At 55.7% G+C, this 51935-nt stretch carries 37 protein-coding genes and 3 tRNA genes; 22 read left to right on the top strand and 18 right to left on the bottom strand.

What is annotated here, in order from left to right:
• Positions 1–175: 175 nt before the first annotated feature.
• The gene (locus M7Q83_RS10365) at positions 176–382 is read right to left on the bottom strand and encodes a hypothetical protein (RefSeq protein WP_298338263.1); all 207 of its coding nucleotides are present in this window, start codon (positions 380–382) and stop codon (positions 176–178) included.
• A 500-nt stretch (positions 383–882) separates the two neighbouring features.
• Here M7Q83_RS10365 and M7Q83_RS10360 point away from each other — a divergent pair, with 500 nt between their 5' ends.
• The 6 genes from M7Q83_RS10360 to M7Q83_RS10340 all read left to right on the top strand — a co-directional run bounded on the left by M7Q83_RS10360 (position 883) and on the right by M7Q83_RS10340 (position 6109).
• On the top strand, positions 883–1860 hold the full coding sequence (locus tag M7Q83_RS10360; RefSeq protein WP_298338261.1) for a DUF1837 domain-containing protein: 978 nt from the start codon (positions 883–885) through the stop codon (positions 1858–1860).
• On the top strand, positions 1857–4412 hold the full coding sequence (locus M7Q83_RS10355) for a DEAD/DEAH box helicase (protein WP_298338259.1): 2556 nt from the start codon (positions 1857–1859) through the stop codon (positions 4410–4412). Before M7Q83_RS10360 ends, M7Q83_RS10355 begins: the two co-directional genes overlap by 4 nt.
• Before the next feature lie 455 nt (positions 4413–4867).
• The gene (locus M7Q83_RS10350) at positions 4868–5128 is read left to right on the top strand and encodes a transposase (RefSeq protein WP_298338257.1); all 261 of its coding nucleotides are present in this window, start codon (positions 4868–4870) and stop codon (positions 5126–5128) included.
• Complete coding sequence (locus tag M7Q83_RS14300; protein ID WP_366526400.1) at positions 5064–5402, top strand: transposase; 339 nt, start codon at positions 5064–5066, stop codon at positions 5400–5402. Before M7Q83_RS10350 ends, M7Q83_RS14300 begins: the two co-directional genes overlap by 65 nt.
• Entirely contained in the window at positions 5371–5619 is a 249-nt protein-coding gene (locus M7Q83_RS10345) for a hypothetical protein (RefSeq protein ID WP_298338255.1), read from the top strand. The genes M7Q83_RS14300 and M7Q83_RS10345 overlap by 32 nt, the downstream gene beginning before the upstream one ends.
• Positions 5597–6109, top strand: a complete 513-nt coding sequence (locus tag M7Q83_RS10340; protein ID WP_298338253.1) for a transposase — start codon at positions 5597–5599, stop codon at positions 6107–6109. The genes M7Q83_RS10345 and M7Q83_RS10340 overlap by 23 nt, the downstream gene beginning before the upstream one ends.
• Positions 6110–6344: 235 nt before the next feature.
• On the opposite strand, the gene M7Q83_RS10335 is transcribed toward M7Q83_RS10340, so the two are convergent.
• The 5 genes from M7Q83_RS10335 to M7Q83_RS10315 form a co-directional block, all read right to left on the bottom strand.
• Positions 6345–9410: a DEAD/DEAH box helicase family protein gene (locus M7Q83_RS10335; RefSeq protein WP_298338252.1), complete on the bottom strand. Its 3066-nt coding sequence runs from the start codon at positions 9408–9410 to the stop codon at positions 6345–6347.
• Positions 9411–9414: 4 nt separating this feature from the next.
• A complete protein-coding gene (locus tag M7Q83_RS10330) occupies positions 9415–11268 on the bottom strand; it encodes a site-specific DNA-methyltransferase (protein ID WP_298338250.1) in 1854 nt (617 codons plus the stop codon).
• 17 nt (positions 11269–11285) lie between these two features.
• Positions 11286–11987 carry a DUF4391 domain-containing protein gene (locus M7Q83_RS10325; RefSeq protein WP_298338248.1) on the bottom strand — a complete coding sequence of 234 codons (702 nt, stop codon included), beginning with the start codon at positions 11985–11987 and terminating at the stop codon, positions 11286–11288.
• On the bottom strand, positions 11980–15240 hold the full coding sequence (locus M7Q83_RS10320) for a helicase-related protein (protein ID WP_298338246.1): 3261 nt from the start codon (positions 15238–15240) through the stop codon (positions 11980–11982). Before M7Q83_RS10320 ends, M7Q83_RS10325 begins: the two co-directional genes overlap by 8 nt.
• Positions 15241–15878: 638 nt before the next feature.
• On the bottom strand, positions 15879–16439 hold the full coding sequence (locus M7Q83_RS10315) for a DEAD/DEAH box helicase family protein (protein WP_298338244.1): 561 nt from the start codon (positions 16437–16439) through the stop codon (positions 15879–15881).
• A gap of 272 nt (positions 16440–16711) precedes the next feature.
• On the opposite strand from M7Q83_RS10315, the gene M7Q83_RS10310 reads away from it, so the two are divergent.
• The 3 genes from M7Q83_RS10310 to M7Q83_RS10300 all read left to right on the top strand — a co-directional run bounded on the left by M7Q83_RS10310 (position 16712) and on the right by M7Q83_RS10300 (position 21850).
• The gene (locus M7Q83_RS10310) at positions 16712–20635 is read left to right on the top strand and encodes an AAA family ATPase (protein ID WP_298338242.1); all 3924 of its coding nucleotides are present in this window, start codon (positions 16712–16714) and stop codon (positions 20633–20635) included.
• 1 nt (position 20636) lies between these two features.
• Positions 20637–21068, top strand: coding sequence for a hypothetical protein (locus M7Q83_RS10305; RefSeq protein ID WP_298338240.1), 432 nt, complete (start codon positions 20637–20639; stop codon positions 21066–21068).
• A gap of 146 nt (positions 21069–21214) precedes the next feature.
• Positions 21215–21850, top strand: a complete 636-nt coding sequence (locus M7Q83_RS10300; RefSeq protein WP_298338238.1) for a hypothetical protein — start codon at positions 21215–21217, stop codon at positions 21848–21850.
• 332 nt (positions 21851–22182) lie between these two features.
• Here the strand turns inward: M7Q83_RS10300 and M7Q83_RS10295 are convergent, their stop codons facing one another.
• From M7Q83_RS10295 to M7Q83_RS10285, 3 genes are all read right to left on the bottom strand, one after another.
• A complete protein-coding gene (locus M7Q83_RS10295; protein WP_298338236.1) occupies positions 22183–22395 on the bottom strand; it encodes a helix-turn-helix domain-containing protein in 213 nt (70 codons plus the stop codon).
• 477 nt (positions 22396–22872) lie between these two features.
• Positions 22873–24030 (bottom strand): tyrosine-type recombinase/integrase, encoded by a 1158-nt coding sequence (locus M7Q83_RS10290; protein WP_298338234.1) that lies wholly within the window; start codon positions 24028–24030, stop codon positions 22873–22875.
• 83 nt (positions 24031–24113) lie between these two features.
• Positions 24114–24189 (bottom strand) — tRNA-Arg (locus M7Q83_RS10285).
• A 130-nt stretch (positions 24190–24319) separates the two neighbouring features.
• Here M7Q83_RS10285 and cutA point away from each other — a divergent pair.
• From cutA to M7Q83_RS10270, 3 genes are all read left to right on the top strand, one after another.
• On the top strand, positions 24320–24739 hold the full coding sequence (gene cutA, locus M7Q83_RS10280; RefSeq protein WP_298338232.1) for a divalent cation tolerance protein CutA: 420 nt from the start codon (positions 24320–24322) through the stop codon (positions 24737–24739).
• Positions 24736–25191, top strand: coding sequence for a tRNA adenosine(34) deaminase TadA (gene tadA, locus M7Q83_RS10275; protein WP_298338230.1), 456 nt, complete (start codon positions 24736–24738; stop codon positions 25189–25191). Before cutA ends, tadA begins: the two co-directional genes overlap by 4 nt.
• A gap of 24 nt (positions 25192–25215) precedes the next feature.
• Positions 25216–25305, top strand: a tRNA-Ser gene (locus M7Q83_RS10270).
• Here the strand turns inward: M7Q83_RS10270 and M7Q83_RS10265 are convergent.
• Positions 25284–26252, bottom strand: a complete 969-nt coding sequence (locus M7Q83_RS10265; protein ID WP_298338228.1) for an MBL fold metallo-hydrolase — start codon at positions 26250–26252, stop codon at positions 25284–25286. The genes M7Q83_RS10270 and M7Q83_RS10265 overlap by 22 nt on opposite strands.
• A gap of 35 nt (positions 26253–26287) precedes the next feature.
• A complete protein-coding gene (locus M7Q83_RS10260) occupies positions 26288–27493 on the bottom strand; it encodes a MarP family serine protease (protein ID WP_298338226.1) in 1206 nt (401 codons plus the stop codon).
• 295 nt (positions 27494–27788) lie between these two features.
• On the opposite strand from M7Q83_RS10260, the gene gltB reads away from it, so the two are divergent.
• The 5 genes from gltB to M7Q83_RS10235 all read left to right on the top strand — a co-directional run bounded on the left by gltB (position 27789) and on the right by M7Q83_RS10235 (position 38850).
• On the top strand, positions 27789–32273 hold the full coding sequence (gltB, locus tag M7Q83_RS10255) for a glutamate synthase large subunit (protein ID WP_366526401.1): 4485 nt from the start codon (positions 27789–27791) through the stop codon (positions 32271–32273).
• Entirely contained in the window at positions 32273–33736 is a 1464-nt protein-coding gene (locus M7Q83_RS10250; RefSeq protein WP_298338222.1) for a glutamate synthase subunit beta, read from the top strand. The genes gltB and M7Q83_RS10250 overlap by 1 nt, the downstream gene beginning before the upstream one ends.
• Before the next feature lie 5 nt (positions 33737–33741).
• Positions 33742–33814 (top strand) — tRNA-Arg (locus tag M7Q83_RS10245).
• 116 nt (positions 33815–33930) lie between these two features.
• Positions 33931–35073, top strand: a complete 1143-nt coding sequence (locus M7Q83_RS10240) for a site-specific integrase (protein ID WP_298338220.1) — start codon at positions 33931–33933, stop codon at positions 35071–35073.
• A 1476-nt stretch (positions 35074–36549) separates the two neighbouring features.
• Positions 36550–38850, top strand: a complete 2301-nt coding sequence (locus M7Q83_RS10235) for a hypothetical protein (protein WP_298338218.1) — start codon at positions 36550–36552, stop codon at positions 38848–38850.
• Between the two features lie 853 nt (positions 38851–39703).
• Here the strand turns inward: M7Q83_RS10235 and M7Q83_RS10230 are convergent.
• Positions 39704–40168 (bottom strand): GNAT family N-acetyltransferase, encoded by a 465-nt coding sequence (locus tag M7Q83_RS10230; protein WP_298338216.1) that lies wholly within the window; start codon positions 40166–40168, stop codon positions 39704–39706.
• Between the two features lie 32 nt (positions 40169–40200).
• Complete coding sequence (locus M7Q83_RS10225) at positions 40201–40485, bottom strand: DUF1778 domain-containing protein (RefSeq protein WP_298338214.1); 285 nt, start codon at positions 40483–40485, stop codon at positions 40201–40203.
• A 703-nt stretch (positions 40486–41188) separates the two neighbouring features.
• On the opposite strand from M7Q83_RS10225, the gene M7Q83_RS10220 reads away from it, so the two are divergent.
• Together M7Q83_RS10220 and M7Q83_RS10215 are read left to right on the top strand one after the other, a co-directional pair.
• Positions 41189–41446 (top strand): type II toxin-antitoxin system prevent-host-death family antitoxin, encoded by a 258-nt coding sequence (locus M7Q83_RS10220; RefSeq protein ID WP_298338213.1) that lies wholly within the window; start codon positions 41189–41191, stop codon positions 41444–41446.
• Complete coding sequence (locus M7Q83_RS10215; RefSeq protein ID WP_298338211.1) at positions 41443–41862, top strand: type II toxin-antitoxin system VapC family toxin; 420 nt, start codon at positions 41443–41445, stop codon at positions 41860–41862. Before M7Q83_RS10220 ends, M7Q83_RS10215 begins: the two co-directional genes overlap by 4 nt.
• A 50-nt stretch (positions 41863–41912) precedes the next feature.
• Here M7Q83_RS10215 and M7Q83_RS10210 read toward each other — a convergent pair whose 3' ends face one another.
• Entirely contained in the window at positions 41913–42227 is a 315-nt protein-coding gene (locus M7Q83_RS10210; RefSeq protein ID WP_298338210.1) for a hypothetical protein, read from the bottom strand.
• Between M7Q83_RS10210 and M7Q83_RS10205 the strand changes: the two genes are divergently transcribed.
• From M7Q83_RS10205 to M7Q83_RS10195, 3 genes are read left to right on the top strand one after another with little or no spacing between them, the layout of a single operon-like run.
• Positions 42226–42471, top strand: a complete 246-nt coding sequence (locus tag M7Q83_RS10205; protein ID WP_298338208.1) for a hypothetical protein — start codon at positions 42226–42228, stop codon at positions 42469–42471. The two genes, M7Q83_RS10210 and M7Q83_RS10205, sit on opposite strands and share 2 nt — an antisense overlap.
• Entirely contained in the window at positions 42468–42869 is a 402-nt protein-coding gene (locus M7Q83_RS10200) for a type II toxin-antitoxin system VapC family toxin (protein ID WP_298338206.1), read from the top strand. Before M7Q83_RS10205 ends, M7Q83_RS10200 begins: the two co-directional genes overlap by 4 nt.
• A gap of 55 nt (positions 42870–42924) precedes the next feature.
• The gene (locus tag M7Q83_RS10195) at positions 42925–43431 is read left to right on the top strand and encodes an AMP-binding protein (protein WP_298338204.1); all 507 of its coding nucleotides are present in this window, start codon (positions 42925–42927) and stop codon (positions 43429–43431) included.
• Positions 43432–43628: 197 nt separating this feature from the next.
• On the opposite strand, the gene M7Q83_RS10190 is transcribed toward M7Q83_RS10195, so the two are convergent.
• From M7Q83_RS10190 to M7Q83_RS10175, 4 genes are all read right to left on the bottom strand, one after another.
• Complete coding sequence (locus tag M7Q83_RS10190) at positions 43629–45293, bottom strand: right-handed parallel beta-helix repeat-containing protein (protein WP_298338202.1); 1665 nt, start codon at positions 45291–45293, stop codon at positions 43629–43631.
• 1546 nt (positions 45294–46839) lie between these two features.
• Positions 46840–47880 (bottom strand): kelch repeat-containing protein, encoded by a 1041-nt coding sequence (locus tag M7Q83_RS10185; protein ID WP_298338200.1) that lies wholly within the window; start codon positions 47878–47880, stop codon positions 46840–46842.
• A 273-nt stretch (positions 47881–48153) separates the two neighbouring features.
• On the bottom strand, positions 48154–49221 hold the full coding sequence (locus tag M7Q83_RS10180; protein ID WP_298338198.1) for a lysylphosphatidylglycerol synthase transmembrane domain-containing protein: 1068 nt from the start codon (positions 49219–49221) through the stop codon (positions 48154–48156).
• Positions 49222–50461: 1240 nt separating this feature from the next.
• The gene (locus tag M7Q83_RS10175; protein ID WP_298338196.1) at positions 50462–51259 is read right to left on the bottom strand and encodes an SDR family NAD(P)-dependent oxidoreductase; all 798 of its coding nucleotides are present in this window, start codon (positions 51257–51259) and stop codon (positions 50462–50464) included.
• Between the last annotated feature and the right edge of the window lie 676 nt (positions 51260–51935).

Below are 51935 nucleotides of genomic sequence, written 5' to 3'. Positions count from 1 at the left end.
TCACCTTCTCCTCAACCGCTCCTACCAATGCCCAAGTGGGACAGACCTACACCCCAGCTGCAAAGAGTAGCTCGGGACTAGGGGTGAGCTTTGGCGTCTCTCCTGGAAATGTCTGTAGTATCTCGAGCGGAGTAGTCTCCTTCACGGGGACTGGTACCTGTAGCGTAACCGCTAGTCAGGGAGGCAATAGCGAGTACTCTCCTGCGAGCACAACCCAGAGCGTAAATGTGGTCGCGGTTTCGGTTACGTCAACCTCCTCAACTACACCAACTTCAACCACACCATCGACCCCAGCTCCAAAGACCTCGTCATCGACAACTAGTACTCCAATCACCAAGCCCCAGTCGGTCACCATCAAGACCGGACCTCCTTCTGTACCCAATACCACGACACCTTTGGTCCCTATTGGTCTCGGCCTCGGTAGCAGTGGAGTCCTAGGCCTCTTTGGTCTCAACCGAAAGAGGAGACGAGCGAGTTAGGGGCTACGAGAGGTAGCTTGGTAACTAATTCGAAGTTCGAATCTTAACCACTCATATGTAGTCATAGATTAGCATCAGTGCAGCTCAGAACGGGTGTGTTCATCATACGTCCCTAGGTCGCATAACTGTGGAAGTCCATTTTTCCATACCAACGACTGAACAGATGCCACGAAATGAAGTAGCATAACAAGCGAGTGTTCTTCCATATCAACATAATCGTGTCTGCACCAAGGCGTCGATCAGCGCTATCATCAGCCGATCTCGTTGGGCATCAAAATACGATACCGCACCAGTCCAACCTGAATACCTGGACTATCAACGGGGCAGGAAGTTGCTCTTGCACGGTCGTTTTTCCAGGCACTGGATCCTCTGATGACTTCCCTAATGCCAGTGGGCTATACAAATGAGCACTGCAAACGTTGTCCAAGACCTTCGCGATGATGGAGCTGAACCTTGGTTTGTAAGTGCCCTTGAGCGATTGCCGCGGGGAGATGAGCAATCTCTTGAACCCTACCTGACCTTGGTGGGTGAAGCGACCGCGCTGCCAAATACCTTGGCGACATGCCGATTCCACTATGTAAGAGTTGACCCCCAAGGTAACCCAAGGGTACAAGCACTGGTCAATATGCTAACCGATAGGATTGTCGACTATTGTGTGCCCCGGAGCCGCATCAACGAGGCCTTTAGACTCGCAGAAATCACTAAGTCGACTGATAGTTTCCTCAAGTTGCAGCGAGAAGCCAAAGAATTGTTCGCGAACGTAAGTACCACAGGAGAAGGTGGAGAGCTGTTGCTTTATGCGCTGCTCGAGATGTCCCTTGGGCTGCCACAGATCTTATGCAAGATGCCATTAAAGACGAATTCGCAGATGCACTCCCATGGCGTGGATGGGGTGCACGCCCGAGCCCTCCCAGATGGCAAGTTGGCCGTATATTATGGCGAAGCGAAGATGCATAGGACTGTCACTACCGCAATCGACGCAGTACTCGAGAGCCTCGCTCCGTATCTCTTGGATGTTGGTAACGGGATGGCTCAGCGGGATATCCTTCTATTGCGTGATAATCTCGATGCAGGTGATGCAGAGCTTACTGCCGCCTTGGCTCGCTATTTCACCGAGGGTGCTATGGAGGCATCGCAGCTTGTGGTACGTGGGGCCTGTCTTGTGGGATTCTCATTGGGCGACTACTCCTCTCCACAAAATGCAGATGCCTCGATTCGAGGCGAAGTTGCTGAAGCGATGAACGGGTGGCGTGCCAGACTTGTAACGGCGATTACAAACAAGAGGCTTACTAGGTTTGAGCTTGAGATATTTCTCGTTCCTCTTCCGTCAGTCCAGGACTTTCGTGATGAGTTTCTACGAAGTCTTGGTCTTGCTAAATGACGGTATCCCCAATCGCTGCAGCTATCCTTAGCAACGAGAGCACCGCGACAATACGCATGGAGATAGCACGACACGGTGTTCTACACGATTTTGGCGTTGTGCGTTCTACCGGCGAGCAGTTCCCAATTGATTGGCCGCGAGCGCTGTCGCTCGCGAGTGCGTTAACAGCCGAGGACGACGAAGCTGCTCAGGATCTCGCCTTGCGAATAGCGCAAGGCTGTTTGCTCGCCGATGACACACTGAGTCACCATCGGAATGCAGCGGTGATTCTGCTTGAACGGATGGGAAATCTGCCGTCGCTCAGTCTCGCCGTCGATCGCGGAATAATTCCATCGGATTCCTGGACACGGGCACCTACCACGTTGCAGCTAGACGTGGTACGTCGACGCCTAGAGCTGACAATCCCTGTCACCGGTAGCGGCGTGGTGAAGGCCAACCCGTTTCAGCGACGATTCTGGGATGCCGCACAGGAGGCTCGTTGGGTTAGTGTCTCTGCACCGACGTCAGCCGGCAAATCGTATATTGTGCGTCGATGGTTCGAGGAATGCATGGCCGATCGGGAGCGGTTTACGGGGATCTATGTTGTACCAACTCGTGCGCTTATAGAAGAAGTGAGCGGTGATCTTAGCGAGCAGTTTGTGGCAATGGATGTGGGGATCTACTCAGTCCCATGGGATGCTGAAATTGAAGCGCGAAGACGTAAGATCCTCGTGCTCACTCAGGAGCGGCTCCATCTACTGCAACAGAGATTGCCCGCAGAAGGTGCCGACCTGCTATTCGTGGATGAAGCGCAGAAGTTTGGTGATGGAGCACGGGGTGTCTTGCTCCAACAAACCATTGAGGAAGGTGTCCGTCGGAACCCTGCAAGCCAGGTCATTTTTGCGAGCCCGCTGTCTTCCAATCCAGAGCTGCTATTGGAGGGTGCCGGATACAATGCGAATATCGCTACGGTAAGTAGTGACTGGATTACTGTTAATCAGAATTTGATCTGGGTCGATCAGGTTCCGCGTCGTCCGACGCTCTGGAAGCTTCAGCTAGTGCTCGATAGCCAGCCAAGCGACATCGGCGAGTTCGACCTTCCTGCTCGCCCTCAGCCAGATAGCAAACGATTACCACTCGTAGCCGTAGCCCTGGGCAAATCTGGAGGGGGGAATGTAGTTTACGTCAATGGAGCCGCCGATGCCGAGAGGACGGCCCTGCAGATCTATGAGGCGTTGGGATCGGACGCAGACATTTCCTATGAACAAGGTATTGTCGACCTCCGAGAACTCATTCAGAAGACTATCCACCCGCAGTATGCGTTGGCAACTGTAGTGCTGCGTGGCGTCGCATTTCACTATGGCAACATGCCGTTGCCTGTCCGAACCGAGATTGAGCGTCTGTTCCGCAGCGGTACGCTTAACTACTTGGTGTGCACGTCAACTCTACTTGAGGGCGTTAATCTGCCATGCCGTAACCTGTTCGCACGTAACCCTAAGAAAGGCAACGGCACTCCAATGAGTGCGGCGGACTTCTGGAACCTAGCCGGCCGTGCAGGGCGTTGGGGTCAAGAGTTCCAGGGTAACATCGTTTGCGTAGACGCTAACCGCCCTAGGTGCTGGACTGAGCTCCCTACCAGCCGCAAGCGACAACCAATGACACGTGCGACTCAAGAGGCGTTAGCTGACGTCGGGGCCGTGGTCGCTTATATTGATGGTGGGGCGCCGCTCGATGTGGCTAGGGCTAACCCTATGCTGGAAGCTCTCTACAGCTACCTCGCTGCGCGAGTTATATCTGGTGCTGGTCTGTCGAATCTCCCTAAGCTTACTGACGCAGACGCTCAGCGACTCGAATTGGCGATCCGCACCGCGGTGGAGCCGACTGACATTGACGTCGTACTATTGGAACGACACTCGGGAATCAGCCCCGCTGCAATGCAACGGCTCTTAGAGCGGTTCCGAACTTATGACAACCCCGATGATCTTGTTCTTGCGCCACCTGAGAGTAGTGACGCTGTCGATAACTATCAGCTGGCTCTTAATCTTGCGAATCAGGAACTCGGAGCGGCTTTCGGAGAGCATTCACGCCAGATAGCGCTTGCTATATTGATCACCAACTGGATGCGCGGAACATCGCTTGCGAAATTGATCGATGGTCGCATTGGCTACCTTCAGCGCAATAATCGCCCTTACAAGCTGCCAAAAGAGATTCGTGATGTGATGCACGACGTTGAACAGGTTGCCCGATTCCAAGGACCGAAGTATCTCGCCTGCTACACTGACGTGCTTTTCCTACATCTTCGACAACAAGGTCGCGAAGTGACTTCGGATCTTCCTGACATTAGCATGATGCTGGAATTGGGTGTCTCGCGGGTGACGGAAGTATCACTCATGGTGCTCGGGCTTTCACGAACCAGCGCAGTTGCACTGTCCGAATTCATTGTTCCCGACAGTCTCAGCCGAGAAGAAGTTACATCATGGGTGAACGAACATCGCGATGTGCTCAACGAACTGCCAGCGCTGGTTCGGCGCGAGATAGAGATGGTCTTTGATCGGTATTCCTCGTCTTCATAGAACGAGATATAGAAGCCCATAGCCCCTGGCAAGGGGAGAGGACGCCGGCTCACTCCGTCACCAACGATCAACGCGGGTCCCCTCGTCTCTGGTTCGATATAGGCATTATTCCGAGGTGATGACTGTCGCCCATTCTTGCCAACTATGCGGTCCTCATGTAATTCGTTTATGAAGACAACGCGCAGCACATCATCGAATCAGAAAGGGCGCTTCCACTGTCTTCCGTTAAACTCTTAGTCCTGATGAACGAGCGCACACCACAAATGTATGTAATGCTTGCGGTGGGCCGTCTCGTGAGTCATCGAATATTTCTTGCAGCCTTGGTTGCGCGCGGTTAGTCTGATGCGGGGAATCAGGAGGACTAATTATTGTCGCTTCGAGCACGAACTTTAGATTTCGCTTTATCGTAGTCCCCCTGACGAGACGGCTCCCTGAAACACCAGGGAGGTGGTGAGATGAAGGAGATAGCAGAGAAGGTAGGTGGTCTTGACGTGCACCGTGACACCGTCGTCGCATGCACGCGAGTTCGAGAACCAGATGGCATGGTCACCCTTTCCAAGGAGACCTTTGCCACCACACGTAAAGGACTAGGTGACTTAGCCCAGTTCCTCATTGCTGCCGGAGCGTCAACCGTGGTGATGGAGGCAACAGGTGTGTACTGGAAGCCGGTGTACTACGCACTGGAGGGACTCTTTGACAAGCTCTGGCTCTCATAACGCACAGCACGTTAAGAATGTACCTGGCAGAAAGACGGACCTCGCAGATGCCGAATGGCTCGCAGACGTTGCCGCCCATGGCATGGTACGGCCAAGCTTTGTACCTCCACCTGAGATTCGTGAACTTCGTGAGTTGACCCGATATCGCAAGACCCAAGTGGACGCTAGGGCAAGAGAGATCCAACGCCTAGAGAAGGTTCTGGAAAGACGCTGGCATCAAGCTCACCTCGGTAGCCTCTGGGGTGTGGAGTGCCTCATCGAGACAGATTATTGAGGCACTCATCGCGGGTGAAAGGGATCCCATAGTCTTGGCCCAGATGGCCAAGTCCAGGATGCGAGCCAAGATCCCTCAACTCGAGGAGGCACTCTATGGACACTTCGGAGCCCACCATGCCTTCGTCGCCAGACAGATCATTGACCACATCGATTATCTGGATGCTGCGATCGGGGCACTCACCGAGGAGATCTGTGAGCGTCTCGCACCCTTTTGAGTCCGCCGTCGCTCTGGTATCATCCATTCCGGGTATCTCTACCATCACAGCTCAGGTGATCATCGCTGAGACCGGGGGTGACATGTCGAGGTTTCCAACCGCCCAACATCTGTGTGCGTGGGCTGGACTAGCCCCTGCTAGTTATGAGTCAGCTGGTAAGCGAAAGCCAGCAGGTACCAGACATGGATCTACGTCGTTAAAGCGTGCGATGATAGAGGCTGCTCGGGCGGCGGCTCGTACAAAAGGAACCTACTCATCTGCCCAGTATGCGCGAATCGCCAGACGGCGAGGGCCCAACAAGGCAGCCGTTGCGGTAGCCAACTCCATGTTAAACGTCGTCTGGCATCTCCTTACCAATGGAGAACTCTACCAAGATCTAGGGGCTGATTACTTTGAGACCCACAATGATCCCGAAGCTCAGGTAAAGCGACTTAGCAAACGGATCGAAGCTCTCGGGTTCGAGGTCACCATAACCGGGAGGGTCGCCTAGACCGAACGATTCACAAGACCTATACCACTCTCGCATCGTGGGATGCTTAGGTCTTGTCGTCCCTGTTTCTCCTGGTAGGAGGCATTACACTTTAGAGCCTGGCCCTAACCATCTGAGTCCTTGAAGGGAGATCCACTCCAGTCAACTACCCTCGGAACGATCAACGACCCACCGATTCCTAGTGAACCCTGATTCCAGATTACCACATTATTTTCGAAGATCCGTATAAGCCTCCTCAGGCCATCACGAGGCTGAGCAGCGAATCGTAGCTGTCGACGACATCATACTTCACGCCGGCGCGTTCGGCTCGTTCGCTGAGCGAGGCGAAGAACTTGCGGGCGCACTCGATCTTGGCTTTCTCGATGCCCTTGAGCTGAAGCGTGGACATCGAGCCCTTGGTCTCAGCGACAAAGTAGACGTGTTTAACCTTTCCCTCCACGAAGGCGATAGCCCAGTCCGGATGGTAGTCGCCGACCGGAGTGGGGATGAAGAACCCTCGTGGCAGCCTGGAATACACGACTACCTCGTCGCTGACGTCAAGCATCTCGACGAAGGATCGTTCGATATTCGAGTCCGTGACGACGTACTCGTATACACTCTTCTTGAGCTTGCCGCCGGCTTTTGTCAGATCCTGAGCGGTTTGGTTCTCCGTAAAGATTGAGGCGTCGTAGCGATCGTCGAGTGGATCATACGCCAGGTGTTCGACGATGACAGTGGCCTTCTGCTCATTGACTAGGCGGGAGGTCTCGGTGATGAACTGCTCGGGGTTCCGCTTAAACTTGGCGAATGTGTCCGGGTTGATGCCAGTCAGGATCGCGGCGCAGGTTCGACGGGTGAGCTGTGTCTTCTCGGCAATCTCGCCGAGAAGGTCGTACTCGACCGTTGACCCTGCGCTGAGTGACGACTCCTCGATCTTGGTCGTGGTGACCTCGAAGGCTTCACCGGCTTCAAGGTCTTTGACCTCAATAGCAGTGAGCTGGACTCCCTTCTGGACGACATACTGCATGACAGCGACGTTTAGTGATTCGTCGAGCGTGTCGATGCACTTCGCGATTAGTTCCGCAGAGTCGAACTCAACTTGGTAGACCGTGCGGTGGTTGATTCGCTCCCACAGCTCCTGGAATTCTTTCTTGGCGAAGTTCGTCTCGTTGAGCGGAATGCGTTTGGGCTTGCGGCCGTCAGTGACTGACGGAAGCGCGACGTTCAGTGAGTCGACAAGGTCTACCACTTGATAGAAGAATGGCTGCAATTCCGGTAGCATCTCCGGGATTTCGGATAGGGCTCCGCGATTAATCCATGTATCGGTGAGATGGTCGTCGTAATCGGTGAAGTCATTTTTCATGAGCCAGAACTTGAGCTTCTTAGCGTCATCGAGCGTGATGGTGTGTGGTGTACCAGACTGGTCGTAGACGACTTTTCCGACGAAGAACTCGGTCGTTGCCTTACGCGGGCTGGCGCTCAGAGACTCCACGATCTCTTTCTGCAACGCTGTTACAAAGGAGGTGTAGGACTCGTCGGTCACCACGGTCAGTTCGTTGATGTCATGAACCGTCACCGGGTTGTCCATCCGTTCGCCGTGCTGGTCGACAGACAGTCTCAGACCGCGGCCGATCTCTTGTCGTCGAGTGGTCGTGTTGTCGCTCTTCTTGAGCATCCCCATCACAAAGACGTTAGGATTATCCCAGCCCTCGCGAAGGGCGGAGTGCGACCAGATGAAACGCACTGGCTCTTCGAACGAGAGCAGCCTCTCTTTGTCTTTCAGGATTAGGTCGTAGGCATCCACGTCATCGGACTGGCCTGCGGTCTCCCCGGTCTTCTTGATAGCGCCATCGATGCTGCGGCCAGTCTTCTTGTCGATGGAGAAGTATCCCTGATGAGTCTTGGTTACAGGGATCGACTCCAAGTACTCCCGGTAGCGCCTCGAGTCGTCTAGGTTAAGATGATAGAGGAAGTCAGTGAGGAGCGATTCGTACTCCTCCTCGAAGACACGAGCGTACTCACCGAGGGTGTCCTCTCGGCTGTAGTCGCGGTACTTTGCGACCTCGTCTATGAAGAACAAAGAGAGCACCTTGATGCCCTGGGCGTACAGTTCGCGTTCCTTTTCGAGGTGAGCTCGGATCACCTCTCGAATCTGGATGCGACGCTTCACGTCGTCAGTGACGTCCTGTGTCACCTGACCTGCGGTGATGATATCTCCATTGCTGAGTTCAATGATGTCCCGATTAGCGTCGACGTCCACCACGACGAGGTTCTTGTATGCCTCGATCTCGCCGGACAGGTCGTGCAGTCGGGAGCCCTTCTTGACTCGAATCGTCTTGCGCGTAATAGGCCCGCCCCTAGTCTGAAACTCCAGCTCGATCCGCGCCTTCGGGAACTCGGTGCCTTTGCCGACTTCGAGCCCGTCGACATATAGATAGGCGCTGCTGCCGGAGAGCCCCTTAACGGTGATACCGCGCACGGCGATTTTTTTTACAAGCTTCTGATTGTAGGCGTCGAGCGCGTCGAGTCGATACACCTTCGTACGCTCGATCTTGTGGGTAGCCGAATAGCGAAGTGCGAACAGTGCGTTGAACTGGCTCAGCGCTTGGAGCGACTTCGACGGCCTTTTGTCATCGCCCTCGATCTTTTGTGGCTCATCGATTATTAGGATGGGGTGGTTTGCCGCGATGACGTCGATGGGTCTGCGCGACTGGAAGTCATCGAGCACCTCGTAGATTCTGCGGGCATCCTTCCCGGTGGCGTTAAAGGCTTGAATGTTGATGATCATCACCTGCACAAGGGAGCCGGATGAGAACCGTTCCACTTCGGGCAGGCTCGAGGAGTTGTAGACGAATGTGCGGGGCTTAGTTCCGTAGAGTTGCTGGAAGTGGTCTGCGGTGATGTCGAAGGACTTCTTCACGCCCTCGCGGATCGCGATGCTCGGCACGACCACGATGTATTTTGACCAGCCGTACCGCTTGTGCAGCTCCATGATCGTCTTCGTGTATACGTAGGTCTTCCCTGTGCCGGTTTCCATTTCGATGTCAAGGTTGAGCGGAGCGGCCGGCGAACTGTCGAGACCCCGCGATAACGGCAAGCCGCGCCTACGTTGGACCTCCTGCACATTCTCTAGAAGTGACGTCGGCGTCAATGCAATTTCACTGTTGCGAAGGCCGGCGTCCTCTGGCAGGGTTGATGCAGCAACCCGACCTCGGTCGATGCGGTATCTGACCCCGTCTGCGAATGGCTGACCAGCGAACACATCGACCACCGCATCGACGGCTTCCGTCTGGTACTGTTGAACCTTGAACTGGAGCTTCATCGACTCAGATCACCCTTACTTCCGTCTCAGGAGACAATTCCCGTAAGATCTGCTCCGTGTTGATGCGGGCCGCATCGTTGGCGAAGCCGGAGTCCCTAAATACAACGCGCAGCGGATTACGCTTGGCGATCGCTCGTACGATGTCATCGGACACTTCGTCCACGAAGCATGCGATCAACGCATATTCACCGACCGTCAGCAGCTCGTGACTAGCGACTCTCTCATGCTCAATTGGCAGCGACAACTCAAGCCCCCAGTCAAGCATCACCTGGAATACAAGGTCGTCAGCACTACGGCCAGGCTTGATGCTGTCGACATGATAAGGTAGTTCGGACTGGGCGGTCAAATCCGGTGATGTATGCACTTCAGCCATGTTCGTCATGTCAACGCGAAACGACCGGAAACCGGTATCGAGAAGATCGCCGAGCCGTCGTCCCGAGTCGGCTCGAATCTGAGCGCCAGCGCGCCTTATACGCTCTCTGGATAGCTCTGCGATCGTTTCGAATCCGGCGCGACGAGCCTCGGAACTGGGTGGTGTGACTTCGGGAGCTTGGACTGCGATGAACTGTCGTTGACCGCCGTCCTCGGCATTGAGTTGCATGATAGCGTGCGCTGCCGATCCTGATCCGGCAAAGAAATCCAGAGTAATGAAGCCTTGTTCCGTGTCGCCATTCACGACGAACGACGCGAAGTACTTGATGAGAGCGACGGGCTTTGGGAAATCAAATACCTTCGTGTCAAACAGTGTCTCCAGGTCTCGCGTCCCGGCCTGATTGTAGGGGCCAATCAGCACTGATACGGGCTTGCCGAGACGCTCGACACCCGACTCGTCGCGAAGATACTGCTTTACACGAACACTTGTCTTGCCATTCGCCTCCGAGAACACGATCTCGTTATTCTCGCGCGCCTGTTCGACCCGCTCCCTAGACCAAACCCACTGTTTGTCTGGCCAGACCTCACGCTTTTCCCACTCAATCGGATATACGAGATTCGGCCGGGGATCTTTGCTGCGTGTTGCCAGTGGCTGTGTGATGAATCCTCCGCGCCGGGCGAACTTCTCATCTTGTAGCTTGTAGCTGGCACGCTGATCTTCATCGAGAGGCGCTGCGAGGCTCTCGATGGGAGTTCGTGAATACACAAGCACATACTCGTGAACGTTAGCAATGCCGCGCGAGAGCGCACCTCCACCATACTTGTTCTTCCATGCGAACTGTTCAACGAAGTTGTCGTGGCCGAATATCTCGTCGCACATGAGCTTGAGGGCTGAAGCTTCACCTTCGTCTATCGAGATGAAGATTAAGCCACCGGGCGTTAGTAGATTGCGCGCTAACTTCAGCCGCGGGTGCATCATCGACAGCCAGTCGGAGTGGAACCTCCCACTGGTCCCTGTGTTTGCAACTAGGCGCTCACCAGCGTCAGATTTTTGACCCGAGCGCTTTAAATACTCTTCGTTCGACTCCGAGAAGTCATCACGGTAGATGAAGTCGTTGCCCGTGTTGTAGGGCGGGTCGATGTAAATAAGCTTGATCTTGCCGAGATACGACTCCTGAAGTAGCTTGAGTGCATCAAGGTTGTCGCCCTCTATGAAGATATTCTTCGTCGTGTCGAAGTCGACCGATTCCTCGCGTACCGGTCGCAGTGTCTTGGCGATGGGTGCGTTGGCAGCGAAAGCAGAAGTGCGCTTGCCGGGCCAGTCGAGCTGGTAACGCTCGTGTGGTCCTTCGACGATGTGGTCCGAGAGTTCCTGGCGGAGCAGGTCGAAGTCGACGGCACGCCTGAGGTTGCCTTCCGAGTCGAGGGTTTCGGTGATGACCTGAGGGAATAGCTCGGCAATCTGGTCGATGTTGCGCTTGGTCAAGTCAGGGGAGTGCATCTTTAGCTTCTCCACGCGGCGTCCTCTGTCATGCCGTCCTCGTTTCTAGTTAGGCCAGCCAACGCGGCCTGCTTGATCCGCAGTTGGATGCGCAATTCCACCTTGTAGTTGAACTGTGCCTCAGCCCGCACACGCTTCTCAAGCATCGGGATCTCGCGTGCGAGTCTGCGGATGCGGCCCACCCTGTTGATGGTATCCCACAGTTCTTCTCCAGTCCACATCTGATAGGGTAGTAGACGGCCTAGGATTTGGCTGTACAGGCTATCCAAGTCCAATGTGACCGGCAGCGGTGCCCGTGGTTGTTCTGACCCGATCCATGCGGTGCGGAAGTAGTCGCTGCCCTTGGTTTTGACACCGCTGTGTTTGTAGGCCGCAGTCATCGCCTGCTCAGTCGCGGGGCCGTTATTGCGCCGCAGCTCGAAGATGACCTGGCTCGGGATTGCCCTGTCGATGGAGGCCAGAATGGAGTTGTCCAGATCGGGGCCCTTCAGGTCGATAAGAAATACCTGAATCTCTGTGACGGTCTGGCCGGGTGCAAAGTGCAGCGAATCCTCGCTGAGATTGTACGCCCAACGAACTCGTTGGACCTCGTCGACGAACCGTTGCTTGAGGGCGAGACTGGCACTCGTCTCGGCATACAGTCGCTCCTTCGGGATCAGACGGTCGACCTTCGCCACCTCTGGCCACTGGATCAGCTCAGCCATCGATTGCCTTTGGCTCAACGATGGCGAGGAAGGCAATCAACTCGAAGTCGTCGAGCCCCTGGAAGCCCTGCTGCAACGCTGTTGTCCTTGTTCCAGAAAATAGGCTGTCGATGTCGCGCTGCTCAGTGACATCGATCACTGAACGGATGGCCTCGTTGAGCAAGCGAGAGTATGTACTCATATCTGCGCCGTCGCTCGTGAGATCGTTGAAGACCTGGAAAGCGGCGTGAACTGGCTCGTCTGCTCCCTGGCAGCTCGCCCGGATTAGGTCCAGGAGCTGCTTTACTTCGGTGTGAGCTGTGATAACGTTACCGTCATCATCGAGGTAGATCAGGTAATTTGGGTGCAACCGGTTGTGGCGGTTAATCGTCGTACGCTTCTCTAGGCTGCGCAACGCGAAGATGACGCCTGGTCGAAGGCCCCGTGCGGGGTTCGCAGGAACCACCGCGTGGAGCCCTCTTGGGGCCGAGGTGAGGTCGCCGTAGTCTTGCATGTACTTGAGCAGGTCCATACGAAAGTCATTGAGTCCTAGGTCGGTAATGGAGACACCAGCGCGGACGTCCTCAAGATCTATGACTTCATCTTGGAGGCGGCGGAGCTGCTCCTTACGGAACTTGGTGTCGTTGCTCTCTTGGGTAAGCGGGTTGTCGTCGGCGGTGGCGGCTAGGTCAGCGATGACCATACGGTTTTCGACACGCTCTTTGAGGTTGATATACTCGTCGAGGCTAATATCGGGCCAGAAGTTGACCATCTGGATCACAGAGTTCTTCGAGCCGATGCGGTCAACGCGTCCGAAGCGCTGGATGATCCGCACCGGGTTCCAGTGAATGTCGTAGTTGATGACGTAGTCACAGTCCTGAAGGTTTTGCCCTTCGGAGATGCAGTCTGTGCCAATCAAGATGTCGATCTCACCCGACTCTTCTGGGAAGACAACTGCCTTGTTCTTCGACCCAGGGGAGAAGAACGTCAGAAGCTTCTGGAAGTTAAAACCATCCCCGAGAGTTGTCTTCGGGTGGGTAGAGCCCGTAACTAGGCCTATTTCTAGCAAGTTATTGGCGCAGACGGTCTGTTCCAAGTTCGAGTAAAGGTAGCGAGCGGTGTCGGCGAACGCCGAGAACAGCAGTACTTTCTTGTTCCCGGCGTTGAGCGGGTTCTCGGTCTTGTAGACGACGACCTTCTTGAGCCGCTGTAGCTTCAGGTCGTGCTCCGGCGTGATGAGGTCCATCTTCTCCATGAGCTCACCGATAATCTCGTGGTCGTGAAACAGGTGGTTACGCCACGATGTTGTGTCCATATCGTCGAGGTCGATCTGGTATTTCTTGCCGACCGACGGCGCTACGGGGACATCGAAGTCATCGTCATCGGCCTCGATGTCGCCGAAGACCGCCCCGATATCTGCGGTCCTAAGGTTCTGTTGATCAAGAGCCCCCAAGGCGAGGTTGATCGCGGCATCGACCTTGCGCAACGTCATCCGGAAGGCTTCGACGGAGCTCTCAAGGCGTTTGAGCAAATTTATGGTCATGATTGTCTTGAGGCCCTGCTCGCGGCCGGACATTCCAAGGTTACCACGTGCCGTACCAGCTTGGATGGCGTACATGTCTACGTACTTCTGCATCTTGCTGGGGAAGACGTAGGACAGCGGTGTGTAGACGGCGAGGGTGAGCTCCTGGAGCTGATCGAAGATCTCATTGAACTTCGGAACCTGCGGAAGATCGGTGAGCGGTTCACGGATCGATTCGGGCGGGAGCCGGCTCGGGAATGCCCCAATGTCGGTAGTGTCATAGAACGATTGAATGTGCTTGCGGGAACGGGCGATAGTGACCGCGTCAAGCAGCTCGAAGAAATCGAAATCGAGAGTCCGCAAGATCGCGTCAGTGGTGCGCTCCTCGATAGGCAGCTCGGACCATTTCCTAAAGGCGACCTGCGCCTCACGGAAGACCTGTTCTACCGACTTTTGGATGTCGAGCTTGGCCGATAGGTTCGTTGAGTCGCCCTCGTAGGCGAGCGCGAGCTGGTTCTTCAGGTCGAGGAACCTGTTATTGACAGGCGTAGCTGACAGCATGAGGACTTTGGTCCTCACGCCGCTCTGGATAACCTTACGCATGAGCCGCTGGTATCGGCTCTCCTTCTCTTCGGCGTAGTCGGCGTTGCGGAAGTTGTGAGACTCGTCAATGACCACCAAGTTGAAATTGCCCCAGCTCACCTTGCTGAGGTCGAGCTGACCGGAATATCCACGGTCACGGGATAGGTCCGTGTGGGCGAGGACGTGGTAGCTGAAACGGTCGGCCGAGAACGGGTTAGTGACGTACGGGCTGTTGTAAGTTGTCCAGTTCTCCTCGAGCTTTTTCGGGGTAAGCACCAGAACCGACTTGTTGCGGCTCTCGTAGTACTTGATGACCGCTAACGCGGTGAACGTCTTTCCAAGGCCAACACTGTCGGCTAGGATACAGCCGTTGTAGGTTTCCAGTTTGTTGATGATTCCCACTGCGGCGTCGCGCTGGAAGTTGTAGAGGTTCTTCCAAATCTCCGAGTCGCGCCATCCCGTGAGGTCGTCGGGGAGCACATCATCGCTGACATCTTCGAGGAACTCCGAGAACAGGCTGTACAGGATCAGAAAGTAGATCCATTCAGGGCTGTTTTCGGCGTAAACGCTCGCGATGTGCTCGTAGACGGTCCGTGTGACGTCCTCGATCTGCTGGGAGCTAGACCAGATCTTGTCGAACATCTGGAGGTAGGCTGACACCTGTGGAACCTCATCGATCTTCTGCACAAAGTTGGAGAGGGCATCACCTCTCTGGTAACCAAGGTCGGCTGATGTGAAGCCTGCGAGGGGTGCGTACGCCACACTACCATCAACGATGGCAAACTGTTGCATCGGTGCACCAGTGCTATTGGACTTAAATGTAACCTTTCGTTTGATCCAGTCAGCGCATTCCCTGGCAATTGCGCGCTGGGTTAACCTATTGCGGAGCCGGATTTCGAACTCCGAACCGTAAAGGCTGGACTCCCGCTTTGTCTGAGGAATGTAGAACTCTCGTCGCTCCTTCTTGCCCCGATCAGTCGCCTGACCGGCAACGAACGTTGGTGCGGTGAAGATGAACTCTAGCTCCTTGATGTCCTCGAGTTCCTTGCGGAGCGCCTCGAAAGCAAAGATGGAAAAGGTCGATGCGGCAATACGGAGCTTGGAACCGCGAGTTAGTGTAACCTTGAGGTCGTCTCCCAGCCGCTTGTTGAGGTTGTCGATAAGTTCCATTACTGGCTCAGCTTTACGCGGATGAAGGACTTTTCGGTTTGAAAGGCGTTCGTTGTGATCACCACTGGCCGACTTGAGTAGCCATGAACCCCCCAGATTCTGTCAAAACCACGTACAGTGCGTCGTGTCGCGCGACCCAGGTAGGGACCCTTCCCACATAGATCGAGTTCATGCGCGACTGCGTCAGCAGAGGTATACCGCTCATTCACACTCCCTACAATAGCTCCGTACGAGGTCATCCTTTGCCTGCCGTTCCGATCTCGTCCTGCCGCTCGCTATTGCAACTCGACCTTCAGCCTGTGGTAACCCTCCCATTGATTCAATGATTTCACCAACTCGCACTAGTGGTCTTGGTGAGTTGATCGCGGCTGCTCCTGACCATATACCCTTGCAGGGTTTAGGTATATGAAACCCTTTGAGTGCAATTCAGAGCTCCCCCTAGTCTGCGCCGACCCTGGCCTTGTCTGGCTTCACCGTCTAATGTCATTGTGTCGGAGCACGAGTTGGTGGAGCTGAAGCCACCCAGATGAAGTTAAGACTGCGAACCTCTACTTCAACTTGCCAAACGAGGTCGTGGCCGGTGCAATATTATTGAGCTGCGTGAACCGGAACCCAGCCCGTAAGCGATGTAGCTTTGGTCATCCCGTGCAGTCACCAGAGCTGTCAACATGGTATGAATCCTTGCTATCAAGTCGCTGCGACCGCAGAGCGAGTGATCCCGGAGCGACAACAAGACAGCGTTCGACCTCGCCTCTGGCCATCAACTCCTTGATGAGCAGACCCGACATAATGGTCTTGCCAGCCCCTGGATCATCGGCCAAGAGAAAGCGCAACGGTTGGCGCGGAATCATCTCCTCATAGACGGCGGTGATCTGGTGGGGCAAGGGCTCGATAATGGAGGCATGGACCGCGAGAAACGGATCAAAGAGATGGGCGAGATGAATGCGTTGAGCTTCAGCAACCAACCGATACCGAGCTCCATCACCGCTGAACTCAAAGGCTCGACCGCCAGAAACAATGACGAGTGCTCCTTCGTCGCTCCGATATAGCAACCGATTCTCAACCGATCCTTCGCTGCGCTTATAGACCAACTCGACACAGTCACTCCCGTGCCAGGTGGCATCGACCACCGTTGCGATCTGCTGACGGATGACTCCCTCAACTTGGGCACCGGGTTTGAGATCTTCGAGACGAGCCATTGGGTGAGAGCTTAACAGAGGTGAGGGGAGGGAGGAGAAACCTGGAGATGGCGTTGTTGTCTCCCTGATGTTCCTTGTCCTTTGTTCCTTTCTTTTCTCCTTGTCTCCCTTTGTCCCTTTCCTTGTCCTTTGTTTCCCCTTTCCTCTGTTGGTTCTCTCTGTCTTTGTGCGGTTGTCTGTCTGTGTGGTGGTTTTCGTCTGCTATTGTGGTGAATGGACATATGCACCCCATGGGTGCGGAAAGGACCCCGATGGCCGGAAGAGGAGCAGCGATGAGTCGAAGCCAGGCTCGTGCGGTCCTTGACTGGATCTCTCGGGTCGATGCGGTTGAGGCGAACGAGCTCGCCTTGGCTGGCGGAGTTGCGCTCGGCATGGGCCTTGATCGAGCCTCGATTCCTGGGACCTGGTTAGGTGCCGGTGCCACCAGGATGGGACTGAGCGCCGAGTGTAACTTGATCGACGCGCGTCGTCTTTTCATCCACGGCGTTGGACCGGAGAACCAACCTGTGCTTTCACCCAGCGTTGACAAGTCGTTCTACTCGATGGTCTTTGATGTCGATAAGACCGTTTCGATGTTGCTCGCTCATCCCGACGAACGCGTGCGTCAGGCATTGACTGAGTCGATGGATCTTGCGATCGCCAAGGCCTTCACGCTTCTTGAGGAGCAGGCTCGCATTCGGCGAGGCAAAGGTGGGGTTCGCTCCGAGCGTCCCATGGGGCTCACGGGCTTGCGCTTCCTTCATCAGGCTTCTTCGGCAGGGGACCCCCATGCTCACCTCCATCTCATGATGCTGGCCACCGCCCAAGGAGCCGATGGCAAATGGATAACCCTCGATGGTCGTCAGCTCTTTGCCCAAGGGATTCGAATGGCGACCCAGGAGTTCCAGAATCAACTCCGGATCGAGCTCGCGCGGAGGCTTGACTTTGACGCGCTTGAGCCAGCCTTCACCAAGGTCGGCTCTACCTATATGTTGAGCTTTCGAGCCCTCGCCCCGGCGTCTAGTGCGTTGAGTTCAGCCTCACGATCCATGGTCCAGGCCTGGAAGGAGATCAGCGGGCGCGGTGTCATCCAGGGACTCTCCTCACGCCAACATCAGATCGCCTGGGCCAGACATCGTAAAGGGAAGAAGGAACTCGCCGAACGCCTTGAACATGAACTCGATGAGGCGCTCGCAGAGGGGGGAGAGCGAGCTAACAAACTGCGGGCACTCTGGCGTACAAAGATGGGGAGTGAGGCCGATGTCCTTCGAAGGCTTCGCGTTCGAGATACGTTACTTGCGCCGAGCGAAGCGACTCTGAAAGTTTCTAGTGCGGTCCTCCAGCGTGAGCTCGCTCGATGGTACACCTTCAACTTGGCCGACCTCGCCAACCAGCTTCGACTTGGGGACCCAACGATGAGTGGAGAGGAAGGTTTGCGGGCGGCTGCAAGGAAGGTCCTTGATGACCCGTACCTGGTGGCCTCAGAGGATCTCAAGGAGGTCTATCGATCTTGGCTCTCGATGAGTGAACGCGACGAGCCCGTCGATACCGCCACCCTTATTCGCATCTATGGGATTGCAAAGCACGATCGCATCACCACAACCGATGCCATCGCACGGGAGAACGCGATGAGAAACCGTGCCACTGAGGCGACCAAGATCCAGCGTGTCGCGCTAAAGCCAGCGCTCCCCCAAACTGAGACCTTCGAGCAAGCCAAGGTGATCGGGATGATGGCTAAAGGTTGTGCCCTGAGTGTCATCAGTGGGGTCGCGGGCTCGGGCAAGACCTTTGTCCTACGGCCAGTAACGGAGGCCGCCAAGCGAGCCAACCTCAACGTGACGGTTGTGGCTCGTAATGCAAACTTGGCCAGAGACTTAGGCGATGAACTCGGAGCTCACCAGTATTCGCTTGCTGGACTAAAGCGAGCACTCGAGAACCAGCGCTTTGATCTTGACACCCCTCAGATAATCATCGTTGATGAGGCTGGACTCATCGATCATAGGGATTGGAAGATGCTCCTCACGCTTGCCCGCGATTACCCGGTCCAGATCGTTGCCGTCGGTGACCGTCGTCAGGCCCAGCCAATCGACCAACGGGCTACCTTTGCGGTTATTACGAGCGCACTTGAAGCGATGGGTGCCGTTGGCAAACTTGAAACTACGTTTCGCAACAAAGCCTGGGTGGCGGAGGCGACGGCACTGCGAAAAGGCGACCGAGAAGGAGTCATGGAAAAGGCGAAGGTCGAGGGCCGAATCATTGGCGCTGCGAGCGAAGAGATTCTTCAATGGGGTGCCAAGATCTACCAAGAGCACCGGGCACAAGGTGAGGATCTCGTCGTGCTCGCACGTGACAATGAAACCGCTGCCGATCTCGCGAGCGCGATTCAAGAGTCACTCGGCATTGAGGGGACCCACGAGATTTCCAAAGAACAACGCTGTGGTATCGGCGATCAAGTCCGCACCAGGTTAAATGTTCGAGCGTTAGGAATCACCAACGGGGATAGGTTTAGGGTTGCTGGCTTCACCCGAGAGGGCATCAGGCTCGAACGTCACCCGGGAGATGTCCCCATCGTGGTGTCCTATGACTATGCCCGTGACTGGGTCGAACTTGCCTATGCGTCAACGATTGATTCCGTGCAGGGCCAGACTCGCGATCGTGTCGTGGTACTCGTTGACGAAGGACTTGGCAACACCCAACTCTACTCTGGGGCTACGAGAGGCAAGCAGGCACCGATCTATCTCGTCAAGACTGAGGGCACTGATCCCGAGGAGGTGCTAGCCCAAGCGCTCACCCATGACGATCTTGTCCCTACGTTGCAAGAGATGTTGGCACCAAGGGACTTGGTACAAGATCGGCAAGCTGCCCCACGCGACATCCGGCCCGAGCCACCGGCAATGAACCCCCAGGTGCTGCGACGAGATCAGCAACAAGACCGCTCCACGGCCCAGAGCAAGCCTCAGCCTGATAGGCCCCGGCCCAGCGTCGAGCAACACCAACCAACTTTTGCACGGGCTCAAGCGTCTGGACCGACATTGCCGCCAAAACCTGAAAGAAGCGCTATCGCGCCCTCAGGAGGCGTACCCGGGCCCAACCCGTCCCCAGCGAACCCAGAGCCACCCAGAGGACCTTCGGAGCCGACACCGGCTACAACTGCTGTACAAGGAGAAGGCAACGATCGGCCGCCGATCCATCTAAAGATCCCTGAGTCACCTGCTCGCGTCTTGGAAGGTCGCGTCCCTGTCCCAGACACAGACGCCCAGTTGGCCACCCCATCATCATCTCCTCGACCAGCTCAAAGCACCTCGAGCCCGACTGGGACTCATTCGGGTTCACTTGGGGTCAACCAAGACTGTTCCGGGTTGCCAACGCCGACACACACGAGCCCTCCTGAACCTTCTCGTGCCGCTGGTGGCAATCGATCCGAGCCTCGCCCTGTGAACACTCCTTCCGATGATGCGCCGACGCAACAAGCCTTTGAGCCCAGCCCACCACAGTGGCTCTCCGTTGATCCTGCTGGTGATCGCACATCCCATTCGCCCGACTCTGAGCGAAGAAGTCTCGAGGAAATTCTGCCCGATTATGAGAAGTCTACGATCGATGAACACCCGATTATGGAGCCTCATGAATCGTCATCAGTTAGCACTGCTAATCATCTGACACCAAAGCCCCCAAAGATTCGATCGGCTCTCGATTCATGGATCAATCTTGATGACTTTTCCGCGCTCAACTGCACGCAAGCGGCTGTCGAAGAGAGAATACATGGACTCTCAATCACCCAATTACACAGCCAATCAAGCGCAGAAATCTCCCCATCTCCAAGAGCTTCTGGAAAGGGAGAAGCAGATCACGATACTCGTGGATCACTATCTCAACTCGCTTCAGGCGATCGAGAGGCTAGACGGGTACATACAGACCCAAGTGTTACCGGAGTCACCAAAGGATCAGCAAGCGATGAAGCAACTCGCACTCGTGAGACAACAGACTTCTGGCGTGTTGAACAAGATCAGAAACGAGATATTGCAGTTGATGACAGCTCTGGAATCGGACTCGCAAGCGATGGAGATGCCTTGGAGGGCGTGGTTCTCGAAAACGATCCAACAGGATCGTATCCAGGCGATCATGTACACGATATCGATGGTTGGGTTCCAGAAGAGTCGCGAGAAGAGGACGTCGCCCAAGAAGTCCCCAAACCAGGAGGCTTCGGCTTCGGGTTTTAGGATGCCATCGAGTTGTCGTGAGCTTACCCGGTTTGAGTTCGGCGAACTCTTTGTCTGGGTAGAGAAGGTCCTTGTAGGCGATTACGGAGTCTATTTACCGGCGTATTGGTTTAAGTACACTGGCGTCGCCAATGAATGCCTCACGCTTTGCCTTGAGTATCTCGCACTTACGACCAACAATCAGACGCTGGCCAATTGGCTGACCCACGTCGATAGTTTCGTCAGGAGACTCGGAGGATCGTGGCCGAAGGATACCAGTGACTACGACATACCTCAGACGGGGTCGTTTCACGCATGGAGGATCATGGGTGTTTCTCAGCAAAGGAGAATCAACCGTGATGAGTTTGTCGACTGGCTTGACTCGCGACCGCGCCCCATTCGGCTAAACCTGCCAAACCTCAATCACCTTCTTGCCCAACTCGCTGCAGAGTAGACACCAGCTCATGGCCGACCAGAGAATGATTTCAAAAATTTGAAGCCGAGACGCCTTGGTACTATAGCAGAGCAGTAGCAAAGTGAGCCTCGGAGTGTTAGCGCACTCCGAGGCTCGTGGAAGAACCTGTATAGGAGGTTACAACCATGGTCCATCGTATCGAGCATGGCAGTGTCAGCGACCATTACGAGGTCTCGGTTGTCAACGGAAAGATCATAGAAGCACGGATCCGCCAAGGAAGGAGTCTCTTTGTGCAGTTGGTCCTGCCCTCGATCGCTTACCATCTTGGGGATGGTTTGCTCTTCGATGTCGAGGACAGGCATGAGGAGACTCTACAGATGCTGGATCGAGCCGCAAAGATTGACTACTACTTCCGCCCTGACGGTCTCGGAGCAGCCTTTGGCATCAGTGCTCGGGTAACCCAACAGGGCTACCGAACTCTGACGGTTTCGGCCCATCAGTTGGCGGCGTTGAAGAACATCTTTGGTCTCCAGGGTGCAGCGAGGCCGGCTGTGTTCGTCCATGGAGCCATGGATCGTGAAGGTCAGCTACTTGCTACCGCCATCGTCGGGGTGACAAGCTTTCTCGACTGGATCAGCACTCACCCCGGGAAATCTCACATCAATCATAGCAATGATCAGATGTTTTTCTCGTGGGAGTTTGATGACCTCGTTGGTGACGCCGGTTGCCCTGGTGCCCTCGTTGTGCCCGGTCGGCAGTTTTCCTGGGGGCAAAGGAGCAGCGCTACGTTCGCCAGGAGCCCCCAACTGGTCTCACTGTAATCGTAGATGAGTCCAGGACTCCACGAATTCGACGTTGAGTTGGTGTTAATCACGCGAGCGGTGAGTTCACGGAGGAGACCTGGTGATTCCGCTCGGTTGGGTTCGCAAAGGAGAGCGGTAGTCGACGAGATCAAATCCCGTTTTGGGGTGACAAGTCGAATTTTAGTTCCCGGTGTACTCTCGAGCAATCGGGTCCTACCTGTGAAGTGTGGTTGTAACCTTCGCTACGGCGTACTTGAGAATGGGTTCTCAGTCTCAAGCCGGGTGAGACGCAGGCTAAATGGGGGCTAGCGTCTCGAAGAGTTTGTCCTGGGATTGGCGATAGTTAAGATTTAGTATTTATCCAAGTATTCGTCAATCGCTTGCTGGCTAATGACGATCCGTCCGTCACCACCATTGGTTCGAGTCACGCGTATTCTGCCAGCGGCAATCTCGCGACGAACAGTTGAGGGTGATAGATTCAGCTTTTGTGCGACCTGTTCCACAGTAAAGGCTTCTATGCGGATCCCATCCCCTGTGTTCTCCACCGACTCCTGTTCCTTCACTCGAGACTGAGGCTCCTCCTTTTGCTCAAATAGAGGCAGTACTGTCTGCCCTTGTCTTGGCCCTGACTCATCTTGAGTGGACCTTAGGCCGCTTGAGCTACACCCGTCACACAATCTCCTTTGATTGGGTTGGCGGTTCTCGCTGTAGATCTTATTCCTCCGGGCCATGTTCGCTCCTTTGTCTCTTATGTCCGGGTTTTACCGCAGACGATTGCATTCACAATGGTCAGCATCTAGCCCCGCTCTTGTCCTATATCCCTCAGCTTCGTCAGCTTTTTTCAAAACCGAAGAAGAAATTTGCAGTTTCTCTCCATAATTCCTACAGAGTGGCAAAATTCTGCCGAATAAAACTTACGTTAACGCAAATCAGAAGAGCGCGTACGTTGCCACTGAGCTGGGGTTTTCTCAAGAGAAGTTGGTGCGGGTCTCCGAACAGGAAATTTTTGGCAGTTGGGGAATGTCGTCCCGACTTCAGCGCTAGTCGCCGGCTGTTCTTCCTCTTTGAGAAGACACATCGAGTATCCTCCCCATGATGTTCGCAGCCTCTCGGTCCTTGGCCTCAACCACGTGGGCATAGATCCTCATGGTGATCCCGGGATCGGCATGGCCAAGTCTCCCAGCCACGGTTCGCAAGTCAACACCGGCGCTGATGAGCTGGGTGGCCGAAAAGTGACGAAGCTCATGGAGGTGATAGGGAAGATTGAGGGTCTTAGCGACGGCTGCGAAGACATGACTTGGCCAGTCGGGGTGGAGGCTTTTTGCCCCAGTTGGATCTGACGCAAAGATATAGGGATCCTCTACGCGAGTGAAGTGACCTTGGCTAGCATGCTCCTCCTGGTCACCGATCTCGGCTTGAAGGATCTCGAGGGAGGTCTCATCGAGGGAGACGTATCTCGTCTGTCCGGTCTTGGTCGACTTGACGAAAGCCTGGCCCTTGGTGGCGATCACCGATCTCGTGATGCGAAGGCGGTTGGTTGCCGTGTCTAGGTCACTGACTCGTAGACCTAGGATCTCTCCTCGCCTCGCACCGGTGAGGGCGGCCAGGGTAAAGAACCGTGCCAGGTTGGCTCCGTAGTCCATCGTCGTTCGATCAATTAAGGCAGCGACGTCTTCGGGACTCATGGAACGGGGATCGCGTTTGGGAAGTGATGGAGGAGAGGCTGCGAGGGCGACGTTGGTAGCAACCATCTGCCACTTCACGGCTTGGGAGAGCGCAGCCCTAATGGTGGCATGGGCTTTACGGATTCCGTGGGGACTTACTCCCTTAGTCTCTAGAGCTCGATAGAGCCCATCGAGATCCCGCGCCGTGAGGGCGGCCACCTTACGAGCACCGAGGGATGGGAGTAGATAGATCCGGAGAGCATCTTCGTAGTACTCGATCGACTTTGGGGAGAGGGTTCTACGTTTTTGGTCCAACCACTCTGTGGTAAGATCGGCAACTGTTTGCTTGGTGTTGCGCTCGATCCCGGACTCGACTTCGTTTATGAGTTGACGGAGAGCTCGATCGGCTTCTCGTTTGCCACCGTGGACGACCTTTGAAACTTGTCGGCGTTTGCCGGTGGCTGGATCGGGGCCCGCATCCACGCGCAAGCGGTACGTTCCAGGCTTTACTTCGGTGACAGATCCCTTGGCCATGAACAATTGTGACATTTGCGTGACACGAGTGCAAATCGGCTCTCAGCTCACTTAGGTAAAACCGCTTTTGAACTGGTTGTTTGTGGCGCGCTCGGAGAGATTCGAACTCCCAACCTTCTGATCCGTAGTCAGATGCTCTATCCGTTGAGCTACGAGCGCTAGCAGGAAACATACTAGTTTACCGGGCACCAGGGCGGGCCGGTGTTTCACCGGCATCCGAATCCATCTGGAGCACGATCCTGCGTAGTTGGGCAAGTTGTTGGCAATATCGCGGGAGGGGTGCCAATCAATGCGTGAACAGCTGTTCTTTGGTGCAAGGAGGGGTGACCGGGCGGCCAGCACGTACCATGGATACGTGTCAGAAGAGATCTCCCTGCCAGTCTTCGAAGTTCAGACGACGACGGACGAGGCGTCAGTCAGCCTTATGCTCCGCGATCAGCTTGTCGCGTCGAACCTTACTCCGTGCGTTAAAATTCTGGCAGGTTCCCAGTCAAAGTACTACTGGAACGGAGGTTGGCAGAACGCTGATGAGTACGTCATCACTGCCCTCACCTTGGAGACTCACCTAGATCGACTTGCATCGATCATTAAGTCTGCACATAACTATGTCAACCCTGAGATCATTGCCCGCCCTATTGTGGTGTTGTCAAAGGAGTATGCAGACTGGTTTCGGGATGTCCTTGTCGAGCTACAGGGGGGTCGGTCGTGAGTCTCGATGAGGAGAGGATGCGTCGGTGTCTAGCGCTCGCCAGGAGTGCTGATCAAGGTGATGAGGTTCCGGTGGGCGCGATCGTTGTCATTGGGAGCGAGGTCGTCGCAGAGGCCCATAATGAGACGGTCGCTCAACAGAGTTCCTTGGCGCACGCTGAGCTTCTTGCCCTCCAAAGAGCTCAGCTAGAGATAGGAGATCGTTACCTGTCAGACGCTGAGGTATACGTAACGTTGGAACCGTGCGCCATGTGTGCTGGTGCTCTTGTGCTCGCTCGAGTTCGCCGACTCATTTTCGCCGCCCGCGATCCCAAGGCAGGTGCGTGTGGGTCACTCTACAACCTTTGTGTCGATCCGCGTCTCAATCATGAGATCGAGGTAGTGTCAGACATTCTTGCTGAAGATGCCGGCGCCGTGCTGCAAAGCTTCTTTCAACGGCGTAGATCGAGCTGATTTCCCGTAAACTGGTCTCGGCTCGGAGGGATGCGAGAGTGGCCGAATCGGGCGGTCTCGAAAACCGCTGTACCCGCAAGGGTACCGTGGGTTCAAATCCCACTCCCTCCGCCATCCTCTTGCAGGGTTGGATGTTGATGAGGTGTGTGCTGCCCGTGTCCACTACGCTTGGTGAGCCAACGGTTGATCCCCATCGCGTTGGCATGGACGCCGCTTAAGGTCAAGAGGCGGTCGCGAGCCATAGGATCAAGATCTTTCAGATCTGGGACAAACGCCTCTTCAAGTGCTGCTTCGATCTCGCGTCCGTCATGCATCGCTTCTTCTGCCACCCTGCACCAGTCGCGAAGAAGATCCTTACCTTCGTCGAGGATGTCGACTGCATTGGCAAATCGACCGTAGTGGGCGAAGGCGAGGTGTGATGGGGTGCGGGACTTCATTGCGTCCAAACTCCGAGTTGCGAGCTCGAGGTCAAAATCAGGAGGTGGAGTCGCGGGCCATAGGATTCCCACCTCTGGCAACTTCACTCCAACCGCATCCCCGCAGAACATCGTTCCTGTCGGCTCATGCCAAAGGGATAGGTGGTGTTTGGCATGGCCAGGTGTCAAGAGCGCCTCAAGATGCAATCCCTTGGTGATCTGAATGGTGTCACCCTCCTCCACGGCGATGATCCGGTCGGAGGGAGTCGGATCTAGTCGGCCGTAGAGCGAATCGAGGAGAGGTCCGTAGACCCTCGATGCTGAGTCGATCAAGCGTGTTGGGTCAGCGAGGTGCCGGGCTCCATTCGGGTGAACGTAGACCTTCGCATTTGGGAATGCTCGCGCGATGTCGCCGACGCCTCCTGCGTGGTCGAGATGAATGTGGGTTAGCACGACAGCAGCAAGGTCCGAGGGGCTAATGCCAAGGTTGTTGAGTTCCGCGATGAGGAGTGGAGCACTGCTCTGTGAGCCCGTTTCGATCAAGACAGGACTTTCACCGGTAACGAGATAGCCAGCGGTGATGTGTTCCCAGCCACCGAGTTGGGTATCGATCTCAACGATGTTGTCCGCGATAAGTTCAGCCATACCAGAGCAGCCTAGCTCCATCTAGAAAAGCCTGTTTAGGGCACACAACCCTCTGTGGAGACCCGATGTTGTGGCTCGGTGAGCGCCTCATGGACCTCCTTGGCCACCGCCGGTGCGGCGAGCGCAAAACCAACGTAGTTATTGGTAGTAGACCGGGAAAACACCACGCCGAGCACTTGACCGGCAGAATTGACTAACGGTCCACCGGAGTTACCGGGTCGGACGATCGCGTCGATCTCATAGACCAGGCGTGTCGTCAGGCCTTTGTTGTAGATGTCGCGCCCAGTGGCGTCAAAGCCTGCCATGATTCCGGCGGACCCATAGGTCAGTGGACCACCCTCGGGATAGCCCAGTACAACCGCTTGGGTGCCACGTGGTTGGACTTGGGTATCAAAGTGCAAGACCGGAGCCTGTAGCCCGGGGACCTTCAACACCGCCAAATCGAGATGCGGGTTATACCAGATAACAGTTGCGGCGAGTTGTGAACCGTTCTGGATCACATAGGTACTCGGTTCACCCGCTACAACGTGTGCGTTAGTCGCTACATACCCAGGCGCAACCACAAAGGCGGAACCCTCCTGGATCTCCGAACAGGCGAGGCCCTCGACCTTGAGCACCGAGGCCGAGACCTTTGCCTCGATCGCTTTGACCTCAGCGGAGTTTGGTAGCGGCACCGGACCAGCTAGCGCAGGTGGAATCGAAGCAAAGACGGGGGGGAAACCAGCCGTGGAAAAGAGTGAGTCAACCTGGGCGAACACGCTTGGAGCGGGAGGGAGAATTTTATCGAGAGCCTGAACAATTCTTGAGCCAGAGACTTCCGATGAGAGTGCTTGGAAGGGTGCATTGAGGGCGAGTGCGGCGACGATCCATACGATCAATAAGGTCGCCGCGATGGAGACGATGACGCCTGCGCCGCCGTCAATCTTTCCAAGATGAAAACGGTCCAGTTTTCTACTGATCCTACTGCCGAGACTCCTACCCAGCGCCGAGGTGATCGATGCGAGCCCAAAGAGAATCACGAGGGAGATGAACGTGCGTATGATGCCGGCTGGAAGTGGTGCAGCCGCGTAGGGCGCGAGCACCGCACCAGCGAGAAGCCCAACCCAAAATCCGATGTAGGAGCCGAGTTGGATGGTTGCGCCTACCTTCAGCCCTCGAGCAGCGGAGAACGCAACGAGAGCGAGGATGACCAGATCCACGAGGTTGAAGCCGAAGATGGCACCTAAGAACGGGGTTGACACTTACCGCTTTACCTCGACACAGAACTGCACAAGGTATCAGTGTAGGTTCTCAACTCCCCAAAACAACTGAAAAGATCTCCGACGTTGGGCCTCGCTACTGGGTCTGGTGCATGCGGACCCGTCTCTGGGCGGCGAGGATGCGCCCATGATCGAGGGGGTTACGCGATCTTTCAGCAGAGGAAAATCTTGGGGGTGGCCCGACAGTCATCGTGCTCTATGCTGAAGTGACTACGGGTCAATGGGGTCCCTTCTGCCGTACAACACGAGAGAGGACCGCCAGGTGTTACCGACCCCAATGCCACCGCTGTACCCCCGAGGTCTAGAGCACGACGCCTGTGGGATTGCGTTTCTTGCCGATCTCCATGGGAAGGGTTCACACAAGCTCATCCAGATGGGACTTGACGCGCTGGTCAACCTCGAGCATCGTGGTGCAATGGGTTCTGACCCTGATACCGGGGATGGCGCAGGCATCCTCATCCAGAACCCTGATGGGTTTTGGAGACGTGATCGGCAGCTACCGCCACCGGGTGCCTATGTTACTGGTCTCCTGTTCCTTGATGGCGACAGAGCGGAACTGCTTGCGCAGCTGCAACAACTCCTTGACCAGTCAAGTTGGCGGATTATCGATCGTCGCGAAGTACCCCGTAACAGTCAGATCCTCGGTGCTGGCTCACGATCCTGTGAACCCGACATGGTGCAGTTGTTCTTGGAGGATCGTCAAGGAGCGACGGGGGTGCACCTTGAACGTAAGGCTTGGCTCTTGCGTCGCAAGATTGAGCAATCGCTACCGGAGCTGTACTTCCCGTCGCTGTCAGGTCGCACCTTTATCTACAAGGGGATGCTATCCGCCCCTCAGGTGCAGCAGTACTTTCTTGATCTCCAGGATGCACAGCTTTCAACGGGCATTGTGCTGGTGCACTCTCGTTTCTCGACCAACACGTTCCCATCGTGGCGACTTGCACAACCCTTCCGTATGATCGCACATAACGGCGAGATCAACACCATCGATGGCAATCGCAACTGGATGCGAGCTCGTGAATCACAGTTATCCTCAGAGTTAGTTGAAGGTGATATCGCTGACGCCTTTCCGCTTGTCGATGTCTCTGAGTCCGATTCGGCCTCATTGGACGGCGTCTTCGAGATGCTCGCCCTCCACGGTCGCTCCCTCCCACACGCCATCATGATGATGATCCCTGAGGCCTGGGAGGCCAATACCTCGATGGATACCAGGGTCCGTGACTTCTACCGGTTCCATGCTTCGCTGATGGAGCCTTGGGATGGGCCAGCAGCAGTGGTCTTCACCGACGGAGAAATGGTAGGTGGGGTGCTCGATCGCAACGGCCTTCGTCCAGCGCGCTACTGGATCACTGATGAAGGAATCGTCGTGCTCGCTTCAGAGGTTGGAGTGATCGATATCCCATCCTCGTCGGTGGTCGCGCGTGGAAGGTTGGAACCAGGCAGGATCTTCCTGGTCGACACCGGTAAAGGGACAATACTTGACGACGCTGAGGTCAAGGAGTCACTCGCAACGATGCGACCATGGGGTGACTGGCTACGCGAGCATCAAGTCTCGTTGAGTTCGCTGCCGCCGCGGTATATGTTGGTTCCCCAGCACGGGTCGGTTGTGCAACGCCAGCAGCTGTTTGGCTATACCGAGGAAGAGTTGCGGCTCATTGTTTTGCCGATGGCTACCCAGGCTCAGGAGCCCATCGGTTCGATGGGATCGGATACACCCCTGGCAGCTCGCTCGCGCCTCCCCAGGCCCTTCTTTGACTTCTTCTATCAACGTTTTGCCCAGGTAACCAATCCCCCGCTTGATGCAATTCGGGAGGAGTTGGTCACTTCGTACGAAGGGGTGATCGGGCCCGAGAAGAATCTTCTTGAACCTGGTCCGAACTCGGTGCGCCAGATACATCTTCCTCACCCAGTGATCGATAACGATGAACTCGCCAAGCTCATCTACATCAATGACGATGGTGAATACCCGGATCTGAATGCAAAAGTCATCGATATCCTCTACCCCGTCGCAGAAGGTGCAAAGGGACTCCAAAAAGCACTTGCTGCCATCCGGGTGGCAGCGGAGGAGGCGATCCGCGACGGGTTCGCGGTGGTGATTCTTTCGGATCGCCATGCCGACTGGGAACACGCTCCGATCCCGTCGCTCTTGGCAGTATCGGCGATTCATCACCATCTTGTGCGCACCAAGCTTCGGACTCAGGCTGGGTTGGTGATCGAGTGCGGCGATGCGCGAGAAGTCCACCACTTTGCGTCCCTTATTAGCTTTGGTGCTGCGGCGGTCAATCCCTATCTCGCGTTCGACTCTATTGTCGATCTCATCCGTGAGGGCGTGTTGCCCGATATCGCTCCGCGGGTGGCGGTCCGTAACTACGTGAAGGCGGCCACCAAGGGGATTATCAAGATTATGTCGAAGATGGGAATCTCGACGATCGGCTCCTACACCGGTGCGCAGATCTTTGAGATCTATGGCCTCAGTCAAGAAGTTGTCGACGAATACTTTCCCGGGGCTCGTTCACCCATGGGGGGAGCTGGTCTCGTGGAGATCGCCGATGTGGTAGCGGCCCATCACCATCGGGCCTACACCCAACACCCTGAAGAGTTCGCCCATCAGAATCTTGCAACGGGGGGCCAGTATCAGTGGCGTCGCGATGGTGAGTACCACCTCTTTAACCCGGAAACAGTCTTTTTGCTCCAACACTCGACGCGCAAACGGCAACAAGATGTGTTCCGACGGTATACCTCACTGGTAGATGACCTTGGTCGGCGTGCGAATACCCTCCGAGGGCTTTTGGAACTTCGATCGGATAGTGTTCAACCGATCCCCGTTGAGGAGGTTGAGTCGGTCAAGTCCATTATCAGTCGGTTCTCTACGGGGGCTATGTCCTATGGGTCGATCTCGCAGGAGGCTCATGAGACGCTGGCGATCGCCATGAATCGCCTAGGGGGACGCTCCAACACCGGCGAGGGTGGAGAGGATCCCGAGCGATCACAACCAGGACCCGACGGTACTGACCGGCGTTCCAGGATTCGTCAAATCGCTTCGGGCCGTTTCGGGGTCTCGATTGAGTACCTGAGCGCGGCGGATGATATCCAGATCAAGATGGCCCAGGGGGCAAAGCCAGGCGAGGGCGGACAACTGCCGGGCGAGAAGGTCTACCCTTGGATCGCCAAGACGAGAAACTCCACCCCTGGAGTTGGTCTGATATCTCCACCTCCCCACCATGACATCTATTCGATAGAAGATCTTGCGCAACTCATCTATGACCTGAAGTCAGCCAACCCTAGGGCGCGTGTGCATGTCAAGCTTGTTTCAGAGGTCGGAGTGGGAACGGTCGCTGCTGGCGTGGTCAAGGCCCACGCTGACGTTGTCCTCATCTCAGGCGGAGATGGTGGCACGGGCGCCGCACCGCTGAACTCCCTCAAACACGCGGGAGGGCCATGGGAGCTGGGGTTGGCTGAGACGGTGCAGACGCTTGTCGTTAATGGGCTTCGCGACCGAGTAGTCGTACAAGTTGATGGACAACTCAAGACTGGTCGCGATGTCATCGTCGCCGCACTCCTTGGGGCTGAGGAGTATGGGTTTGCGACGGCTCCTCTCGTGGTATCCGGTTGCATCATGATGCGCGCCTGTCATCTCGACACCTGTCCCGTGGGCATCGCGACGCAGAACCCTGAGCTGCGAAGCAAGTTCACTGGAAAGCCCGAGTTTGTTGAGACATTTTTTGAGTACATTGCCGAAGAGGTTCGCGCCTATCTTGCCCAACTCGGACTGCACTCACTCGATGAGGCGATTGGCCGTGCGGACCTCCTACAACCACGTGATTCCTCGGCGGCTCAACGTTTAGGACTCGACCGGCTGACCTACCGCAACGAGGGAGCACCGCGCCGATTTCGTCCTGGATCCCAGGAAAATATTCTGGAAAACAGCATGAACGCTGCGATCGTTGAGGCGGTCGAACCTCGGTTGAACAGGTCAGGAGCCATTCGATTACAGTACGAGATCCACAACACTGACCGTGCCGTAGGCGCGACCCTGGGCGATCTCGTCACGCGACGGTATGGTTCCGACTATCTGCCACCTGATACCGTCTCGTTGGTCTTTGATGGTTCAGCGGGACAGAGCTTTGGGGCCTTTGTCCCTCCTGGTGTGACCATGGAGCTTCGTGGTGACGCGAATGATTATGTGGGGAAGGGTCTCTCGGGAGGGCGTCTCGTCATTGCTCCTCCGATGTCCGTTGGTGTGGTGGCGGAGAAGGCGGTTGTCATCGGCAATGTTGCCCTGTATGGGGCGACCAAAGGAGAACTTTTTGTCCACGGTCGGGCGGGAGAACGTTTTGCAGTTCGCAACTCAGGTGCGAGTGCGGTTGTCGAGGGTGTCGGAGACCATGGATGTGAGTACATGACAGGGGGTGTGGTAGTGATTATCGGCAGTATTGGACGCAATTTCGCGGCCGGCATGTCCGGTGGTTTGGCCTTCCTCTGGGACCCTACGGGAAAGGCTGCCGCCAGAGTGAATCAGGAGATGGTTGACCTCGATCCAATTGATGAGGAACAACAGTCGTTGTTGAAGGATCTACTCGAACGACATGCTCGCTTGACGGGGTCTGCGAAGGCGTCCTCAATCTTGGCGGCACAAGGTGGTTGGTCACGCAGTTTCGTCTGTGTCTACCCAAAGGATCTCAAACGGGTCGTTCTCCAGGATCGAGCTCACCGTCGCCAAGGTGCCCGTTACGCGATTACGACACTCGATCGGGGGTACTGATGGCGGCTGACCCAAGAGGCTTTCTCAAATTCACCCGTCGCAATCCAGTGCGTCGTCCGGTAGCGCTTCGCCTGAGGGATTGGAACGAGGTCTACGCCGAGGATGACGTCGCTGAACAGATCGTGCAAGCCCAGCGGTGTATGGACTGTGGGATCCCATTCTGCCACCGAGGATGCCCCTTAGGGAACTTGATTCCTGAATGGAATGAACTGGTTGGCAAAGACCGATGGGCAAGTGCTGCTGAACGTTTGCATGCGACAAATAACTTCCCAGAGTTCACTGGACGTCTCTGCCCCGCTCCCTGCGAGACGGCCTGCGTTCTTGCCTTGAATCGAGACGCGGTCACCATTGAATATATCGAGAAGTCGATTAGCGAGATGGCGTTTGCTCACGGTTGGGTTGAACCGATTCGGTCGGCATACCCTACGGGTTACAAGGTAGCGATCGTTGGATCAGGACCCGCTGGATTGGCCGCAGCGCAGCAGCTCGTTCGTGCGGGACACGCAGTGACAGTCTTTGAACGCGCTGATCGGATCGGTGGGCTTCTGCGCTATGGGATACCGGAGTTCAAGATGGAGAAGGCGATCCTTGATCGTCGGCTGGCGCAGTTGACGGCGGAAGGTATTGCATTCTCCCCGAACACTACGGTCGGTCACGATCTCTCATTTGCGCAGTTGCGAGACGAGTTTGATGCCGTCGTTCTCGCGCTAGGGGCCACTCGCCCACGTCTCATTGAGGTACCAGGTAGTGAAGGGGTCGGTATTCTCCCTGCTATGGATTATCTGCCTCATGCGAATCGTGCAGTGCATGATCGTTCCTATGAACCTCCAGCCGTGGCGACAGACAAGCGGGTGGTAATTCTCGGGGGAGGTGATACCGGGGCCGACTGCCTGGGCACTGCACTACGGCAGGGAGCGAAAGAAGTTGTCCAGCTGGAGATCATGCCAAGACCCTCAGATAGCCGTCCAGAGACCGCGCCTTGGCCGACGTACCCGCCGCTCTTTCGGATCTCCTCTGCCCACGAAGAGGGTGGAGATCGCGTCTTTGCTCGAGAGACGGTTCGATTCGAACTCAACGCTTCGGATCAGGTGACGGCTCTCATCACTGCCGAAGTGGCAATGAGCGAAGACGGCAAACTTCAGCGAGTAGCTAATTCCGAGCGCCGTATTGAGGCGGACCTCGTACTGTTGGCGATGGGCTTTCTTGGACCAGACCTATCGATGTTTGATCCCGAACAACGGCCGGCTCTTTCGGAACGGGGAACCATCCAAGTCGATGACTGCTTTGCTACCTCTCTAGAGGGAGTCTTCGCTGCTGGAGATGCTCGTCGTGGACAATCACTGATTGTCTGGGCCATTGCTGAGGGGCGATCGGTGGCGTACCACGTCGATGCCTACCTGATGGGTAACAGTGACCTCGGTTGCCCGATCGCGCCGGATACGGCGGCATTGACTATCATGTAGGAGATGCGCTCGTAGCTCAACGGATAGAGCACCTGACTTCGGATCAGGCGGTTGGGAGTTCGAATCTCTCCGAGCGCGCAAGTTCTCCCAGTTCACAGGCAGTAACTGTGGCAAGGTCCAGGCTACGATCCTTCTCAACCCAACACAAAACCCAACATTTGTCACGGGAGGTGTCCATGGCAGGGTCGATTCGCTTGAGAAGGCCTCCCAACGTCTGGGAGCTAAGGATCTTCGTTGGCAGGGATCCCTCGGGTAAGGTCAGACATCGCTATTTCACCTTCGTTGGCCCAAAGCGAGATGCCGAACGTGAACTCGCTCGTCAGTTGCTCCTCTTAGATGAGATTCCAGAACCCGTCTCTGAGGGGCCTTCCAGATCGAAGTGGGGAAAGCGAACAACCTTTAACGATGCGATCGCAGCCTGGAAGGCAAACGGTTGGGATGATCTCTCACCCAAGACCCAACTGAGCTATCAACAACTCTGGGATAGCCACATCTACAATCGCATCGGCGAAAGACCCATTGCTACAACGGGTATCTACGAAGTCGAGCAGTACTTTCGTGAGCTCTCAGATCATGGGCTCGGAGAGTCTGGAATCAGACAGGTCAGGGCAATCCTGTATCGAGCCTGCAAGCTCGCTGGCAAGTGGTCCAATGGCATGATCCCCAACCCCGTCTCTGGAGCTGAACGTCCCAAGGGACATCGTCGTGAGCCAGTTCGTGCCCCGAGTATCGAAGAGGTGCGAGCGATTCTTGCAACGCTTGCCAAGGGAGATGATCTTCGGCTCTATGTCTTTGTCCGCCTAGCGATCGCGACCGGTATGCGACGGGGTGAGATCGCAGCACTCAGACTCAATGACATCAACTTTGTGACTGGGGAGCTCCGAGTCGATGAGGGAGTCGTCATTGGAGCTGGCGGGATCTCGGTCAAGGCTCCAAAGACAAAGGTTTCGGTAAGGAAACTCTCGGTCGATGCCGAAACCCTTGCACTCTTGGCACAACTGCGAGACGAACAGCTCGACCTTGCCACGCGATCGGAATGTGTACTAGGCGAGGATGCTTTCTTGTTCTCATTTGTACCAGGGGGTGAGACTCCACCCTATCCCGATGTGTTCTCGAAGAACTTTGCAAGTTTTAGGGCTCGTCACGAAATCGCTCCCGACATTCACCTGCACTCATTCCGTCACTTTGCTGCCACGGTCTTAGATTCCGTGGTAAGTGAGCGTCAGAAGCAAGCTCGCATGGGTTGGTCCACCACCCATATGGCTCGCCACTACACCGACGCAGTTGGCGAGGAGGACCAACGGGCCGCCGAGAGGATCGGGGAGATTCTGCGGTGAGAGGATCGATCTAGGCGAGGTCACCGTTGATGAGCGTGTCGAAATTCTCTATACAACTATCAAGAGCCCAGGTCCCCTTCGCGCGAGCGTATCGCTCGCGCTCTGGGGCCCTAGGCCTCGTCTTGTCTCCTCACTTCCTTGCCTCTTGGCGCCTGCGAGTTCCTGGTCTCGAAACCTCTCGCGCCCCAGGAGCGACGGTACTCACTCCAATGCCAATCAACTCTCTGTCACTCGTGTCTGGCCGGTCCCGAAATGCAGCCGATCGTTCGCTCCTTGATTCCTTTGCTTGGCCCAGGTGCTTTGGCACCCTACCGTCGAGCCGGGCTGACTCCAAGCCCTGAAATGTACTCATTGTACTCGGGGCTATTCCGCCACCTCGTCTCTCCGGTTGCATCGGGTGCATCACCTGAACCAATCGACGGAGAAACAAGTTGGCTATCGATCATTCGGCACTACTTGACCAACTCACCCGCAGTATTGCAGAAATTGGCGCCTCATCCAAGACCAATGAGGACCAAAGGAGTCGTGGTGCTGGGACAGTGAGAGGTCCGGTCTTGATGGTAACTGACTGAGGCCTGGTCGTTGAGACGCTGGTCGTTGAAGATGGGGTCTTCGGAGCGAGAGTCGATGGTGTGGTCGAGGAATACACAGTTGGAGGAAGTTGATGGAACCTCAACCACGTTCATGCTCTGGCTTGAGCTCGCGGCAGCGTATTTTGGTATCATCAGCTTGACTGGCAATATTGGCAGGAGGAGTTCATATCAACACTCAGGGTGTGTGGAAAGACACTTGTGGTGGGATTGCAACACATCAATAGATTCCGGTGGCCGAAAACCCGAATTCTAACGTTGTAACGGTCGGCTTGTCGGCTATTGTGAGTGAAAAGCTGGTCGACAAATCGAAGATGTGTGCTTCGAGAGGGGTAGTTCGTTGAGAATAAATGTTGCAATCACCCGAAGGCGTTTTATCACCCGGTTCGGAGTCACGCTTGCTTTGGTGCTCGGTGGCACCGCTTACGGAGCAGCGGAGCTTGCAAATACCCCACAAGTTCTGCTGACGGCCTTGGATAGTCCTACCATCTTTTACGCTTCCGCCACCGCCGCCAACTCGGCAGCTTGTCTAGATTCTTCGCGGTCGAAGCCGTGCTCCCTCCCTACAGCCCTTGGTGACGCTGCCAGTAACACACAGACTGTGATCTATCTCATCACAAATGGGAGCGGTCCTATTCAACTTACTGAGTCTTCTGGCACCTATTCGCCACCAGCCAATTACTTGCCTTCTGGTAACGACTACAACATTAGTCAAAGTGGTTCATCTAGTGCAGAAAGCTTTTCACTAACGTTCCCAAGCAGCTGTACAACCGCCACCTGTAGCGTAACTCTTGAGAACTATGAGAACAACTCCCCTGTTCTCAACGGAGATTTCCAACACGCCACCCTGGTGGCGTCCGGCCCTGGAACTCTCAATCTCAAGGGTGTGACAATTACTGGGGCTAGCGATCCGAGCCAGGGCGGCATAGGAGCAGGAGTCCGAAGCGGGGACAGCACTGATCTCAACATCTCAGCATCAACGATCGCTGGAAACATAGGAAACTACGGTGGAGGAGTCGACCTTGATGGTACAGGTACTGTTGTTGACTCGACCATCGAGGGTAATTATGGCGGCTACGGTGGCGGGATCGCCAGCTATGGAGTTCTTACTGTCTTAGACTCCAACATCTCTGACAACATCGGAGATGATGGTGGGGGAATATACAGCGACGGTGATAGCCTCCAAATCGGAGATGCGACAATGATCTCAGGCAACACTGCATGGTTTGGTGGTGGGATTCAGAGCTACAGCCCGTTCACGTTGACGGACTCGACCGTTTCCGATAACTCCGCGCCGTACACCGAGAACTACGCGATAGGTTTTGGCGGAGGAATCTACGAAGCTAACTCTTCTACGATTTTAGATTCCACCATCTCTGACAATGAGGCCGGTGAATACGGAGGAGGCGTTGATTTTGCAGAAACTAACAACGGAATCCCGCCTACATCCACTGTTCTTGATTCCACGATTTATGGAAATACATCAAGTGAAGTTGGAGGGGGTGTTTTCAATGAACAAGATCTAACCATTGAGAATTCAACAATTTCGAAAAATAGTGCAGAAACAAAGGACTATGGCGGTGGGCTTGCAAATGACGGTGACCTCACCCTTGCTGGTGACCTACTAGCTACTGCAGGCGGCCCTCCCGTTGGGGGAGAGTGCTCAAGTGACACTGGAGCAACACTCAACGACGACGGCTATAACGTGTCTGATGACAGCTCATGCGATCTAACGAATAGCACGAGCTACTCCGCCTCTTCGTCGAGCCAACAGTCCCAGGTCGATTCCCTGGCGGCCTCTTCCCTCAGCAACAACGGTGGGGCAACTCAGACGCTTGTTTTCCCCACCATGACTTCGTCGTCGCTTGGGGAAATCCCGACGAGCGATGAGGTGGCTGGAGCTGAGCTTTGCCCGCAAGCGGATCAACGGGGTTACCTCGCACCAGCTCAATCCGCAAGTTGTTACGCAGGTGCCTATCAAGCAGGTTATCAGTCTCAATTTGTCTTCCCGCAATCGCTCCCAGCGACCACCACCTTGGGCAGCACGTACCCGTTGTCAGCAACAACGAGTTCGGGTTCGCCGGTCACGTTCCTCCCGACGCCATCCTCCTCGGGAGTGTGCACTGTAAGCAACTCGGATGAAGCGACGATGACGGGTACTGGAACTTGTACCATTGAGGCGTACCATCCTGCGTCCTCAACAGGGTCGACCTATGAGGCCGCCGTGGAACCACTTGTTGCATCCGTGACAGCGTCAGCGCCAAATCCTCCATCAGTTTCCCCGAACGGCTCATCTGGGTCGCAGCCGATCACTCCCTCTGTTCAACCCAAAAGTCAGCCCTCCACCTCCCCAACCTCCCAACTTCCCACCCCCTTTGGCCTCATCACCGCCAACGGTGGGATCTTCACCCATGAGGTCTCATCGATCTCCTCAAAGACCGGGAGTGGAGCAAGTGACATCGTTGGAGGAGCTGCGAGTGGTACCAATGGCTATTGGCTCGTCACTAAGTCTGGTACCGTTGAGAGCTTTGGAACCGCTCACTCCTATGGAAGTGTCACCAACCCAGTTGGTAGTGTCATCGGCATGGCTGCGACTCCCGATGACAATGGCTACTGGGTCGTGACCAATGCTGGGGTGATCTATAACTTCGGTGACGCTATGCGCTTTGTCGGTGTCTCGATCTATGGGATCACCGGCCTCACCGGTACCCATCCCTTGAATGCTCCCATCGTAGGCCTTACCCCAACCCCAGATGGCAAGGGTCTTTATCTGGTGGCAGCCGATGGTGGAGTCTTTAACTTCGGCGATGCCAAGTTCCTCGGTAACACCTACACCCTCGGGATCACTGGCCTCACGGGAACTCATCCCTTGAATGCTCCAATCGTTGGCATGACCCTTACCCCAGACGCCAACGGGTATCTCCTCTTTGGAGCAGATGGAGGAGTCTTTAACTTGGGCGATGCCAAGTTCCTCGGTAACACCTACACCCTCGGGATCACCGGTCTCAAAGGCACCCATCCCTTGAATGCCCCAATCGTTGGTGGAACCTATGTTCCAGGGAGCCAAGCGGGTTATTACCTCTTTGGAGCCGATGGCGGAGTCTTTAACTTCGGTACCGCCCCCTTTGAGGGTTCCAATGCCAACACCCACCTTGGAGCTCCGGTTATTGGAGGGATTACGCTGTAGGGATCCAAAGGAGCATCTTCAAGGCTGCCGAGGGTTCAGGTATAACGGTTGTTCCCGGTCTATCCGCTGGGCAGTGGTGGGCGATCCACTTTCATAACGTGGGAAGAGAGGTTCGAGGGAGTGACTTGACTCCGGGCGCACTCATCTGCTCAAGGACCGACAGATGCCGTCGTTGTACACCGTTGTGAAAACGGTGGAGAGTGATACTATCGAGAACGTACGGGTTGGAGTAACGGTCAAGCAATGAGGTCGCCCGAACGTTTCGCCATGTCGGCGATAGATATCACAATGCTTTAGACCCATCTCCAGCGGTGCCCTCAACCCAACTCCAACCCAACTTTTCCTGTCATTCGTTTGCACGTGGGGTCATACTCAGGCATCGCTTCTTGGTTGCGACCCATTTGAACTGCCATAATGAATCCAGCAGATACAGACTACCAACAGATGACAAAGTGGGGACATAACTTCGGATCAGGCAGTTGGGAGTTCGAATCTCTCCGAGCGCGCCACAAACATCGAGCTCAGAGGTGAGTTTACCTCAGGATCTTAAGGGACGATTTGCACTTGTGTCACGATGGGCCATGACCAGAGACTCCATTACCTGGATCAAACCTGAAGGTCGGTGTCTTCGCTTCAAAGTAGGCCCCGATTCAGCGACCGGGAGAATCCGACAAGTGTGTGGTGCCATCCGCGGTTGCCAGCGATACGGTGATCGCACTGCGTCAACCCATTCATGAGGTCCAGCCGAACTCCGACCGTATCCAACCACGTCTCAGCCGATAGACAGGGTGCCTCCGGGGACAGATCTGCCAGGCAGAATAGCCACTTTTTAGGATGTTCCCTAGCTTCGATATCACTCGCCGAGGCTGACTGCGATATCACTGAGCCGCCGCCATAGCCGACGGTCATCTAAGGGGTGGAAGTCAAAGTGTCGGTAGAAATCTATGGCTTTCTCGTTGATGGCATCGACCACCACGGCCCTTGCACCGAACTCTTTTCCACCCCTCACGCAGCGCCGGAGGGCATCGACGAGTAGATACCCGCCAAGGTGGTGACCCTGCTCGCCCCGATCAATCGCGAGACGAGCCAAGAGGACAACGGGTACTGGGTCGGGCATTCCTCGGCGAAGGCGAGAAGGGGCTGTAGAGTGAACCACCGAACTCATCGCCAAGGCGTAATAGCCAACTACGACATCGCCCCTACACAACACGTAGGTTGCTGCCGTACCTGCGGCGAATGCCACCTCGGCCGACCTGCGAAGCCAGCGGTCGAGGTCGGGCATTCCAGAGTCAAAACCATCCACGTTGTGGGAGGTCAAGAGTAGCTCAATTGGCTGCAGAGAGTCAGCCGTCACTGCGAGGGGATCGGACCGGGTTCTGAGGCGTACCGTACGAGGGTGGGCATCGGCTCGGGCTCGGCATCAAGAGCGCCAAGAAACTTCTCGAAGGCATCTGCGTCGATAGCAATACGCCGTTTTCGCTCAAGCACCACGTCTGCACGCTCTGCTCCAGCAGCGAGAAGAAAGCCAGTCAGACTCTCCCCGTTCGCCTCGGCAGCGGCCCGCAGGCGAGCCTCTTGATCGGAATCGACTCTGAGATTGATTCTGCCTTTGTGCCTGTCATCCACTGTGCTCATATCTACAGTGTACTGATAGGGTACATACTCCTTGCCATCAGATGCCTCGAAGTGAGATTTACCACAGTCAACCCAAAGGTGGGGAACGATGAGTCAGAAGAAGGCGTACCGGGGGAGATCCTCGGCGTGCGAATCTCGACCGCAGCACATCCGAAACCAGGTTCACCATCACCCAGTGCTCTAGAACCTCTGAATGGTCCAGACCCCCATGACGAGGAAGTGATAACCTAGGTGACCAATGATGAGATATCGAGGGGCGGCCTCACTGATTCTTAGGACACATGGCCTCCCATCTGGAAGCTCGGCCCGCGTCACTCTGGATATCACGAAATTGTGACTAAGTCTGCTCATTCATGACAACGCATGATGAACAAACCTGTCGCTGAACTGCGGTGATGCTCACACATGACTATGGATAAGAAGTGAATACCCGAGGGGCCTTCCACACAGATGTCCGAGATGGGTGCAGTCTGCACTTCGGGCGAGATCGTCACCTCCTGGCTAGCATTGTTTCTGTCGTTTCATCACAGGCAGCCGTGCCATCATCTCAGCCTTCTAGCTCTCGGCGATTGATTCTTCAAGCCGCGCGCACTGATACTGGGGCCTAGAACACTCCCCTTGGAGCAAGCATCCAGTATAAGCCTGGAGACTCTCTGCTAGTAGCTACAATACGACTATATAAGTAGCTACTTGGAGGAAAGGCATGGAAGTTGGCGTTCGGGAGCTGAAGAACAACCTCAGCCGCTATCTAGCCAAGGTTGGCACTGGTGATGAGGTCATTGTCACTGATCGCGGTCGGGCAATCGCCAGGATTACCCCGATCGGAACGCAGAGGACGCTAGACCGTCTCATAGCAGAGGGAATCGTGACGCCGGCCCCGGTCGTAAAGAAGGATGCCCCTACAAAACGGGTACGTCCGAGACAGGCGGTTAGCCCGCTCATAGCGGATCAGCGTCATTGATTGCCTATTTCGATACTTCCTCTCTGGTGCCGCTTCTCGTGGAAGAAGCAGGCTCTCAACGGGCCAGTTTGTTATGGGACCAGGCCGATCATATCGCCGGAGTTCGTCTTCTTTACGCCGAATGCTGTGCAGCGCTGGCCATGGCGGCCCGGCTCGGACGACTGAGCACGAGAGCGTTACGCATGGCAGTGACTGGTCTTGAAGTGCTCTATCAGCAGATTGACATTGTGGAAGTCTCCGACAGTTTGGTCCGGCGTGCCGGAGTCTTGGCCGAGATCCATTCCCTACGGGGTTACGATGCCATACACTTAGCCGCTGGGGAGACGATCAGCGGACAAGACGTTGTGTTCGTAGCTGGTGACGCGCAGTTGTACGAGGCAGCCAAGAGCCTCGGGTTAGCCGTTGCTAGCACGTAACGTCAAGAACGACTCAAAGCGATATGGCCTTGTTCATTGTTGGTTCCCCTTCAGGCTTTGCGGGGTCCGGGCGGCACATGAATCGCCCCGCGCCCCTCGCGAAAACAGGGGAATGAAAAGAAGTAGGGAGTTACGTCTGGGCTGGAGATCATGGTTGGCGTTCCAAGACCCGGTGCGAGGAGTCTTCCAGTGAGAAGTCTGTTGACCAGTGCGAAACTATGATCACCGACGTTTTCAGCACGTGAGTGCCTGCTGGATTCCAGTGTCAGCGACGCAGTGGCGGTGGAATCGAGCTGTGACGGCCGGAGCTTGCCAAGGCTCAGCCAAGCGACAATAGAATGGATATCCGGATATACTCCTCCCATGAGCAAAATTCTCGTCTCCGTTGACGACAAGTTACTCGCGAGAATCGACAATGCCGCAAGGTCTGCTGGTCTCACTAGGAGTGCCTACCTGTCTCGCTTGGCCGAACGCGATCTGGGTAATCTCGGCCCTGGGGTCAACCGACATGTCCAACGTGCAATCGCTGAGCTTCAGGAGCTGTTCAACACTCAACCTGGTGGGGAGAGCGCTACGCCGACGATCCGAAGCGACCGCGACGCACATTGAGGGACCTCGTTCTTGATGCCTCGGTTGTGATTAAGTGGTTTGTCAGCGAGCAGCGAGGATCCCCGGAGGCTCATAAGCTGCTCAACGACTATCAGGCGGGCCAATTTTCGGTGGTTGTTCCTTCACTCTTCTTCTTGGAAGTGCTGAACGTCGCCGGGAGAGGCTGGCAATGGGACGGCGAGGCAGTTATCCAGCTCGCCGAGGCTCTCGGTAACCTCTCTTTCGAGGTAGCTGAGCCAGCGCTACTGACGGTGGCTCACTGGGTGTCTTTGGGACTTACCGCTTACGACGCGGCCTATGTGGCGCTGGCGGAGGAGCGAGGTCTATTACTCGTGACCGACGATGACAAGATCTTCGAAGTGGCTCCCGCAATAAGTCGTGCACTTGTTCAAAAATGAGGCGCAGCTGGGCGCCGGACTCAATGCTGGCGGAGACCTGTGACACTTAGGGGCGGTGGTAATTGACGCCAAGGAACAATCACTCGAGGGTCAACCCTGGGTGCTTGGCGAGGCGATCTATCGATCCCCGGCCATCACTGCCGGATATTACCTCGATGCAGCGGCCACCGCCGAGGCATTCCGCGGAGGATGGTTCCACTTGAGAGATAGTTGTGTCTATGACGAGCAAGGTCTACGCGTCATGGTCGATCGCTTCAAGGATATCGTGAAGTCTGGCGGTGAAAATGTCTCCACCATCCGTGTCGAAGCAGTTTTGGCCCAGCACCCGGGAGTGATGCGAGCTGCGGTGATCGGAGTCCCCGATGATCGCTGGGGAGAGGCAGTCACCGCAGTGGTGGTTCCGAGCGACCCTGAGGAAGTCAACGAAGCAGAGCTTATTGCGTTTTGCCGCGAGCGGCTTGCGGGATTTGAAACTCCAAAGTCCGTCATCTTTGTCGAGGCGTTGCCAGAGACAGTGGGGGGTAAGGTGCTAAAGTACAAGCTTCGTCAACAGTTTTGTTGAGACGGTTTCCGGCGCGATGGGTCCGGGAGCAGAGTCCTCCCTCTTGACTACCTGATGCTTTGTGAACTCATAGCCCTGCAAATAACAACCGAAGGAATCATGCTCATCCGGTCGGTCGAGCACCAACACTTCTGCTCCGGAAGTATATGCGAGTCGACACAATGTGAAAATCAGAGCCAGTAATGGCTGGAACCTTCTTACAGACGAGGTCTACCGGGTACGGTGGGTCGTCCGTGAAGTAGTATCTCGCGGACGACACTGTGGGCGGGGGCATAGTAATAACCCTGCTCGATGCCACCTGACTGACTGGCTTTGATAGTGCAGATTCCTGCATGTTCAAACAACACTACGCCTTTGGTTGAGATCGAACAGACGTCAGGGCCAGGGTGGGTCTTAAGGAGCAAGAAGGTCACCACCAGAGGAGACGGCGAGCTTGTCACTGGAGTATACGTAGTGCCGACTACTCCCCTCGAAGGTGGGGTGAATGTGATCTCAGGCTGGACATAGCTCGTCTGATAGGCGCCAGCATCACAGGTAGTTGCACCCGAGACCGGAACATAACCACGCTGATCGGCTGGGGGGCAGAGGCCCTTCGAGGTTTCGATGGCACCGATGGCGGGATTATCAGCGGTGGGTTCGATTGCCCCAACGACGCCATTGGTAACAATCGGCGTGAGGTCAATGCCAGCTGTCGTGGAATAGACATCAGTGGGTCTATCTGGATCACACGATTGGTTCCCGGTCACCACATACGCAGCAGAGCCGACGGTTCCAAGGGTGCAGGCCCCAGAAGGGTTGCCAGGGGTCGCGATCAGGTCACCAGTGAGATTGAGGCTTGCGGAATTATTGATCACGCCGCCAGAGCTCAAGCCACCACTCGCAGTGGCGCCAGAAATCGTCGAGTCGTTGATGGTGAGGTTACCGATGTAGCTGTCAATCCCTCCACCAGTGTTTGCGCTGTTTCCAGAGATCGTCGAGTTGTCGATGGTGCCAGTGCCATTGGCTATATAAATCCCGCCGCCGTAGCCTTCGCTGCTATTCCCGGAGATTGTCGAGTCGCTGACCGAGAATTCCCCTATCTGATAGATGCCACCACCCGAAAGGATGGCACTGTTGCGTCCAACCGTCGAGTTGTCGATGGTGAGGGTACCGGCGACATCATAGATCCCCCCACCGGTGTTTGCGCTGTTGCCCGAGATCGTGGAGTCATTGATGGTGACAACACCAGTCAAGCCTTCGATTCCTCCTCCACCGTCACCTGCGCTATTTCCCGATATCGTCGAGTTGTCGATGGTGAGGGTACCACCGTCGGAATAGATTCCTCCGCCGTTTTTGTTCCCACCGTCACCTGCGCTATTTCCCGATATCGTCGAGTCGTCGATAGTAAGGCTACTGTGAAAATCCGCAATGCCCCCGCCGTTGTGGTTCACAGTAGCACCTGAGATTGTTACACCAATCAGGGTAAGGTTGGAGGGATTGGTGCTGGTGCCATCAAGCGTGATACCCGACGCATCGCCGCCATCAATCGTGGGATCCACAACCCCAGGAGCAGCCTCGATGGTGAGGGTCATGGAGCTGGGTATGGTCTGAGCACCATAGGTCCCACTAGTCCCAGGTGTGACGAGTTCGATGGTATCGCCAGAGGCCGCGTTCCTGATCGCAGTGCTTAGAGAACAAGCATCAGTGCTTGTTGAGCAGTTGCCCGTTCCCTGTGCGGCAGCATACAGAGTGCTCCCCGCAGCAAAGGCGCTTTGAGAAACCGTAACAGTCCCAACCATCAGACCAAGGGCTAACCCAAGCCCTCCACCAATACGACCCAAGTACCCAAAGAGCTTTCGCCCTCGTGATCGAGAGGTAGTCATTGTTTTCTTCACTCCCTACCCTCAAGATCATGAGGATCCACCCTGCGACGCGGCAAGGCTTTAGCGTCTACCAGGTTCTACATTACCATGGTAAGGGTCCTCGGCTGAGTCCAATCGATAGCTTTCTTGGCTCTTTGGTGTCAATAAATCACACAATGAGGTTGTAGAACTACCTGGAGTGGCGAAATACCTCCTCTGTCAGAGGATTTTCCTATGCCGTCAACGGTCTTCGGAAGAGCGTCGTGTTCTTGCAGAGTGATCGCTGATGCGGCTTCATCCGTGGCATACTTTGTATGACCAAATCGTTACCGGCTACGCCTATTGATGATTAGCCGTGAAGAACAAACCCTTGCGAACCTGCAAAGATGCTAATTTCTGATCAAGAATGGAGAGGTAGGATTCGAACTCTGGATTCTGTGTCTGGAAGGTGCGCAATGCGCACCTTGGATGGGACCGTTGTCAACGGTCGTCTCTTGGGTCTTTGGTTGTCCACCCTTTCCTCGTAGATAGCCATGTCAAGAGCCTTATTTTCTCATCCTCAGTGATTTATTTCCATGACCGTACACACTGATGTTGAGACCTAGGAGCTAGTAGCGCTCTGTCTCTTGATTGCGAGGATCGTTCGTGCTAGAGGTTATGATATTTTGTCTGAGGGGACGGGTTATGCTGTTTCCTTTCCTTCCTGTTGGTGGTAGAATCTTCCAACAATCGACAGGAAGCAGCTAGGCCGTAGGCAGAAGGGGGAGCTGTTGTCGAGATGAAGAGGCGATCGGAATTGTCTTTGCCACATTCGGTGGTGTTTGCGTTCATTGCAGTGGCGTGTGGTTTGCTAGTTGTTCCACTGGTACAAATGGGCACAGCGGCAAGCGATGCAGCGGTGGCAGTGCTCATCCTTGCTGCACTAGTGTCGCTCGGTTTTGCGGGGTCTCGGCTTCGGTCCTCGCCCGATCACCCTGAGCGATGAGTGAACCGGGCTACTTGTAGCACTGCTCGTGGCGATCGAGGTAGTCGTTGCTGCCGTCAATTGTGGGTGCCAACCAGGTACCCTAAATGGGTTAATCGACGCTGGGAGTGGCGATGGATGCAAGCGGGTGTGTTGGGTGATCTGTTCTTGCCATGTAGTAGATCACTGCCAATGTTTAGCGGCGAGTCAAAAGCATTAGGCAATACGGTCTTTCGGATCTGGTTCGGTGGGGTACCTCTCGATCAACTGGCATGTCGACAGGTCGCTACCAGCTGACGGTTAAGCAGTGTGTCCAAAGATGGAGCAGCTATTGTGAGGTCGCTAGATCGATGTCGGGTCGTCAGCTAGAGGCTCGGTACGCACCACGGCTCGTGGCTTACGCCAGCGAGATCCGTGTCGCAGTTGGTGCAGCGGTAGTATGACGAACCTTGATGATTCCGGACAGCGCGTGGGAAGCGGATGCCTGGTAGTGCGACAGTCGCGTTCCCTACCCATGGCGATCTTTGATTCGGTCTAGGGCTAGTAGTGGGTAGGTTGCCTTGGGCACTTGATGGGATGTCATGGTTAAGACAGTCGGAGCGGTTACGGCGTTGGGTTGGATTCCTCCTCTATGTTGAGGATCCAGGTATCGTTGAGAGGAGTCGATGGCCAAGGGTGTTCTCTGCCGCCAAAGAGCACAACCTGGCCACTCATCTCGTCATAGGTCATCGCTACCGCACGTCTTGGCGAGGGGTCTGACTCTGTTAGCGCTCTCACCCAGTCTTTCCCATCGAAGACCCAGGTGTCCGTCAAATCTACGAGCCTGTCATCGTCGAGATGACCCGTTCCGCCGAAGAGCACGCAGCGGCCAACGATTGGATTATAGGTCAAGGCCGGCTGCGTCCGTGGTGAAGGAGCTGTCGGAGTTCGCACCTCCTCCCATTCCTTCCCATCAAAGACCCAGGTGTCGTTGAGCCAGCGATCATCTACGCCTGGCCGCCGATCACATTGCCCACCAAAGAGCACGACCCCGCTACCCCTGGGATGTGGTGCCATCGTTGCGAAGTTGCGAGCAGGTGGTCGCAACTGTGGAACCCGCTTTTCCCACACGCTGCCATCAAAGACCCAAGTCTCATCGATGAAGGGTTTTAACCCCGGTTCCTTGGGCCAAATTACTCCGATCAGCGTCTTTGGCCCAGCCCTCAATCCGCCAAAGGCCACTACCAAATCAGACCCAGGGTCGGTCGTTAACGCTTGCTGAGCGTAACTGGGATACTGTGAGGGTCGCACCTCCTCCCATTCCTTCCCATCAAAGACCCAGGTGTCGTGGAGATTGCTCATGCTGATGCCTCTACGGGCAGCGCCACCACCTGTAGGTTGTGATCGAATACCGTTCAACAACACCAAGTGAGATCCCCGAGGCGACCAGGCCATGGGGGACGAGTGACGAGGAGAGGGTCGCCTCCTCGGATTGAGTTCTCTCCAGTTCGTTCCGTCAAAGCTCCAGGTGTCATTGAGCCCATGCCCACCAGCGAGACCGCCGAAGAGGATGACGCTCTGACTATTGTGGTCATAGGCGAGCGAAGCCCCAGAACGTGGCGGTGGAGCCGTGGCAGTATTGATGTTGATCCAGCTTGCTCTCATGACAGTATCTCCTTGATCGCTCCTTTTGTTGGGCAGTCATCCTATGCGACTTGAACCAGAGTAGTTGTCGCGATAAGGCGATCCGACGTTGTGTTGTAGATCCATGCTCCCAAAGCATAGGGAGAGCAAGAGACTCTTTATCTGTACTTTGTTTGATCTCAATAATTGCCTTGATGGCAATCGAGTCTCGAGATAGATGTCCGTTTGGGTGGACCGAGTGATGTGAGCTTGAGCCCATGCCTGCCACGTTGTCTGTTTTACCACAGTGTGTTGCTATTGCTGTGGTGGTCTACGAGTGGGATGCTCCGTCTTGGTTTGACTGGGCGCAGCAGACATCTCTTTCGTAATCGGAAGAAACTTTCGATAGAAAATATAGCCGGGCGGTAAGCCGATGAGAAGGTTCATAATGCGATAGACCGTGGTCACCGCCACCGCGAGTGCAAAGGGTACCCCTAGGGCAATCAAGGTGCCTGCCATACCTAACTCGAAAACGCCGGTGCTGATGATGACACCGCCAAAGATGCTGACAATATTGGCGAAGAGATAGGCCATGACCGCGGTGCCAGGGTTCACGGTTTTCCCAAAGGCGAGAAATGCCATGTAAAAGGTCAATATTTCAACGACAATATAGAGAATTGACCATCCGAATGGCTGTAGCATCCGTCGCTTGTTGTTGGTCATCGCGCGATAACCGACGTAGAACTGATCGACGAAGTTGGTTACCTTATCTTCTTTGAGGGATTTGAAGAATCGCTGCAGGAAACGCAGGGTGGCATGCAGCGCTCGTCGCAACAGAGCTTCATGCTGGACCAGGACGACCAGCCCCACCGCCAGCGCGGTGATCCCAAGGGCGGAGATCACGGTGACGTCGAGCAGCGATCGCCCACCCTTGTTGCTCTCGGCGTAGATCAGCAGGAAACCAACGGGCATCATGAGGAGCACCGCGAGAGCGCTAAAGGCATAGCGCATTAGCTGGACGAGTACGCTGACGCCTCTGGGCACCTCGGGTGCGAGTACCTGGGAGAGGTAACCGGCACCCGCGAGACCGGCGGAAGGCAGGAGATAGTTTACGAAGTTGGTAGCCAGGGCCCCTTCGAAGAGACGCGATGTCTTCAGGTCGTACGCAAAAATCCGTAATATAGAGCGGTAGTAGAGACCGTTCAGCCAGTAACTCCCCAGTTGGATGATGACGACAGAAACAAGCACATACCAGCGAAGCGTTGTGAGTAAAGGCACAAAGTTGCTGAGCGAGCTGCGATTCTCCCAGAGGACAAGGGCAAGGCCAATGAGGCCGAGGACCCCAAATATTCGACGGATACGTTTTGGAGAGGCACGTTTCATGACTGGATGGGCAACGCGTGTGTTTTGGCCGCGGTGAAGTAGCGATGCCGCTGGTGGGTGTTGTGGGTTTGCACTATCGATTCGAGGATAAATCGATGCAGCAGTCGAGCCTGGCCCGTTGCCGAGCGCAAGTGATGGTTCTGTGCTGATCCTTGGGTGGACAAGGTGATGAGGATACCTGCGATCGGACCGGTACGCGCGAACCCGGTTGGCGGTACGGAAGGTCGGTGGTTGAGGAGCAACACCCCTGCTAGGTCTATCTTGTCGAACACGGTTGCTCCGTGGAGGTCCATGTCAGCCAAAGGTAAACGAGGTTGACTGACAAGCCGTTCGCCTGGCGTTGTCACCAGGTACGTCTGTCTGACTCCTATTCGTATCGGGAGAGGTAGCCTTTTGCGCCGGAGGGGGTCGCAGGCGGACAACCGTGCAAAAGAACGGCTATTCCCGCAGGAGCGGGAATGTCTACGTTGTCTACGCACGGCCAGAGGCGATGGACTAGCGCCATATTGGGGTAGAGCGCCACAGGTGTGCGGTCTGGTAGAGGCTCGTTTGGAGCAGAGGTGAGCGGCAAGAAGTTTACTGTAGAGGCTCATAGCGCCGGTGAACGCGATCGTTGTCAGCGGCGAGGCACTATCTCCGCTCGGAGCGCACACGGTCATCGATCCTGTTGGCCCACTTCGCCCAATCCACACTGGGGACCGGTCTGTTCTGGCCCAGAACGGCCGTTGGGAGCGCGGGAGACTCGCTCGATCGACAATATCCACTCCTCTAGTACTAGTCTGTCGATCTGTACGAAGCCTGTGTCCGGTGGCGTTTGCCGGTGTCGAAGAAGATCGTGGGAGATTCTTTTGACCAGCTAGCACGGAAGATGGTCAGACGTCGCGTGAGCCAATTCGCGCCGTTAGGTCGGCTCGATATGTCGAGAGGTAGGGTTCGCAAGACTTCCCTCGCATCGGTTCAACGGGCTTGTTGGTCGGTGAGTGGAGGGACCGACTCGTGAGGGATCCCCTGCTGTGACAGGCTGTGATGGCGTTCGATGTTGCTGTTAGTGCGGCGCCCGCAGGTGCCGGTCACCACCGTTGCACATCGAGGAACTGGCTGTTGGCTCAAGGAGCAATAGACAGCCCAATCCATCTGGTGGAACGGAGGAGCCGAGGTTGGGTTGGGAGTTGTTGGGGAAGGGTGGCCTCTGTCAGCCACAGGCTGCACTCGCCGGTCAATTGATGTGACGAAGAGATGATCAGCCATGATAGAAGGTCGATGTGCACCCGCCGTCGACGGCTACGATTGACCCTGTCATGAAGGATGCGTCGTCGGAGGCTAGGAATGCGACGACCCTTGCCACCTCGGTGGTGGTGGCCTGTCGCCCTAACGGCTGTAGCGCGGCACTCGACTCGCGTCTCCGCAACATCTCGTCCGCTTGGTCACTGGGCAAACTGGCGCGTCGTCCACCGAGATCGGTGTCGATATAGCCCGGCAGTACGGCGTTGACCCGAATGCCAAGCGGTCCGTAGTCGACGGCGAGCTGTCTCGTTAGGTTGACGATGGCACCCTTTGTAGCGCAATAAGCGGGTGCAAGTGGTGCGCCAATGATGCCATAGGTGGAGGCAATGTTGATAATCGAGGCGTGCGTCTGTCCCAACAGGTGAGGTATTGCGTACTTGCTCGCAAGGAAGGTGCCGCGCAGGTTCACGCCGATGGTCGTATCCCAATCCTCAACACTAATCTCATGCAGCAGACCGTGTGCGCCACCGATACCCGCGTTGTTGACGAGAATGTCCAGCCGTCCGAAGTCGTTCATGACCATGCTGACCAACTCGGCGCTCTGTTCAGGGCGAGAGATGTCGTATTGATACGGGGTCGCCCGCTGGCCCTGTGCACCGATCGCAGCGGCAACCCGTTCGGCACCGTCATGGATATCACAGATCGCTACTCCAACTCCGAGGGCCGCGAGTGAATGAGCGATCGCCTCGCCAATTCCCCGGCCGCCACCAGTCACTAGTGCCACTCGTCCCTTCATGGTTTGTTGGGTCTCCATTGCCCTTCTCCTATCGATTCAGTTCCTATCGAATCAGTTTTTTCGGTCTTATCATGACCGTAGTTGATCGGTGAGCTCCGGCACGACGCTCCAAGTCCTCCATCGAGTCGGCACGCCACGACGCTATCGGGTCTGGCAACAATGGCCCAATCGTGCCTCTTCGTTGACGACAACGAACTACTTGCTGGTCAGAGGTTTTGCCCGGGACGCAAAGTCGTCAGGAGGAAAGCTTGAATTACCAGAGCCAGTTCACCAAGGCTCCTGCCGTGCGTGATGCGATAGCACACTGTTGGCCAATTGGTGGGTGTGCGGTATTCGGATGGGCAAGGGGTTCCGAGGTGCACGAACAGATCAGAAGTTGTGATACGAGTGCGCCAGTGGTTCCTGCTATTTGGATCACTGCCCCTTTGGAGTTTGCATTAAGGTGAACAGACCTTAATCAGAGATTGGCGTAGACCAACAGCTCCTGCTGCTTGCTCTGTTATCTCGAGCGCGCGGTCATCTCGAGGGCGCGGTGCTCATTGGAAGGAGTCCCAGCCGGAGACACAGATCTTGCAGGCCAGGGCCGTTCATGATGGAGAGGCGAATGGTGCGCACATCCGTTGCATCTGAGTGATAAACACTGAGTCCACTCATATAGATGCACCTTTTACAAGGTTCTTGTCTCGGACTCTAT

The sequence above is a fragment of the Ferrimicrobium sp. genome (genome assembly GCF_027364955.1).
In the GTDB taxonomy this organism is placed as follows: domain Bacteria; phylum Actinomycetota; class Acidimicrobiia; order Acidimicrobiales; family Acidimicrobiaceae; genus Ferrimicrobium.
The sequence above is the reverse complement of the archived record's forward strand: the minus strand, read 5'-3'. Positions and strand labels throughout refer to the sequence as shown.

Excerpts from the sequence above, each read along its gene's own strand:
- M7Q83_RS10355 (WP_298338259.1), top strand. The coding sequence starts at position 1,857 with ATGACGGTATCCCCAATCGCTGCAGCTATCCTTAGCAACGAGAGCACC.
- gltB (WP_366526401.1), top strand. The coding sequence starts at position 27,789 with ATGCCACCGCTGTACCCCCGAGGTCTAGAGCACGACGCCTGTGGGATT.
- M7Q83_RS10300 (WP_298338238.1), top strand. The coding sequence starts at position 21,215 with ATGGTCCATCGTATCGAGCATGGCAGTGTCAGCGACCATTACGAGGTC.
- M7Q83_RS10185 (WP_298338200.1), bottom strand. The coding sequence starts at position 47,880 with ATGAGAGCAAGCTGGATCAACATCAATACTGCCACGGCTCCACCGCCA.
- M7Q83_RS10305 (WP_298338240.1), top strand. The coding sequence starts at position 20,637 with ATGCCATCGAGTTGTCGTGAGCTTACCCGGTTTGAGTTCGGCGAACTC.
- M7Q83_RS10350 (WP_298338257.1), top strand. The coding sequence starts at position 4,868 with ATGAAGGAGATAGCAGAGAAGGTAGGTGGTCTTGACGTGCACCGTGAC.
- M7Q83_RS10175 (WP_298338196.1), bottom strand. The coding sequence starts at position 51,259 with ATGGAGACCCAACAAACCATGAAGGGACGAGTGGCACTAGTGACTGGT.
- M7Q83_RS10290 (WP_298338234.1), bottom strand. The coding sequence starts at position 24,030 with ATGGCCAAGGGATCTGTCACCGAAGTAAAGCCTGGAACGTACCGCTTG.
- M7Q83_RS10210 (WP_298338210.1), bottom strand. The coding sequence starts at position 42,227 with ATGGGAGGAGTATATCCGGATATCCATTCTATTGTCGCTTGGCTGAGC.
- M7Q83_RS10310 (WP_298338242.1), top strand. The coding sequence starts at position 16,712 with ATGAGTCGAAGCCAGGCTCGTGCGGTCCTTGACTGGATCTCTCGGGTC.
- M7Q83_RS10315 (WP_298338244.1), bottom strand. The coding sequence starts at position 16,439 with ATGGCTCGTCTCGAAGATCTCAAACCCGGTGCCCAAGTTGAGGGAGTC.
- M7Q83_RS10225 (WP_298338214.1), bottom strand. The coding sequence starts at position 40,485 with ATGAGCACAGTGGATGACAGGCACAAAGGCAGAATCAATCTCAGAGTC.
- M7Q83_RS10190 (WP_298338202.1), bottom strand. The coding sequence starts at position 45,293 with ATGACTACCTCTCGATCACGAGGGCGAAAGCTCTTTGGGTACTTGGGT.
- M7Q83_RS10320 (WP_298338246.1), bottom strand. The coding sequence starts at position 15,240 with ATGGAACTTATCGACAACCTCAACAAGCGGCTGGGAGACGACCTCAAG.
- M7Q83_RS10250 (WP_298338222.1), top strand. The coding sequence starts at position 32,273 with ATGGCGGCTGACCCAAGAGGCTTTCTCAAATTCACCCGTCGCAATCCA.
- M7Q83_RS10335 (WP_298338252.1), bottom strand. The coding sequence starts at position 9,410 with ATGAAGCTCCAGTTCAAGGTTCAACAGTACCAGACGGAAGCCGTCGAT.
- M7Q83_RS10265 (WP_298338228.1), bottom strand. The coding sequence starts at position 26,252 with ATGGCTGAACTTATCGCGGACAACATCGTTGAGATCGATACCCAACTC.
- M7Q83_RS10360 (WP_298338261.1), top strand. The coding sequence starts at position 883 with ATGAGCACTGCAAACGTTGTCCAAGACCTTCGCGATGATGGAGCTGAA.
- M7Q83_RS10180 (WP_298338198.1), bottom strand. The coding sequence starts at position 49,221 with ATGAAACGTGCCTCTCCAAAACGTATCCGTCGAATATTTGGGGTCCTC.
- cutA (WP_298338232.1), top strand. The coding sequence starts at position 24,320 with ATGCGTGAACAGCTGTTCTTTGGTGCAAGGAGGGGTGACCGGGCGGCC.
- M7Q83_RS10205 (WP_298338208.1), top strand. The coding sequence starts at position 42,226 with ATGAGCAAAATTCTCGTCTCCGTTGACGACAAGTTACTCGCGAGAATC.
- M7Q83_RS10325 (WP_298338248.1), bottom strand. The coding sequence starts at position 11,987 with ATGGCTGAGCTGATCCAGTGGCCAGAGGTGGCGAAGGTCGACCGTCTG.
- M7Q83_RS10220 (WP_298338213.1), top strand. The coding sequence starts at position 41,189 with ATGGAAGTTGGCGTTCGGGAGCTGAAGAACAACCTCAGCCGCTATCTA.